The organism is Mucilaginibacter straminoryzae, from assembly GCF_022953055.1.
In the GTDB taxonomy this organism is placed as follows: Bacteria; Bacteroidota; Bacteroidia; order Sphingobacteriales; family Sphingobacteriaceae; genus Mucilaginibacter; species Mucilaginibacter straminoryzae.
The window spans coordinates 173014-223714 of the sequence record NZ_JALJEJ010000008.1; the positions used below are offsets into that span (position 1 = coordinate 173014).

The 50701-nt window shown below is 43.8% G+C and carries 35 protein-coding genes (1 of these 35 cut by a window edge); 17 read left to right on the top strand and 18 right to left on the bottom strand.

The features are described 5' to 3' along the window. Positions 1–567 carry the end of a DNA helicase RecQ gene (gene recQ, locus MUY27_RS16090; RefSeq protein ID WP_245131745.1) on the top strand. 1626 nt of this gene lie to the left of the window's left edge, so the window shows 567 of its 2193 coding nt (coding positions 1627–2193); its start codon lies beyond the left edge, outside the window; its stop codon occupies positions 565–567. 70 nt (positions 568–637) lie between these two features. On the opposite strand, the gene chrA is transcribed toward recQ, so the two are convergent. Both chrA and MUY27_RS16100 read right to left on the bottom strand, forming a co-directional pair. Next, positions 638–1840 (bottom strand): chromate efflux transporter, encoded by a 1203-nt coding sequence (chrA, locus tag MUY27_RS16095; protein WP_245131675.1) that lies wholly within the window; start codon positions 1838–1840, stop codon positions 638–640. A 10-nt stretch (positions 1841–1850) separates the two neighbouring features. Further along, positions 1851–2195: a tetratricopeptide repeat protein gene (locus MUY27_RS16100; protein ID WP_245131678.1), complete on the bottom strand. Its 345-nt coding sequence runs from the start codon at positions 2193–2195 to the stop codon at positions 1851–1853. Positions 2196–2306: 111 nt separating this feature from the next. Between MUY27_RS16100 and MUY27_RS16105 the strand changes: the two genes are divergently transcribed. The 5 genes from MUY27_RS16105 (at position 2307) to MUY27_RS16125 (ending at position 7358) form a co-directional block, all read left to right on the top strand. Beyond that, on the top strand, positions 2307–3044 hold the full coding sequence (locus MUY27_RS16105) for an electron transfer flavoprotein subunit beta/FixA family protein (protein WP_245131679.1): 738 nt from the start codon (positions 2307–2309) through the stop codon (positions 3042–3044). 30 nt (positions 3045–3074) lie between these two features. Continuing rightward, positions 3075–4052 (top strand): electron transfer flavoprotein subunit alpha/FixB family protein, encoded by a 978-nt coding sequence (locus tag MUY27_RS16110; RefSeq protein WP_245131682.1) that lies wholly within the window; start codon positions 3075–3077, stop codon positions 4050–4052. 36 nt (positions 4053–4088) lie between these two features. Further along, positions 4089–4691 carry a bifunctional nuclease family protein gene (locus tag MUY27_RS16115; protein ID WP_245131684.1) on the top strand — a complete coding sequence of 201 codons (603 nt, stop codon included), beginning with the start codon at positions 4089–4091 and terminating at the stop codon, positions 4689–4691. Positions 4692–4914: 223 nt separating this feature from the next. Continuing rightward, positions 4915–6174 (top strand): nucleoside permease, encoded by a 1260-nt coding sequence (locus tag MUY27_RS16120; RefSeq protein WP_245131686.1) that lies wholly within the window; start codon positions 4915–4917, stop codon positions 6172–6174. 98 nt (positions 6175–6272) lie between these two features. Continuing rightward, on the top strand, positions 6273–7358 hold the full coding sequence (locus MUY27_RS16125; RefSeq protein ID WP_245131688.1) for a DUF3667 domain-containing protein: 1086 nt from the start codon (positions 6273–6275) through the stop codon (positions 7356–7358). Between the two features lie 52 nt (positions 7359–7410). Here MUY27_RS16125 and MUY27_RS16130 read toward each other — a convergent pair whose 3' ends face one another. The 15 genes from MUY27_RS16130 to MUY27_RS16200 all read right to left on the bottom strand — a co-directional run bounded on the left by MUY27_RS16130 (position 7411) and on the right by MUY27_RS16200 (position 33113). Further along, a complete protein-coding gene (locus MUY27_RS16130) occupies positions 7411–8568 on the bottom strand; it encodes a zinc-dependent alcohol dehydrogenase (RefSeq protein WP_245131690.1) in 1158 nt (385 codons plus the stop codon). Positions 8569–8651: 83 nt separating this feature from the next. Further along, positions 8652–9266, bottom strand: a complete 615-nt coding sequence (locus tag MUY27_RS16135) for a porin family protein (protein WP_245131692.1) — start codon at positions 9264–9266, stop codon at positions 8652–8654. 105 nt (positions 9267–9371) lie between these two features. After that, on the bottom strand, positions 9372–10691 hold the full coding sequence (locus tag MUY27_RS16140) for a TolC family protein (protein ID WP_245131694.1): 1320 nt from the start codon (positions 10689–10691) through the stop codon (positions 9372–9374). A gap of 8 nt (positions 10692–10699) precedes the next feature. Then, entirely contained in the window at positions 10700–11377 is a 678-nt protein-coding gene (locus tag MUY27_RS16145; protein WP_245131696.1) for an ABC transporter ATP-binding protein, read from the bottom strand. 239 nt (positions 11378–11616) lie between these two features. Continuing rightward, positions 11617–12651, bottom strand: a complete 1035-nt coding sequence (locus MUY27_RS16150) for a DUF4097 family beta strand repeat-containing protein (RefSeq protein ID WP_245131698.1) — start codon at positions 12649–12651, stop codon at positions 11617–11619. Between the two features lie 70 nt (positions 12652–12721). After that, positions 12722–15088 carry an ABC transporter permease gene (locus MUY27_RS16155; RefSeq protein ID WP_245131700.1) on the bottom strand — a complete coding sequence of 789 codons (2367 nt, stop codon included), beginning with the start codon at positions 15086–15088 and terminating at the stop codon, positions 12722–12724. Between the two features lie 19 nt (positions 15089–15107). Next, positions 15108–17540: an ABC transporter permease gene (locus MUY27_RS16160; protein ID WP_245131702.1), complete on the bottom strand. Its 2433-nt coding sequence runs from the start codon at positions 17538–17540 to the stop codon at positions 15108–15110. Between the two features lie 63 nt (positions 17541–17603). Further along, a complete protein-coding gene (locus MUY27_RS16165) occupies positions 17604–20021 on the bottom strand; it encodes an ABC transporter permease (protein ID WP_245131703.1) in 2418 nt (805 codons plus the stop codon). A gap of 200 nt (positions 20022–20221) precedes the next feature. Next, the gene (locus MUY27_RS16170; RefSeq protein ID WP_245131705.1) at positions 20222–21259 is read right to left on the bottom strand and encodes a DUF4097 family beta strand repeat-containing protein; all 1038 of its coding nucleotides are present in this window, start codon (positions 21257–21259) and stop codon (positions 20222–20224) included. Positions 21260–21345: 86 nt separating this feature from the next. Next, entirely contained in the window at positions 21346–23775 is a 2430-nt protein-coding gene (locus MUY27_RS16175; protein ID WP_245131707.1) for an ABC transporter permease, read from the bottom strand. A gap of 13 nt (positions 23776–23788) precedes the next feature. Further along, the gene (locus MUY27_RS16180) at positions 23789–26212 is read right to left on the bottom strand and encodes an ABC transporter permease (RefSeq protein WP_245131708.1); all 2424 of its coding nucleotides are present in this window, start codon (positions 26210–26212) and stop codon (positions 23789–23791) included. A 23-nt stretch (positions 26213–26235) separates the two neighbouring features. After that, complete coding sequence (locus MUY27_RS16185; protein ID WP_245131711.1) at positions 26236–28662, bottom strand: ABC transporter permease; 2427 nt, start codon at positions 28660–28662, stop codon at positions 26236–26238. A 41-nt stretch (positions 28663–28703) separates the two neighbouring features. Beyond that, on the bottom strand, positions 28704–31061 hold the full coding sequence (locus tag MUY27_RS16190; protein ID WP_245131713.1) for an ABC transporter permease: 2358 nt from the start codon (positions 31059–31061) through the stop codon (positions 28704–28706). 37 nt (positions 31062–31098) lie between these two features. Beyond that, entirely contained in the window at positions 31099–31776 is a 678-nt protein-coding gene (locus MUY27_RS16195) for an ABC transporter ATP-binding protein (RefSeq protein WP_245131715.1), read from the bottom strand. A gap of 83 nt (positions 31777–31859) precedes the next feature. Then, positions 31860–33113 carry an efflux RND transporter periplasmic adaptor subunit gene (locus MUY27_RS16200; protein ID WP_245131718.1) on the bottom strand — a complete coding sequence of 418 codons (1254 nt, stop codon included), beginning with the start codon at positions 33111–33113 and terminating at the stop codon, positions 31860–31862. Positions 33114–33612: 499 nt separating this feature from the next. Between MUY27_RS16200 and MUY27_RS16205 the strand changes: the two genes are divergently transcribed. The 7 genes from MUY27_RS16205 to MUY27_RS16235 all read left to right on the top strand — a co-directional run bounded on the left by MUY27_RS16205 (position 33613) and on the right by MUY27_RS16235 (position 44451). Continuing rightward, complete coding sequence (locus MUY27_RS16205) at positions 33613–36807, top strand: SusC/RagA family TonB-linked outer membrane protein (RefSeq protein ID WP_245131720.1); 3195 nt, start codon at positions 33613–33615, stop codon at positions 36805–36807. A 19-nt stretch (positions 36808–36826) separates the two neighbouring features. Further along, positions 36827–38467: a RagB/SusD family nutrient uptake outer membrane protein gene (locus MUY27_RS16210; RefSeq protein WP_245131722.1), complete on the top strand. Its 1641-nt coding sequence runs from the start codon at positions 36827–36829 to the stop codon at positions 38465–38467. A gap of 144 nt (positions 38468–38611) precedes the next feature. Next, complete coding sequence (locus MUY27_RS16215; RefSeq protein ID WP_245131723.1) at positions 38612–39967, top strand: sigma-54-dependent transcriptional regulator; 1356 nt, start codon at positions 38612–38614, stop codon at positions 39965–39967. Continuing rightward, the gene (locus MUY27_RS16220; protein WP_245131726.1) at positions 39957–41300 is read left to right on the top strand and encodes a sensor histidine kinase; all 1344 of its coding nucleotides are present in this window, start codon (positions 39957–39959) and stop codon (positions 41298–41300) included. The genes MUY27_RS16215 and MUY27_RS16220 overlap by 11 nt, the downstream gene beginning before the upstream one ends. 18 nt (positions 41301–41318) lie before the next feature. Beyond that, positions 41319–41852, top strand: a complete 534-nt coding sequence (locus MUY27_RS16225; protein WP_245131728.1) for an NADPH-dependent FMN reductase — start codon at positions 41319–41321, stop codon at positions 41850–41852. A gap of 85 nt (positions 41853–41937) precedes the next feature. Continuing rightward, entirely contained in the window at positions 41938–43821 is a 1884-nt protein-coding gene (gene htpG, locus MUY27_RS16230; protein WP_245131730.1) for a molecular chaperone HtpG, read from the top strand. Between the two features lie 129 nt (positions 43822–43950). Then, complete coding sequence (locus MUY27_RS16235) at positions 43951–44451, top strand: DUF4251 domain-containing protein (RefSeq protein WP_245131731.1); 501 nt, start codon at positions 43951–43953, stop codon at positions 44449–44451. 64 nt (positions 44452–44515) lie between these two features. On the opposite strand, the gene MUY27_RS16240 is transcribed toward MUY27_RS16235, so the two are convergent. Next, the gene (locus tag MUY27_RS16240) at positions 44516–47128 is read right to left on the bottom strand and encodes an MGH1-like glycoside hydrolase domain-containing protein (RefSeq protein WP_245131733.1); all 2613 of its coding nucleotides are present in this window, start codon (positions 47126–47128) and stop codon (positions 44516–44518) included. Positions 47129–47222: 94 nt separating this feature from the next. Between MUY27_RS16240 and MUY27_RS16245 the strand changes: the two genes are divergently transcribed. The 4 genes from MUY27_RS16245 to MUY27_RS16260 all read left to right on the top strand — a co-directional run bounded on the left by MUY27_RS16245 (position 47223) and on the right by MUY27_RS16260 (position 50543). Beyond that, positions 47223–48020, top strand: coding sequence for a glycosyltransferase family 2 protein (locus MUY27_RS16245; RefSeq protein ID WP_245131735.1), 798 nt, complete (start codon positions 47223–47225; stop codon positions 48018–48020). Positions 48021–48130: 110 nt separating this feature from the next. Beyond that, a complete protein-coding gene (locus MUY27_RS16250; RefSeq protein ID WP_245131737.1) occupies positions 48131–48535 on the top strand; it encodes a response regulator transcription factor in 405 nt (134 codons plus the stop codon). A gap of 6 nt (positions 48536–48541) precedes the next feature. Next, positions 48542–49744, top strand: a complete 1203-nt coding sequence (locus MUY27_RS16255; RefSeq protein ID WP_245131739.1) for a sugar transferase — start codon at positions 48542–48544, stop codon at positions 49742–49744. A 538-nt stretch (positions 49745–50282) separates the two neighbouring features. Continuing rightward, a complete protein-coding gene (locus MUY27_RS16260; protein WP_245131741.1) occupies positions 50283–50543 on the top strand; it encodes a hypothetical protein in 261 nt (86 codons plus the stop codon). Positions 50544–50701 lie beyond the last annotated feature (158 nt).

The window sequence follows — 50701 nt, forward strand, 5'->3', positions numbered from 1 at the left end:
AAAGATCTTCGGAAAAAGATTGCCAAGCAGAAGAGTTTGCCGCCATTTGTAGTGTTCCAGGATCCTTCGCTTGAAGAAATGTGTACGCACTACCCTATCACTATAGACGAGCTGAAACAAATCTCTGGTGTAGGTGCTGGTAAGGCCATGAAGTTTGGTGCACCGTTCATCGAACTAATTAAAAAGTATGTAGAGGACAACGATATTGACCGTCCGGTTGATATGGTGATCAAAAGCGCGGCAAACAAGTCTGCGCTGAAGGTTTATATCATTCAGAATATAGACCGTCACCTGGATCTGGAAGATATTGCCAGCTCTAAGGGATTAACCTACGAGGAAATACTTCGCGAGGTAGAATCTATTGTTAACTCTGGTACAAAATTAAATCTGAACTACTACATCAACGAAGTAATTGATGAAGACCGCCAGGAAGAAGTATTTGATTACTTCCGTTCTGCCGAGGTAGATTCTATTGATAACGCCATGGCAGAATTAGGCTCCGACGATTATACCCGCGAAGAAGTTCAGTTAATGCGTATTAAATTCATGAGCGAGTTAGGAAACTAAAACTTGCTTCTCCCCTTATACTGAAGGCCCTTTATGGGCCTTTTTCGTTTACTTCACTATGGTATTTCGATTAAAAATACCAGCCCACCAATACGCCGATAATGATAATAATGGGTGTTTTTATTTTGGTGAACTTCAATAACAGGAACGTGGCCAGCATTATGCCATAGAACAACCAATTAAAGCCGAATGGCTTTACAAGCAGGATAAAAGCAGTGATCATGAAGCCAACCGAAACGGCGTTGATTCCACTGAGCGAATTTTTAATTCGGGTGATCTTCTTCAGATCTTCCCAAAAAGGAACAATAAACAAAATAAGGATCAGCCCGGGCAAATTAATACCAATAAGCGCCACTAACGCGCCCAACACCTGCCCCCCAATCCCATAACCGTTATTCGCAAACGTCATGCTGCCTAGGAAAGAAGTAAAAGCAAAAGTTGGTCCTGGCAACGCTTGCTGAATGGCGTAACCCGTAAGAAACTCCGTTGGGGTTAAATAGTGTTTTAGTTCTACAAACTCTGTATACATCAGCGGAACCAACACTTGTCCGCCACCGAAAATCAGGATACCGTTACGGTAAAAGTTCTCGAACATACGAATGGGCAAACTAAAAGGCGATGTACGGTTGATGATCGCACCCAGTGCGGCAAACATCAGCAGGATACCAATGAAATAAGCAATCTTATTGGGGTTTACATTTGAATAAAGTTTTACCCGCAGTTCATTTTCCTGCGGCTGGGTTTCCAGTGCAGAAGAAATAATGCCGCCCAATAAAACCAGTAAAGGGAAGGCATAAGGCGTTTGCAGGATCAGCGTGGCGATAACGGAACCAACGGCCAGCATCACGCTGACGCGGCTTTTTAAGAACCGTTGTGCGAATGTAAAAGCAGCGTAAGCCACTATACCTACCGCGATAGGCTGTATAAAACGTATCACCTCTTTAAAGTGTGCTCCTTTTGCAAACAATGAAAAGAAGATCCCAGCAAGGCACATTACCGCGGCTGAGGGCAATATCCAGATCAGGAATGTTGCAATAGCAAGCGGTAGGCCCCCTACCTTCCAGGCGACGCCTACCAGCGTCTGCGTAGAGGATGGCCCCGGCAACACCTGGGTAAGTGCATTTAATTCCAACAACTCATTTTCGGTAATGTAGTTGCGCTTTTCTACAAACTCGCGCAGTAGCACGGCAATGTGTGCCTGCGGACCGCCGAAAGCTGTAAAAGTGTAAAGCGCAGCTTCACGAAGAAAAATAAGATGTCGTTTCCTGAACAAGGTAAATCAATTAATAATCGTCGTCGTCATCCTCGTCGAAGCCTGTAGCCTGACGGTATGCGCCCTGTAATTCGTTAAACGCGTGATTATCCCTTGCAGTACGTGCAACCTGCATTCCTTTTTCATAAGTGGTAACAGCATCAGGTTGCCTGCCTAATTGCTCGTATAATTTACCCAGGTGGTAGTAGGTTCCAACATAGTTTGGATGCTTATCTACCAGGCCCTCGTAGTAGCTCAGCGCCTTGTCCGTGTCCCCCAACCGAAGGAATTCTGTAGCCAGTGCGTACTGCAAAAATTCGTCGTTCGGTTCATTCTTTATAAACTCCAGAAGCTTCTCTAATCGGCCTGACTGCATATTAAACTCTTCCTTTTTTAATTACCTTTGCTAAAACCTATTTATGAATAAACCGTCATGATTATAATTACTCATGACAGCTTCATCACCATTTAAAACCAAATTATACTGATGAAAATCTTAGTATGTATTAGTAACGTACCAGATACCACGACAAAAATAACTTTTACCGCTAATAACACGCAATTTAATCCCGCAGGTGTGCAGTTTATCATTAATCCTTACGATGAAATTGCACTGGCCCGCGCCATTGAACTTACCGACGGTGGAAACGGTAGCGTGACCGTGATTCACGTTGGTGAAGCCGCCAACGAACCTACTATCCGTAAAGCTTTAGCTATCGGCGCTACAGACGCTGTGCGCGTGAATGCACCCGCCCATGATGCTTATTTTGTTGCTGTTCAAATTGCGGCATACGCTCGCGAAAATCAGTTCGACCTGATCCTGACCGGCCGGGAATCCATCGATTATAACGGCAGTAAAGTGGCGGCTATGGTAGGCGAATTGCTGGACATACCTTCGGTTTCTATTATAAAAAAGCTGGATGTTGACGGCAATAGTGCTACCGTTGAACGTGAAATAGAAGGCGGAAAAGAGCTGCTAACCATTCCTTTTCCTTTTGTAGCGGGTACCACAGAGGGCGTTGCCGAACCAAAGATCCCCAACATGCGTGGGATTATGTCTGCCAGAACCAAACCGTTGACAGTGGTAGAACCGGTAACTGTACAAAACAACAGCGAAGTGCTGAGCTATGAAACGCCTGCCCCGCGCGGCCAGGTTAAAATGGTTGCTGCCGATGACGCCGCAAAACTTATCTACCTGCTGCATACCGAAGCAAAAGTTATCTAACTAATTTCATCACCATTATCAGAACCAATTATGCCTGTTTTAGTATATGCAGAAAACACGGAGGGTAAATTCAAAAAGTCTGTTTTTGAAGCTGTTTCCTATGCCCGTGCCATTGCAGATCAAAATAACACTTCCCTTACCGCAATATCAATCGGCAACGTAGATGCCGGTATTTTAAATGAACTGGCCAAATACGGCGCTGACAAGATACTGAACGTTGCTAACGACCAATTGAAGAATTTCGTTAACCAGGCTTATGCATCTGTTATTGCATCTGCTGCAAAAAGCGAAGGCTCGGACGTAGTCGTTATTTCCAACTCGTTTTCGGGGCGGGGCCTTGCTCCTCGCGTTGCAGTAAAGCTGGAAGCCGGACTGGCAGATGGCACTGTTGCTTTGCCGGAGCAGAACAACGGAAAATTTACCGTTAAAAAGACTGCCTTCTCAGGTAAAGCGTTTGCCACGATCGAACTAACTTCGGCTAATAAAATAATCACCCTTACGCCTAACTCGTATCAGGTTACAGAAAAGCCTACCGGTGCAACTGCACAAGATTTTTCTGTTGAACCAAAAGAATCTGATTTCAGAGCAGTTTTAAAGGAAATTGCAAAAGCAGCAGGAAAAATCTCACTACCGGATGCAGAGATCGTTGTATCGGGCGGACGCGGTTTAAAGGGGCCTGAAAACTGGCATCTGGTAGAAGACCTTGCTACAGAATTAGGCGCAGCTACAGCCTGTTCAAAGCCGGTATCAGATGCGGGGTGGCGCCCTCATGAAGAGCACGTTGGACAAACCGGCATCGCTGTCAGTCCAAATTTGTATATTGCGATTGGAATTTCAGGGGCAATACAGCACCTGGCAGGTATCAGTTCTTCAAAAGTTATTGTTGTGATCAACAAAGATGCAGAAGCGCCGTTTTTTAAGGTAGCAGACTACGGAATTGTAGGCGATGCGTTTGATGTGGTACCAAAATTGATTGAAGCTGTGAAAGCCTTTAAGGCATCGGTATAAAAAGGAAAATGGATATTCTTTGTGATGGGGAATAATATGAAAAAAATAAAGCTGGACATAGTTGGCCTTTCTTACAGCCAAACACAGTCTGGCGCATATGCCCTTGTTTTGGGCGAAGTAAGCGGACGCAGAAGATTGCCGATCATCATCGGTAGCTTTGAGGCACAGGCCATAGCCATAGAAATTGAAAAGATGACACCGAGCCGCCCGCTTACACACGATCTTTTTAAAAGCTTTGCCCAGGCATTCAATATCGGCATACAGGAGATTATCATTTATAACTTGGTTGATGGCATTTTCTATTCTAAGCTGATCTGCTCAGATGGTAAAAAGACATTAGAAATAGATGCCCGTACTTCAGACGCAATTGCAATGGCTGTACGTTTTGATTGTCCGATTTTTACTTATGAATTCATCCTTTCTACAGCGGGTATTGTAATAGAGGGCAATGATTTTGTATACCTGGAAAACCTGAACGAACCTGCCGAAGAAAAAGCTACGCCGACATCCACAGCGGCTGGCTATACTGCTTTAAGTGACGATGAACTTAAGACCAAATTGCAGGAAGCCCTTAATGAAGAAGCTTACGAAAAGGCAGCAAAGATCCGTGACGAACTGAATAAAAGAAAAGCATCATAGCTTGGATTTGCAGAGGCGCAATATTTTGCGTCTCATTTTATTCTCCTTTTTTAATCTGTTATCTCCGGCATTTAATATCATACTGCGATTTTTTCGGAGACGCAAAGTGTTGCGTCTCTACAATATCACGTTTTTCCTGAACAGCCTCTTTACCATTTCATAATATTTGGCTACTTTTCATCCTTAATTAACTAATAACTATAATAAGATAAAACCTGTACATATGAATATTAAGTTTCGCTTAATACTGATGAACTTTATGCAGTTTTTTATTTGGGGGTCGTGGCTGCTAACCATCGGTGCGTACTGGTTCCAGAACAAACATTGGTCTGGTGCGCAGTTCGGGGCGATATTTTCTACCATGGGCATTTCTGCGATTTTTATGCCCGCTTTAACTGGTATAATTGCAGACCGCTTTGTTAATGCAGAAAAACTGTATGGCGTGATGCATATCCTGAATGCTATCGCATTGTTTACGCTACCAATGGTAAATAACCCGGTTACCTTCTTTTGGGTAATTCTGATTAACATGTTTTTCTACATGCCGACGCTTTCCCTTTCTATCACTGTTGCCTATTCGGCACTTAAGGGACAAGGCATTGATGTCGTAAAAGCTTATCCGCCTATCCGTACTTGGGGCACAGTTGGTTTTATAGTCGCCCTGTGGACCGTCAGCCTTACGCATAACGAAACTTCTTCAAACCAGTTCTATATCGCCTCTGCTGTTGCGCTGGCGCTTGGTCTTTACGCATTTACTTTACCTAAATGTCCGCCGATGCTGCACGTTCGCGAGGGTAAATCTTTTGTTGACCTGTTGGGGTTGAATGCCTTCCGTCTGTTTAAATCACAGCGCTTCGCTATATTTTTTATCTTTTCTATGCTGCTCGGTGCAGCCTTACAGCTTACAAATGCTTACGGCGATACTTTCATCCATGATTTTGACAAGATACCGGCTTACCAAAATACCATCGCGGTAAAATACCCGGCTATCATCATGTCCATTTCGCAGATATCTGAAACCTTGTTCATCCTGGCCATTCCGTTCTTCCTGCGCAAATTTGGTATCAAATATGTAATGCTTTTCAGCATGCTGGCCTGGGTGTTGCGTTTCGGTTTATTTGCTTTTGGTAACCCGGCAGATGGTTTATGGATGATTGTGCTTTCCTGCATTGTGTACGGCATGGCTTTCGACTTCTTCAACATTTCCGGATCGTTATTCGTGGAAACTCAGGCTACGCCAGAGATCAGGGCCAGCGCGCAGGGTTTGTTCATGATGATGGTAAACGGCTTTGGCGCTTTGTTCGGCAGTACCGTAAGCGGACTGATCATTGATAAGTTTTTCACGAATACCAACCAGGCAAAAGACTGGCACGGCATCTGGCTTACCTTTGCTGCTTATGCTTTGGTGATTGCCGTGATCTTCCCGTTTGTATTCAGGTACAAGCACAACGCAGCCTTAAAACACGCTATTGAACATATATAATTATTGAAGCAAAATCGCGCAGTTTTGTTATTTTTAAGGGCAGCTTTGGCTGCCCTTACTACTGTTTATATAATCACTAACAGCACCTTTACCATCTGATGAAAAAGCACTACCGCCACGAAAATGACTGTTTGAATTGCGGTACGATACTCGAAGGCAAGTTTTGCCACCACTGCGGGCAGGAAAACCTGCAGATTAAAGAAAACTTTGGTCACCTGATGAACCACGCCATCAGCGATTATTTCCATTTCGACCACCAGTTTTTCCACACACTAAAACCGCTTTTATTTAAACCTGGCAAGCTTACCAACGAGTATATGGCCGGCAGGCGGGTACAATATCTGCATCCTATCAAGATGTACATCTTCATCAGCCTGGTGTTCTTTGTCTTGTTTTTCAAAAAGAACGCTCATGAGGGCGAAAAAACAGAGGTGAAACACAAAAAAGTAACCAAAGAACAGATTGATAGTGCGAAACGTGTAATTGAGAACGCCCCCATATTAGGCAGCGCCACCAAGGAAATTATTACCAAAAGGCTTGATGAAGGTGAACGCCGGGATAGTATAAAAAAAGCGAAACATAAAAACAACATAGAAGATGAAGACGTTGACGATGGGTTTGTAAAAGCAGATTTTTCAGACGTCGTCGAAACAGATAAGTATCCGAACTATGAAGCCTACCTTGCTGCCCAAAAGAAACTGCCGGAAAACAAGCAGGACGGTTTTATTAAGAACCTGATAGTTAGGAAGAAATTTGATTACAAGAAAAAGGGAGGCGACCCGAAAGAGGCTATCGAGGAAGAGGTAAAGCACAATGTGCCCAAAATGATGTTTCTTTTGCTGCCTATTTTCGCACTGATTTTAAGTATCGCTTTTAGAAAGAACCGGAAGTATTATGTAGAGCACCTGATCTTTTCCTTCCATCTGCATTGCTTCGTGTTTTTGTTCCTATCGGTATCTATGTTGCTACAATGGATAATTCCAGGCAAAGCTTTCCATGACCTGTTAGATCTGGCGGTGATGATCTGCCTGGTAATCTATGTTTATAAAGCGCTAAGGGCGGTATACCATCGCGGACGCGGAAGAACGATCAGCAAAATGTTCGGTATGTCATTTATGTACCTGATGGTTTTTGGTATTTGCTACAGCTTTGTCTATTTTATTTCTGCGCTTACTGCAGCATAAGAAAAGAAGGCGGGGCATTGACTAATTTTCGATGCCCAGCCTGCTATAAAAATTAAGGTTTCAGTACCACCTTCACGCAATCGTCTTCTTTATTCTTGAAAATATTATAAGCATGGGCTGCTTCGCTTAACGGCAGCGAATGTGATATAATATCATTCAGCACCACCTTCTCCTGTTTAACCAGGTCTATCAGGTGGTCTATGTAATTTAATACCGGTGCCTGCCCCTGCTTAATGGTAATGCCTTTATCAAACATCCGGTGTACCGGGAAGTTATCATAAGGTGTGCCATAAACTCCAACCACACTCACTGTTCCACCCCTGCGAACGGCCTTAAAGCACATTTCCATTACTTTTATACTGCCCTTTTCGAAATTAAGGGTAGCCTTAACCTTATCCAGGATATTACGCTCGGCTTCGAACCCTACTGCATCTACGCAGACATCTGCGCCGCGGCCGCCCGTCATGGACCGTATGGCTTCCACTACATCCACATCGTGCGGGTTCAATGTTTCCACTTTATTTGCCTCGCGTGCCTTATTTAATCGGTAGTTGAGCGGATCTATCGCAATTACACGGCTTGCACCATTTATCCAGGCAGCTTTTTGCGCCATTAACCCTACCGGCCCCGAACCAAAAATAGCTACCACTTCACCGCCTTTAAGCTGCGCCCAGTCGATGGCAGACCACCCAGTAGGAAAAATATCCGTAAGGAACAGCACCTGCTCGTCAGTCATGTTATCGGGTACAATACGCGGACTGATATCCGCATAAGGTACACGGACATACTCTGCCTGGCCGCCGCTATAACCGCCATACAGATCTGTGTATCCGTATAATGCGCCACCCTTTTGGTCTAACAAATCGCCATTAGGGCCGTAATGTTCATGATTAGAATTTTCGCAATGCGGCGAAGCGCCATGCGTACAGAAAAAGCAATGGCCACAAGAGATAGGAAAAGGCACCACTACCCTGTCGCCGCGTTTCAGACGTTTAACGGAAGGACCAACCTCTTCAACAATCCCCATAAACTCGTGGCCCATGATCAAGTCTTTAGCCTGCGGAATGCCCCCGTCAAGAATATGTAAATCGGATCCGCATATCGCGGTAGAAGTTACTTTTAAAATCACGTCGCCCGCTTCCTCTATCCGCGGATCATCGACGGTATCGACACTGATATCGCCGGGTTTGTGAAATACTGCTGCTTTCATAATTTAAGTTTAAAAATTTAACTTATAAGAAACAGTATTTATAATAGATAGTTTCAATGCGTTGATCACATTATAGCTTCAAGCTATAAGCCGAACAAACGGTAAGCTACCGTGAAATTGAAAAGGTTGATCTTGGTTTTGGCATCGCCATCACCGGTAGGGATTTTGTTTAGGCCGAGTTCATACCTCAAATCGAACGAAATTTGTTTGATATCCAGGCCTGCGCCAAACTGCCAGGCGTAATTTTGATCTTTATACCGAAGATTAACGGCATTGCCAAAGGCAGAAGAATAGTTCTGATCTTTATTAATAGCAAAGGAAACCAAGGGGCCGGTATTAAACCTGGCACCAACCCCTAATGCGCCAACACGGGTACCTATAAGCAACGGGAGATCCAGACTGCTGAAACTCGCTTTATTTTCGGCACTGGTATTATCGGCACGTACCGTAACGTTCTTGGTGGTATAGTATAATTCGGGCTGAAAATGCAGACCTGCGCCACCTACCCTTGCCCACAAACCGCCTATAAAACCGGCGCGGTTATCGCCGCTTAAATTTCCAAAAGTTGAACTGGTGTTGATGCTGGTTAAATTAACCCCGCCTTTTACACCAAACTGAAAAGTTGGTAATAGCTGGGCATTAACCTGTCCACAGATGATAGTCAGCAATATTGTTGCGAAAAGATAGATTTTTCTCATAGGTTTCAATCTTAAAACTTAACGTTTTAAAATACGATAAGTTTTTAAACCAGAAAACCCTAAAAAAGAGCTTTCTGGTTTTACAATATTACAACTTAGGGCTAGTTATAACGTCAATTTCCCCTGGTAATAATCCAGGATCTTAGCACGAATAAAATAATCGTAGCGCGCACTGATGAGATTTAATTTCGCACGGTCCATGTTACCCTTTATCACAATAAATTCTACAGAATTCAAAACGCCCGAATTAAATTTCACCTCGGCTACACGGAAAGATTCGCTGAAGGCATCTACCTGCTCTGTTAAAGTCTGGTAACGCTCATAGGCGCTGGTCATGTTCACGTAAGCTTGCTCTACGTTCTTTCTCAGCAGTACCTTCGTATTCTCGTTGGTCGCCTGCGCTTCCAGCATATTGATCTTTGCCAGCGAAACGTTGTTTCGGTTTCTCCAATAGTTTAAAATTGGGATACTTAGGCCGAGCGTAAAATTCGTATTGTAGTTATTACGCAATTGCGAACCATAGTTGGTGTTGCCCGTGCTGGAATAGTTGGTACCCCATCCGCCACCTAATGCGAGTGTTGGATATAGCGCGCCGCGGGCAGCGGATACCGCTTTGGCGCTGCTACGATAGCGTAATTCTGCGGCTTTCACTAATGGCAATCCGTTTAATGCCGTCTGATAAACTTGGTCTGCATTCTGCGTATACTGCCCGGGCAATTGGTCAGCCGGTATCGGTTGAATTTTTGCTTCCCGGTTAAACGGCACGTTCATCAACTGCATCAGGTTTAATTTAGCTGCATACATGGCATTGCGGGCATCTATCAAATTCAGCTGATCGCTTGCCAGTTGCCCGCGAAGATCAGAAAGCTGGGAAGGAGAAATATTCCCGCTCTTATCCAGAATCTTCAATCTGTCTACTTGTTGTTTCGAAACCTCTACCTGGGTAGCGGTTTGGTTTAACAATTCCTGGTTATCCAATACCTGTAAATAGGTAGAAATCACGTTCAGTGTGATATCGTCCTTCGCTTGTTGGTAGGAAAGCTTTCCGGCCTGATAGGATAATGAATACTGCTTAATGGTATTCATCAGATTCATCCCGTTGAATAAAATTAAATTACTATTCAGGTTATACTGAGCGAATTTGATCTGCTGGTTTACATAGTTATAAGTGGTAGGGTCCTGGCTGCGGCCGTTACTAATGGTATGCTGCACGTTACCGTTTACCGTAGGCAGCAGATTTTCGCGAGCCTGGTTCCAGTAAACGCGATCGCGCTCCATGTCAAGCTCGCTTTTACGAACGTCCAGATTGTTTTTTATCGCGATATCAATACATTGCTGCAAGGTGTAAACCGTATCTGTCTGGCTAAAGGCAGGCAGCGTTGTGATAGCTAAAAATAGAACGAAGATATATTTTAAGTAGTTCATCTCTGCGATCAGATATTTTTGATAGACTCTATTTTGCCGTCTAACAGGTTGATGATACGCGACCCATATTCGGCATTCTTTTCATTGTGTGTTACCTGAATGATGGTGACGTTATCCTCCTGGTTCAGTTTGCGGAAAAGCTCCATAATTTCCTCGCCCTGCTTAGAATTCAGGTTACCAGTGGGTTCGTCTGCAAGGATCAGGCGTGGCTTGCTGATCAACGCACGGGCAATACCCACCAATTGCTGCTGACCGCCTGACAATTGAGATGGGAACAGATCTTTCTTCCCGACAATATTAAAACGGTCCAGGATATCGGCTACCAACGCTTTACGTTCCCCTCCCTTAATATTCTGGTAAATCAAAGGAGTTTCGATGTTCTCATAAACCGTAAGCTCGTCTATCAGGTGGTATGCCTGAAATACAAAGCCGATATATTGTTTATACAGCGCGGTGCGTTGCTTCTCTTTCAACAAGTGTACACCTTCGCCCATAAAGTAATGGTAACCTTCTGACGGCTGATCAAGCATACCAATGATATTCAGTAAAGTTGATTTGCCGGAGCCGGACGGCCCCATGATAGAAACGAACTCGCCCTCTTCTACATCAAGATCGATATTATTCAGTACAAAATTCTTACTGCCGCCAACCTGGTAGTATTTAGAAATATTTTTTAGCGTTAACATATGCTTTTTATGAATTATGATTTTGTTTCGGCTATGAACCTGCCACTAAAGTATCAATAACATACCAAATAAATAAAATACTTATAATCAATTAGTTATATAAAATTAGCAAAACTTAACTGTTCGCTTGTGCAACAAAACCGTTCGCTAATGATACACCGCCGATGCCAGTAACCGGATAATAAAAAAGGGCAGTACGGAAACCCGTTACTGCCCTGAAAGAATATGGTATTTTGCTCTTAATTGAAGGATAAGCTTACGCGCCCACTACCGGCGTCAGCCCTAACCAGCGGACCACCGCCATTAACTTTGCCACGCACGGCATCGCGGCTGTGCTCGCCGCTAAAGTTGTTCAATGTTAAATCAGACATCCGGTTACCGCGCAGGTCAAGGTCAAGCCCTTGCTTTGCAGGCAGGGATAAATCGATATGCCCGGCACTTACATCCAGCTTTACATACTTACCTACCTCTTTAAATGCTGCGTGCAGGCTGCCTGCGCTTGTAGACGCATCGAGTGCGCATGACAGGTTAGAAAGATTGATGCTGCCGCCACTGGTACCGGTAATCAGCTCACCGGCAATATTATCCCCATGCACACTACCGCCACTGGTATGCGCGCTAACGGCCCCCTTGAGGTTATTCATGGTAAGCGAACCTCCGGAAGTCTCCAGCCTGATGGTACCTGAGCAATTCTCGGCGGTTACGCTGCCACCGCTGGTTTCCATATCAATATTATTTCGTGAGTCCGCGATCTGGATGCTGCCGCCAGAAGTACGGCCTTTGATATCTCCGGTCAGGTGGTCTGCATGTAAGCTGCCGCCACTGGTAGTAAAGCGCTCAGTACCGGTTAGGTGGTCCAGGTGAATACTGCCGCCGCTGGTGTTTAGGTTGGTGGCTACTTTTTCGGGAACATAAACTTTAAAAGATATACTTAAACCGTTATTTCCCCAGTTGATCATACGCTTATTTTTAGCGGTTGCGTGCAGTTCACCATCATGTGCTTCTACTTCAAGGAAATAACTTTCTTCCAGGCGCTTCTTCACCTCTTCTTTGCTTAACGGCTGGCCGTTATTTCCGTTTACATACACTTCTACCCTGGCTTGTCCGTCTGTTCCACCGCTTACGGTAATGCTTCCGCCGGATGTATTTACAAATACTTCGCGGATGCCTAAACCGCTTAACGTTTTAGTTAAAAAGGGTTCTTGTTTTAATGATTGTGCAGAAACCAGGCAGCTCTGCCCGATCAACGCCGCAACAATAAGGTTTAATTTCATGGTTGTGTATTTTAAAGTGTTATCACATCAGACGCAACTTTTATCCAATAAGTTGCATCCATCGGTTTATTTATTCGTTCCTTAAACTTTTAACCGGGTTAGCGCTTGCCGCCCTGAAAGCTTTTAAGCCAATAGTAAGACCGCCTGCCAAAAGCAGAAATAACAACGTGATGAGTACCGTCCAGGGCCCGATATTAACGTGGTAAGCGTAGTTTCTTAAGAAAATATTACCCGCAACCATCCCGATGGGTACCGCAATTACCGAAGCTATAATTAGCAGCTTGGCGAAATCAGAAGATAACAGGTAAACAATTTGCCCCACGCCTGCCCCCATTACCTTTCTAATGCCTATTTCTTTGATCCTGACTTCTGCCGTATATGTCACCATACCCAACAGGCCGAGGCAGGCAATAGAAAGCGCCAGGCCAATAAACATAGCAAGGAATAACTGATCCTCTGCATGCAAGTGATGTTCGTACAAAATTTTGTCAAACCACTCCGCAGATAGCGCGGCCTTTGAGTTTACTTTTCGCCAACGTTGGGACAGTTGTTCTATCAGCTTCGCCGCATCTGTGCCTTCATTTATTTTTAATTGAAGTGTAGTGAATTGCGACGGACTGTTTCTTATCACCAGTGGCATCATTTCAAAATGCATGCTCATAAAATGAAAATCTTTAAGTACACCGGCAATACGTACCTGCGTACTATCATTTATCCACACCAGTTCGTTTATTGCTTCCACGGGATTTTTAAAATGGAATGATTTTGACGCTGTTTCATTGATCAGCACTTCCCTATCCGTTGCAAGTAAGTTTTTACCAGCTGTCAAATGTAAGCCCATCGTGGTAATAAAATGTTGATCGGCGGCAATAACTTCTGTTGGAAATGAGGTCGCTTTTTCTGTTCTATACCCCCTGCTTATATCGCCCCCGTTAAATCCTAATACAGTTGAAGTTCCCGAAATTTCTTCAACCCCTGGTTGCTTGGATAATTCGCTAACTGCCAGGCGATAGTCAGCACCCTGCAATTCAACATTCAGTATATTTTTACGATTGAACCCATAATCTGCCCTTGCCATATAGGCAGACTGCCTGTACATGACAATAATGAATACCACGCCAACAATAGAAACTACGAATTGCAACACCATTAATATTTTACGCATGGTAAGCCGCTGCACAACCGGCTGGCCGGTATGACTTTTAAGCACCAACGCGGGGCTAAATGAAGAAAGAATCCGTGCAGGCAAATATCCGGCTACAATACCCGTAAATAATGCAAGCAGAGCGATCAACAGAAACATGGTACCATCCCAGTGGGCGCCTTCGAGTATTTTAGGAATCCAGTTAAAATTTGAGATAGAGCGAATAAACACCGCCGAAAAAACCAATGCACAGAAGGATAACAACACCGACTCTGATACAAACTGCAATATTAACTGCCAGCGCCTGGCTCCAATAACCTTACGGATACCCACTTCGCGGGAACGCGTGATGGCGCGTGCCAATGTTAAGTTAACGTAATTGAATACCGCAAGAAATAAAGTTACCAGGCCAACGCTTCCCTCTGCAGCCAACTGGGCCATGGTAGGGCCATAAGCAGAATTATAATAATCATGGCGCGCAGGAGTAATTGATGCAAAAGGTTGTGCTAAAAACGCAATGCTTTTCAAACCCGAATTAGCAGGGATCATCCGGGTTGCAATTACAGAATTACTTTGTAATACCCTGTTAAGTTGTTGTACTGATGCACCTGATTTAAGTGTGATATAAGTATAACAACTTCCGGGATTGGTCCAGTCTGCTGTGTCGAAAGACGGGCTGTTGGCTGTCGATTTTGTTGTTAACGTTTCCATCGCAGCGATACCATCAAACTGCAAGTGCGACTTTTCCTTCACATCCTGCAAAATACCGGTGACAATAAGATCGCCGTAGGTTTTATGGTGCATGATCATCCCGATAACGTCATCCTTACCAAAAAATCTCTCCGCAGTTTTTTGCGTGATCAGGATGGCGTGGGGCTGGTTGGAATAGGTTCCTCTTAATATTTTGAATCCGAATGTTTTAAAAAATGAAGGTTCTGTAAAATTCAATGTAACCGGTAAATCATCCCCAGACTTCACAAATGAAGTGCGGCGGAGTATCACGCGCACACTGTTTTCAATAAAAGGGTATTTATTTAAAATATCCGTCGCGACGGGATACGAAGTACTCGCGAAGTAATCCTTTGCACCATTACGACCTGTAAGTTCGGTGATAACCCGGTACGTACGTTCTGTATGCTTATGAAACTTATCATACTCATAGCCGGTTTTTATATCAATTAAAGCTAATATACAAACAGCCATGCCTGTAGCCAGGCCAAAGATGTTGATGAACGAAAAAAGCTTATGCCTTAATAACGTCCGCCAGGCTATTTTTAAATAGTTTTTAATCATGACACAGGTTTATAGCGTGTTATTCGTTCCTTAAACTTTTAACCGGGTTAGCGCTTGCTGCCCTTAAAGATTGTACCATAACCGTAAGTGTTGCTATAGTCACAGCCAGAGAGCCTCCTGCAACGAATATCCACCAGGACATACCGGTTCTGTAGGCAAACTGCTGAAGCCACTTATTCATGGCAAACCAGGCGATTGGCGACGCTATAACTATTGACACCAGAACCAGCTTAATAAAATCTGCCGAGATCAGCTGAACAATATGAAGCACGTTAGCGCCAAGTACCTTCCGTATCCCTATTTCCTTTACTTTTTGTTTAGCTGTAAACGCTGCCAAGCCAAATAAACCCATTGCGGCAATAAATACCGCTATGCCTGCAGCAGACATAAATATCGAGCCCATTTTTTGCTCTGTGCGGTACTGCTTATCAAAAACCTCGTCTAAAAATGAAAACGTAAATGGCTCGCCCGGGAAAAGCTCTTCATAGATCTTCTTGATCTGATTGATGTGCTGTTGCATATCCGCGGCGCTCATTTTTATGGTGAAGTAGCCATCTGCAACAGCAGGTAAGAAAATCATGGGCTGGATAAACTGGTGCAGCGATAAATGGTGGTAATCCTTAATAACGCCCACTACCTCAAACTCTTTCCCCCAATTGATCTTCTGCCCTAAAGCTTGTTCCGCGTTGGCAAAGCCCAACTGCTTAGCCGCGCTTTCGTTCAAAATCACCTTACGCGTTTTGGGCCATCCGTGTATCAGCATGGCGGGTGTAAAGGCCCGCCCTTCCTTAAATTTAATATCATAGGTATCAAAGTACTGGTTATCTACTATCAGCATCGAGTATGATTTCTTTTCGTCTCCTGCTGCCGGTGCAAGTTTGGTAATACCCTGCGCACTAAAATTATAACCCTGACCGGGTACGTTATTGGATGCCGCAATTTTTCCTACAAAAGGCAGCTGTTTTACCCTGTTTTCAAATGCAACGGATTGGTCGATACCAGAACTGTTAATTACAGACGGACCGGTGATCACCACCTTCTGCTTCAGGCTAAGACCTAAGTCCTGCGTTTGCATATATCTTAACTGGCGGTACAGGGTTATGGTGGTAATGATTAGTATAACAGAAGCTGTAAACTGAAACACCACCAGCACTTTACGTATGGAAACACCACCAAGCTTAAGGTTTGCTACACCGCGGATAGTTTTTAACGGCGAAAAAGCGCTCAGAATCGTGGCTACATAAATTCCTGAAAACAAACAACCGGCGATAACTACTAAACAAACACCGGCGCAGATCCAGTTATCGAACAATAATTTTAAGGATAGCGGCTTTTCAAGAAAAGTATTAAAGTACGGCTGAACAAGCGTAACAAAAGCCACCGAGATCAGCAGGCTAATCACCGTGAGGACAACAGTTTCTGTAAGGAACTGTATGATGATCTGACTACGGGTTGCGCCCAGCACTTTCCTTACGCCAGATTCTTTCGCCCTGCTTAAAGCCTGTACTGTAGACAGGTTAATGTAATTAAGCCAAGCAATTACAGTAATCAATATGGCAATTGCCAGAAAAGAAACTACATAAATAAGGCTGCCGTAGGTTTGAAAATGATAGTTAAAAGAAGGCGCCAGGTGTATATCTTTCAAGGGCTGTAATTCTACCTTCAAGCCCTTTGCATCCGGTAAAATCTGTCTGGTAACTTGTGTCGCAAGTTTTGCAAAAGCGGCTTGATCTGTACCGGGTCTGATTTGAAAGAAATTATAAGTATAACCAGATTCGAGTTTAACCGGATCTGCCCAGTCATTACCATTTCTAAAAGCAGGGTTCTCTAATGTCTTGAACGATAGCAGCACGTCGGCTTTAATATCAGACTGTGCCGGAACATCCTCGTAAACACCGGTTATAGTATAAAGCGTACTTCCAAACTGGTTCTTGATTTCAATGATCTTTCCAACGGCTGGGTTCAATCCAAAGTATTTTTTTGCGGTTGATGCAGAGATGGCCGCAGTTTGCGCAGCATTTAAAACACCGTTGCCTTCCTTTAATTTCCATCCAAAAAACTGCAGGAAGTTACCATCCACAAAAGAGACATTACCCTCGCGGTAGGCTTGCCCTGCGTCTGCTTTTTGCTGATGCACAACTGCTACGCCGCCACCAAGATTTTCGCCGATACGGGTATAAGCTTCAATTGCAGGCAGTTTTTCTTTTAATGCTGCCGCATAGCCGGGCGGCAGATAATAATCACCTTTTTCTTCTTTCCCGTTAAAGAAAGAGGCCCGGTAAATGTTCTTATAATTGGAAGCGAACCGGTTGAAGCCCCATTCAAAAGAAACGTATTCGGCTATTAATAAAAAGATACCGATACCCAGCGCAAGACCGGCAATATTAATCACACTGAATGTAAAATTACGGCGCAGGTTGCGCGTGGCTATTTTGAGATGAGTACTTAGCATAGATCTATTTTTTACTGATGATGTAGCTATGCATTAGTACAAATGCCATCGCCTTTTTAAAAATTATTCGCTTTTAATGCTTTTAACCGGGTTGGCAATAGCAGCGCGGATGGCTTGCACACTAATGGTTAAAGCCGCAATAATTACTGCCAGCAATGTTGCCAGTGCAAACACCCACCATTGAATGGAAACACGGTAGGCAAAGTTTTGCAACCACTGGTCCATCAGCCACCAGGCTATTGGCATTGCAATTATAGCAGCAACAATAACCAGGGTAATAAACTCTGATGACACCAGCAAAACAATGCGTGAAACACTTGCCCCCAAAACTTTGCGGATACCTATTTCTTTGGTCCGTTGTAGAATTACCATGACAGACATGGCCAGTAAGCCAATACAGGAAATAAAGATGGCAATTATAGATGCGCTGTTAAAGATATTGGCCAGCCGTTGCTCGTTACGATATTGCTTTTCGGTGTTTTGTTCTAACCAGGAAGCATTGAAATCCGCATTAGGGAAAGTTTGATGCCATTTCTCCTTGATAAAATCATAAGAGGCAGATAAGCTGTTTGGACGAACGCGAACAAAAACATAGTTGATCGGGAATTCTTTGTCCATCACCAGCGTAAGCGGTTCTATCTTATCGTGAAGGGAGCGGAAGTTATAATCTGCAAATACCCCGATTACTTTCTTTGGATGTTTATCATCGTAGGGAACCATTGTGCCGACTGGCTTATTTACCTGCAGCAGCGATGCCATTTTTTGGTTTACCAGTACCGCATTTGAATCTGAAGCAAAATCCTTTGAAAACTCGCGGCCGTCCAGCAGCTTAATATCCAGTGTCTTCAGGTAATCATAGCTAACGCTGTAGATATGCGACCTAATCTCGTGACCTTTATAATTGAACCCGGTGATGGAGGTAAACGTAGATCCATCGTTGCCTAAACCTAAATTGCGGTAGGCACCGGTAACTCCTACAATTTGTTTTTCGCCGGCCACCTGGTTGCGGAAAAGTTGCAGCGCCTGGGCCCCGTTCAGGCCATGGTCTATCGGTATGCTCAGTACTTCGCTTTTGTTAAAGCCAAGCGGTTTATTACGTACATAGTTAATCTGCTGTCTGGTGATCAACGTGCAGATAGTTAGCAGCGTAGCGATGGAAAACTGAACAACCAATAGGATATTACGAACTTTACCCGGTTTGGCCGTGCTTACAGAACCCTTTAACACCTGGACAGTTTTGTACCGCATCATTAACAAGGCCGGGTAAAAACCTGCGATCACGGTGATCAGTAAAAATAGCCCGATCAGGGTAAGCAGTTGCGCCGGATGAAACAGCATGCCTAATTTAATCGTGCTTTTAAAATTAGCGTTGAAATAAGGCAGAATAACAGAGGCCAGCGCAATACCAATAGCTAATGCAATCAGGCATACCATAATGGTTTCTGTCCAGAACTGGCTGAGCAGATCCCACTTACCGGCGCCTAAAGTTTTACGCACGCCTACTTCGCGTGCCCGGGTGAAGGAACGCGCAACCGCCAGGTTAATGAAGTTGATACAGGCGATGATCAGGATAAATATCGCGATTACCAATAAGCCGATGATCGAAGTTTTGTTGACGGCGTAACCTTCTACTCCACCCACTTCTGTATTGAAATGGTTATCCTTAAACGAAGCTAAATTCAACGACATTAAGTCGCCGTTTGCAACCGGCTTCGCACCATCGCGTTTCAGGTTATTTAGATCTTCTTTGAAATGCGCTTTTACAAATTTGCCGAGTTTAGATTCAAAAACAGCCGGATCGGCGTTATCGGTAAGTGAAAGAAATACGGAATGATTACGGTTATCCCAAACTTTTAGATTTTGCTGATAGCCGGGGGTATTTTCGAAGCGGATAAAGCCATCGGCATTAATACTCGAATTTTCGGGAAAGTCTTCAATTACAGAGCTGACGATAAAGCTTTTATAACCTTCGCCAAACTTCATTCTAACCATTTTACCAACCGGATCGGCGTTATTAAAAAGCGCTTTTGCCACGTATTTGGTAATCACCAATTCGTTCTGTGAAACTAAAGGTGTCTTGCTTCCTGCTGCTACCGGGATAGTGAATATCTTAAAGAAATCCTGATCGACGAAGTTGATGCTTTCTTCCAGTTCCTTATCACCATAAGCTACCGTTGTAACTCCACCTTCCAGCCTGCTGATGTTTTTTATCTCGGGGTATTCGGCTTTAATTGCCGGTGTAACAGGCACGGGCATAGAACCTGTTTTTTCTACTACGCCTTCCCTGTTGGTACTAAAATAAAGCTGGTAAATATTATCTATGTTTTTATGAAACTTATCGTAGGAGAACTGGAAGTGGACGGTTAACAGCAGCAATGCAGAACTTGCAATAGCCACGGCCAGGCCCAGGATATTCAACCCGTTGAATACCTTGCCCTTTAGTAAGTTACGCCACGCGGTCTTAATGTAATTTTTAAACATAGTAGTTAAAGCTTAGCTTCCGGTGCTGAATTACCGGACAGTGTTGTACCCTTACTAATTCATTTCCATACCAAATACACAAAGCACTGTAATACAATAACTTAAACAAAGTGAAAGATTTTCCACTGTTCGTTAACATAACAAAAACCGTTCGGTTTCGATACAAAAAACAAGGCAACAAAAGGTAAGTAGAGGAACGCTTAAATGAATTTAAGATTAACCTTACCCGTAGCAGTATGCACGTCAACAGGTATGCCGCCACCATAAATGGCGCCATTGATACGCTGGCTATCATTATTACCGTTAAACTTTTTTGAAGGCATGTCGCTGGCGGTTACACTCTTCCCCTCGAGGTTTAGGTTAAAACCCTGTTTAGATGCCAGAGAAATATTGGCATCGCCGGCGTTGATATTAATTTTTACTGATTTACAGGCCTTGTCGAGTTCGGCGTTCACATTACCTCCGCCTACTGTTGCAACCAAGTGGCCCGACATTCGTTTTAAGGTGACGTTGCCAGAATTTGTCTGAATTTTCAAATCACCGTCCACTTCATCCCCTTCGATGCGACCGGCGGCAGTACTCGCTTCGATAGTCCCCTTTAACCGGCTCAGGTTAATGTCGCCACCTCCTGTACGGATGTTTAACTTGCCTTTACAGTCCACGGCAATAATATCACCAGCCTTGGTATTAATGTCTATATCCGAACCCGAATTAGCGATATTAACCGTGCCGCCCTCGCTTTGACCCTTGACATTCCCGTTTACAGCATCAAGCTTAATGGCGCCGTTGGTAGCAAAAGTTTGGTTACCATCAAGCTTAACCAGGGTGATCATCCCGATTTTCGACTTCAGATCGCAGGTAACACTTTTAGGGACAAATATTTTAAACGAAATACTTAAAGCTTTTTTCCAGTTGGCTTCGCCCAGTTTACAACTTGCCGTCACCATCAGCTGATGGTTCTTAACCACCATATCAATCGTATAATCCTGCTTAACCAGTTGCTTTAACTCTTCTTTTGAAGCAGTAGATTCATTAATCGCGTCTACATACACCTCTATGCTTGGCCGTGCAGATGTGCCAATAACGGTGATATTGCCATAAAGCGTTTTAACCGACACACTTTTGATAGCTTCACCCTTAATTTCTTTGAGTATAACGGGCTCATTGGCCCAGTTTACCTGGGCGAGCACAAATAGCGGGAATAGCAGAAAAAAAAGAAAGCCGAAGCAGCTTTTCATGTAATAATGGTTGATATACCAAAATACACATTTTTTTCTTGATGCTTCAGCTCTATTTTAAAAATATATCCTAAAAATACTTAGTACTATTCACTGCGTAAACTTTTTACCGGATTAGTTAAAGCAGCCTTAACCGCGTTAAATGAAATAGTTACAAAGGCCACACCAATAGCTAACACACCCGACAGCACAAAAAGCCACCAGGGCACGGTTGCCCTGTACGCAAAACCCTGTAGCCACTGCGATGTAGCAAGCCAGGCCAAAGGCGAAGCCAGTACAATAGCAATTAGTATCAGTTTAAGAAAATCTACAGATAGTAACGCGACAATGCCAGCAACAGAAGCACCTAAAACCTTGCGGATACCAATCTCTTTTGTCCGCTGTAAAGTTGAATGCATAACCAGCCCCAGCAAGCCCATGCAACTAATAAATATAGATAAGCCTGTAGCCCAATTTAACAACTGTGATATATTTTGCTCCGCTTTATAAAAACCGGCAATGCTTTCATCCACAAACTGGTAATCAAAGTCCTTGTCGCCATAGATATTGTGCCATCTACTTTCAATACTACTTAACGCAGTATGCCAACTATCCCCAGAATTGGGTTTTAACTTCACATGTAGCGTAAAATATTCACCTTTTGTGGAAGCGCTGTAAGCTAAAGGTTTAATCGCATTGTGCAGAGACGAAAAATAAAAGTCGCGCAGTACACCTACCACCGGTACCGTCCGGTTTTGTATTTTCAACCTGGCCCCCAAAGCTTCATCGGGCTGTTTGAACCCTAATAAATGTAAATAGCTTTCGTTGATCATAATTCCCCGGATGCTATCGCTTGGCGACAGGTATTTTCCGGCTACCAATTTCAGCCCATACATTTTGAAATAATTCTCATCAGCATATTTAATTTCCGTTGAATTATTTACTAGTTTTTTACCCGAGCGGTATTGGATAACCGTTGTAGCGAACCCGTTGCGCGCCGGAGGCTGCCCACCTAACACGGCCTGTTCTACCTGCGGTAAACTTTTTACTGCCTGCAGCAAAACCTGTTGCTTTTCTACGGGCTGGTCGCCTGGCAGATCAATAGCTACAATACCGTCTTTTTTGAAGCCGAGGTCTTTATTCAGCACAAAATGGATCTGTTTGCTTACAATCAGCGTAGCAACGATAAATACCTGCGCTACCGTAAATTGAAAAATAGTGAGCGTTTGCCGCAGTGCAGATTTGCCGTTGCCTTTACCATTGGTTGAAACCTGCTTTTTTAATGACGTAACTGCATTGAAACGCGCTAGCACAAACGCAGGGTAAAGCCCGGCAAACAGACCTACCACCACTATCAGTATGATGGTAAACGCAATGAGGTTCGGTTGCTGCAGCGGACTAAAATGTACATCCGGAGGTATAAAATCTGCAAAGATCTTTAAGAGAATTGGCACAAACAGATACGATAGCAAAGCCGCTGTGGCAGTAATCACCAAGGTTTCGCTTAAAAATTGCACAATCAGTTGACGGTAAGAGCTGCCTAATGTTTTACGTATACCAATTTCACGCGCACGGTTAACCGCATGCGCGGTGGTAAGGTTAACAAAATTAATGCAGGCAAGTAAAAGCAATATCCCGGCCACTACCAGCAGGCCGTAAAGTGTCCTCTTGTTTGCAATACGATGATCGAATACCTGATAATCTGCGTTAAAGTGTATATCAGACAAAGGTTGAAGGAGATATTGCGATTTTAAAAAATCGTTTTTCAGATTCTTATCGTGCAATTCCTTCAGCTGTTTTTCCAGTGAAGCCGTTGTAGTGGCGGGGCTTGCTTTAAAAAATAATTGATTTTGGGAATCGATGTTATTCCATACATTCCAGTTCTTGAACTGCGTATCTGCGTTATCCCCAGTGGATAAGGAAATAAAATCTTTAAAATTAAAATCGGTATTAACCGGCGGGTCTGCAACAATGCCCGAAACCGTAGTTTTGATCGAATCGTTATAAACCACTACCCGGCCTATCGCTTCCTGCGGGGCTTTGATATCAAAATAAGCCTTAGCCCGGCTTTCTGTTAGTACAACATTAAAAGGCTGGGTTAATGAGGAAAGGGAACCGGCGAGCCATTTTGTTTCAAATAACCGAAAAAAGCTATCATCTGTGTAAACTACATCGGGCTGCTTTTTGAATTTCTTAAAATTATTTCCCGCCAGCGGGATGCTCACCTTCATTGGATACATCACTGTGACAGGTGCCACCTGTTCTGCTCCGGAAAGCTCTGTCCGCGCTGCTTTTTGTAAAGGAAATGGCACGCCAGAGTTTTTAAAATCCTGGTTAGGGAAATGCATTATCGATACGATCCGGTAAATGCGGTCCTTATCCTTCCTGAAATTTTCGTAGCTAAAATCGTGATGCACGATCAGGTAAATTACCAGCGCTGCGCTAATGCCAATGGCCAGCCCGGTTACGTTAATTACAGAAACAACTAAATTTCTCCTGAAACTTCTAATGGCTATTTTAAGATAATTAATCAGCATAAAGACAGTTGATTTATTCGCTTTTTAAACTTTCCACGGGATTAGTTAGAGCCGCTTTTACCGATTGAAAACTGATGGTCATGAAGGCGATCACCAAAGCGCCACCACCGGCAACTGCTACTACCCACCAAGGTATCGCCTGTCGATAGGCAAATCCCTGTAACCATTTTTGCATCGCAAACCACGCGAGCGGGCCTGCAATAACAATGGCTATAAACACCAGTTTAATAAAATCCTTAGACAACATGGCCACAATGGTTGATACATCCGCGCCTAATACCTTGCGTATACCTATCTCTTTGGTGCGTTGCTCTGCAGCATAAGCTGCCAGCCCGAACAAGCCAAGGCATGCAATAATTATTGCCAGGGAAGTAAAGATCAGGAAGATGGTGCCGGTCTGTTGCTCTTTATGATAGCTTGCGGCAAACTCTTCATCCATAAACGTATAATCAAAATCGGCAGGCGTAAGCGAGTGCCACATCGTCTTGATCTGACTGATCAGGGCAGGGATATCTTTGGTTTTAACACGTACACTTAAAAGACCCGCATCTTGCCTTAACTGGAAAATAACAGGGCTGATATTCTGGCGGAGGGAACTGAAGTTGAAGTCTTTAATAACACCAACGATTTGATAAGTAACTACCTTTTTAAACTTCGGGTCGTCAAACTGGTAAAGGTTTTTTCCTATCGGATCTTTAAATCCTAAAAATTTGGCGGCGGTTTCGTTGATAATCAAGCCTGTAGAATCAGTACCCATTTGCAGGCTAAAGTTTCTGCCGGCCTTCAATTTCATTCCCATTGTAGGGATATAATCCTCATCTACATACCAGCTCTGTGGAAAGATAGATTTGCTTTGGTCTGTCAGGGAGGCTTCTTTATTGAAGATGGAAGTGCGCCTGCCGCTGGATGTTGGTGTAAAGCCAGACAAGGTAGCATCTATTACTCCCGGCAGCTGTTTAATTTGCTGTTTAAACGTTGCTGCCTGTTTATTCAACTCATAAGTGTTCTTAATCACCAAAACCTGATTCCTGTCGTACCCCAAATCCCTGTTTTGAATATAACGTAGCTGATTATACACCACGAGCGTACCGATTATTAAAAAAACGGATATACAAAACTGTAACACCACTAAGAAACTGCGCAGACCTCCGCCTTTTAGTCCGGTTCTAAGCTTTCCTTTAAGTACATGCACGGGTTCAAACGCAGACAGGAAAAATGCCGGATAGGTACCTGCAAGCAACCCAACAACAGCAATAATAAATAAGGATACCGGGGCAAGCCAAATTAGCGTGTGACTGTTGAACCCTATCTGCTTGCCCGAAAGCTGGTTAAACTGCGGCAAAAGAAATAAGGCGGCTGTTAAAGCGATTACAACGGCTGCAAAGGTGATTAATATTGATTCTGAAAGGAATTGCAGGATCAGGCGTCCGCGTGACGAGCCTAACACCTTACGAACGCCAACTTCTTTAGCGCGGTTGGCAGACCTGGCAGTTGACAGGTTCATGAAATTGACACAAGCGATGATAAGTATGAACAGCCCGATAGCAGAAAAGATATAAATATACTCTGTTGTAGAATTCGCCCCTAACTCGCCGATCATGCTTGATTTAAGATGGATATCAGTCAAAGGGATCAGGTTAAGCTTGAAAAAACTTCCACCCTTTTCAAACTGATCTAAACTGATATGCAATTCGTTTTGCATCTGCGACGAAGAATACTTTCTTAATAAGCCCGGAAATTTTGCCTCGAAACGTTTCGGATCGGCGCCTGGCTTTAACAATACATACGTGTTATAATCGCTGCGCAACCACCTGTCTGACCGGCTATCGGGAAAAGAAGACATGGAGATAAAGAAGTCGAAATTAAAGTGTGATGTCTGCGGGATATCTTTTATTACACCGGTGACTTTGTATCCGCCTTTATCATCTATAATGATCGGTTTCCCTACTACATTAGTGCTGTTAAAGTATTTTATAGCGGCAGATTCCGTCATGACGATGCTATTAGGTTCTGCAAGCGCATTCGAGGCATTACCATTAATCATTGGCAGTGTAAAAACATTAAACAAAGAAGGATCTGCAAACGCCACGCTCTTTTCCATAATGTTTTCGGTGCCCTTCTTCACGTGCATGCTCCCGGCATTTTTTATACGTACCGCGTCTTCAACTTCTGGAAAATCCGTTGTAAGTGCTTTCGCCAACGGCGGCATGCAAACCGCATACTGCATGCGGTTACCCCCTAACTTTAGGTCTTCGTTTACCCGATAGATACGACTCGCTTTATCATTATACCGATCGTAGCTTAATTCGTCTATCACATATAAAACAATAAGCAAGCAAGCCGTAAGGCCAAGGGCCAGGCCAAGCACATTAATGAGCGTAAAGCTTTTATTTTTTGCCAGGCTCCTGATAGCCGTCTTGAGATAATTTCTGAACATCGCTTACGTTTTTAAGTTCGCCTTTACTCGCTGCGTAAACTCTTCACCGGGTTGATCAGCGCCGCCTTAATAGATTGAAAACTAATGGTAACAAAGGCAATAAGCACCGCACCCGAGGCGGCCACCACTACTACCCACCACTGGATGTTTTGTCGGTAAGCATAACTCTCCAGGAAGAACCGCTGCATAAACCACCAGGCCAGCGGGGCAGCCAGTAAAATGGCAATGAATACCAACTTGATGAAATCTTTGGAAAGCATGGTAACAATAGAAGTTACGCCTGCACCCAACACCTTGCGGATACCGATTTCCTTGTTACGTTGTTCTGCCGCATAGGCAGCCAGGCCAAACAAACCCAAGCAGGCAATAATGATTGCGAAAGTGGTGAACGCTACGCAGATACTGCCTACACGCTGCTCGCTACGATAAATCGCATCAAAATCCTGATCCATAAAAGAGAAAGAGAAAGACTGGTTGGGCGAAAGCTCTTTCCATTTACGCTCTATCTGGGCTAATACTCCTTTTACATCTTTGGTACTTACCCGCACGTTAAGCGCACCCTGGTCTTTACCATAGGTAAGAATGAGCGGCGTTACGTTCTCCCTAAGACTGTTGAAATTGAAATCTTTAACAATACCGATGATCTTATACTTTCCAATCTTTTTCATTTGGTCATCGAGCGGCTTGTAAAGAAATTGGTTCAGGTTACTTTTTCCGTTCAGTAATTTAATGGCCGACTCATTTAAAATAAGCGATGTGGAATCTGTCGCCATCTCTTTAGAAAAGTTCCGACCGGCCGCAAGGTGCATCCCCATTGTAGGCAGGTAGTCCGCATCAACAGTCCAAACCTGACCGTTTAAAGCATTTTTCAAATCAAAAACAGGCGAGGTATAAATAGTACTGCTGTTTCTGTTTCCCCCAGTAGGCGTATAACCTGTTAAGGAAGCATTGGTAACTCCCGGAAGTTGCTTTATTTCCTGCTTAAATGTTTCTGTCTGATTACCGAGAATCCATGCATGCTTGATCACTAAAACCTGTTCGCGGTTAAAGCCTAAATCTTTGTTCTGGATATATTTCAGCTGGTTGTAAATGGCAAGGGTACCGATAATCAGGAAAATGGAGATGAAGAACTGGAAGATCACCAAAGCGCTTCTCAAATTCCCGTTCTTAAATCCACCGGAAAGTTTACCCTTTAATACCGCTATCGGTTGAAAACCGGAAAGGAAAAAAGCCGGGTACGAACCCGCCAGGCATCCCACAAAAACAACAATAAAAATAAGTGTAGGTAATAACCAGGTTAAGGCTTTCAGCGTGATGCTCATTTCCTTGCCAGCCATTTGATTAAACAAGGGCAGGGATAGCCATGCAGCTACGGCAGCAATCAAAGTCGCTACCAGGGTGATGAGTATAGACTCTGTCAGGAACTGAAATACAAGGTCTTTTCTTGCCGAGCCCAACACTTTGCGTACCCCTACTTCACGCGCACGGTTTGCCGAGCGGGCAGTAGACAGGTTCATAAAATTAACACAAGCAATAAACAGGATGAATATGGCTATTGCAGAAAAGATGTATACATATTGGATGTTGCCGTTCTCGCCCATCTCTGCCACACGGTTAGATTTAAGGTGGATATCTGTTAACGGCGTCACGCTGAAACGAAAATAGTTCCCCTGCTTTTCCAGGTCGCTCATACTCATATGCAGAAACTGCTGTAACTCCGCACTCGAATGTCTGTTAATCAGATCGGAGAACTTACTCTCAACCGTTTTGATATTTGCACCCGGCTTCAGCAGCATGTAGGTTTGAAAGTTGTTGCTTAACCAGGTAGTTTGTTTACTTTCGGCCAGGGTTTCCATCGAAAGGAACAGATCAAACCTAAAGTGCGACTGCCTTGGAATATCTTTGATTACCCCGGTAATTTTATAATTCTCTGTATCGTTAAGCACCAGCGTTTTGCCTACCACATCAGTACGGCCGAAATACTTTTTGGCCAGCGTTTCATTAATTACCGCGGTATGTGGCGCCTTCAGTGCATCAGTGGCAGAACCATCGACAAAAGGCAGGGTGAAGATGTTAAAGATGGCCGGGTCGGCAAAAGTAACTTTGTCTTCCTGTATATTCTGGCTGCCTTTTTTTACCCGGAAACTTCCAGTTTGCCGAAAACGGGCCGCATTTTCCACTTCCGGAAATTCGCTTACCAACGCAGCGGCAGTAGGCGCCGGTATTACAGCATAGGAGTCTTCGTGACCGCCAAACTTAATATCATTGTTCAGACGATAGATCCGGTCTGCTTTGGTGTTGTACCGATCGTAACCCAGTTCGTCTACTACGTAAAATACGATAAGCAAACAAACAGCCAGCCCCAGCGCCAACCCGAACACATTTATGAAGGTAAAGCCTTTATTCTTCTTCAGGCTCCTGAAAGCTGTTTTAATGTAGTTTCTAAACATAACCTTAGATGTTTAATTAAATAATGAACTGATATATCGCATTATTCGCTGCGCAGGCTTTTAACCGGATTTGATACAGCCGCTTTTATGGCCTGGAAGCTGATGGTTAAGAGTGCAATCACCGATGTAAAAACCGCTGCCAGTAAAAACACCCAAATCTGCAGGTGTACACGGTATTGATAGCCCTCCAGCCATTCAGACATACTATACCACGCAATAGGTGTCGCAATCAGAAATGAAACGATAACCAGTTTCAGGAAATCTGTTGATAAAAGCGTGGCGATACTGGTTACCGAGGCGCCAAGCACTTTACGTATACCAATCTCTTTGATACGGTTCTGCGCCATATAAGTAGCCAGGCCAAACAAACCGAGGCAGGATATAAAGATGGTAAGGCCGGCGAACAGCGAGGCCAATTTACCGATCAATTGTTCCGACTTGAACTTTTTGCCGTAATCCTCATCTGCAAATTTGATATCTACAGGATAATCCGGATTGTATTTTTTGAAAATTTCTTCTGCTTTTTTAAGGTTTTCTGCTGTAGAATTAGCAGGATTCAATTTGAAGTGAATGAAGTTAAACCATCCTTTAGGTCCATGTACCATCATCGGAGCAACGGACTGATAAGGCGACTCCATGATAAAATCATTTACAACCCCTACAATATGCCAGTTCATGTTATTATACTTGACCGTTTGGCCAATAGGGTCTTTAAAGCCTAATACCTTCGCAGCAGACTGGTTAACAATCAATGCAAGCGAATCAGTCGGGTAGGTTTTTACATCTATATCCCGCCCTTCTACCATTTTTAAACCCAAGGTTCGGGTAAAGCCATCGTCTACCGTAAAACTGTTAAAATCCAGCTTTTTGTCAGGGTCTTTACCCTTCCAGCTATAACCCCAGCTATCGCTCCAGCTCTGTGTTATCGGCGAACTGGTTTTAGTAACCGATATTGCCGCACCGCTACTGAGCAACTCATTTTTTATGGCATCTGCATGCTTCTGCACCTCACCTTCCATCAGGGTGAAAACCAGGTTATCGCGCTTATAACCGATATCACGGTTTTGTGCATAATTGATCTGGTGCTTTACTACAATAGTGCAGATGATTAGCACAATAGCAAAGGTAAATTGCGTTACTACCAACACTTTGCGTGGCGTAACCAGGGCATTAGATGCCTTGAACGTCCCCTTTAAAACTTTGATTGGCTTAAATGACGATAAATAAAAAGCCGGGTAGCTGCCTGCAATAACTCCGGTAAGCACAATGAAAAACATAGTTATTAACCAGAAGCCTCCACTGGCATAAGGAATAGCCAATTCCTTGCTGGTTAACTGATTGAAGGCAGGCAGGCTAAGTAGCACTAAAATAAAAGCAAACACACCGGCGATCAATGCAATCAGGACAGATTCGCCTAAAAACTGGCCAACCAACAATTGTTTACCTGCACCGGCCACCTTGCGGATGCCGACTTCTTTCGCGCGCTTTTCGCTGCGGGCAGTGCTGAGGTTCATGAAATTAATACACGCGATAAGTAAGATAAATGCCGCGATAATACTGAACATACGCACGTAGGTGATCATGCCGCCTACGGGTTTACCGTTTTCAAACTTGTTGTACAAGCGCCATTTATCTAAAGGATAAAGAAAAACATCAACATCTTCGTGGCCGTTTGAATGCTTCCTGGTGAAGTTCTTTAACTGTGCGTTCATAGAAGCGAGTGATACGCCAGGTTTTAACAGCACAAACGACGTAACAGAGTTATCTCCCCAATATGGATCTTCCCAGCCCAGTTTGTGCATATAAGCTCTGGGTACCAGGTAGTCAAACTTAAACGCTGTATTGTTAGGCAGATCTTTTAAAACGCCGGTAACCGTAAAATTAGCAGTACTGTCTACCCGTACCGTTTTACCCATCGCATCTGCATTGCCAAAAAGCCGTTTAGCCATCTTTTGGGTCAGCACGATATTGTATATGCCGCTTAATGCCTGTTTGGCGTTTCCTTCTGCTAAAGGAAAATCGAACATGGTTAAAAACTGCGAATCGGTAAAATAACCGTCTGCCTTTAGTTTGTTATCGCCAGCGGTAAAAAGAAAGTTATTATCACTGATGAATACAGCATCTTCCACTTGCGGATATTCGGTACGCATGGTGCTGGCCAATGGTTTCGGGGTGCTGGCCCAGCAATGTAATTTACCATCAAAAACCGATCTGTTGTATACCTTATATAAACGGTCTTTCTTTGAGTGAAACTGATCGTAGCTTACCTCATTCTGCACCCATAAAAGGATGAGCGCCGCACTGGCCATACCGATTGCCAAACCGGCAATGTTGATAAATGAGAATGCCTTATTTTTCACAAGGTTTCTCCAGGCTATTTTAAGGTAGTTTTTGAACATGGCAAAGGCTGTATTTAAGTTGGCGACTATCTGTTAACTATATCATGATGTTTTCCATCACGGTTTGCCCGTCCAGCAGGCGGATGATCCGGTGACTGTAACGGGCATCATGCTCCGAGTGGGTAACCATAATGATTGTTGTGCCTTGCTCGTTCAGATCAGTAAGCAGTTCCATTACTTCGTTACCGTTGCTGCTGTCCAGGTTACCGGTAGGCTCATCCGCAAGGATCAATTTGGGTTTATTCACCACCGCGCGTGCAATGGCAACGCGTTGCTGCTGACCGCCCGATAACTGCTGCGGGTAATGGTTGCGGCGGTGCATTATCTGCATCTTCTCCAATACCTCTTCTACACGTTTCACTCGATCTGAAGAAGCTACACCTGTATATATTAATGGAAGTTCAACGTTTTCATAAACGGTTAGTTCGTCAATCAGGTTGAAGCTCTGGAACACAAAACCGATATTATGCTTCCGCAGATCGGCCCGTTTACGTTCGCCAACGTTGGCTACTTCTGTTCCATTGAACAGATAACTACCGGCGTCAGGGTCGTCAAGCATACCGAGTATGTTCAGCAAGGTAGATTTACCGCAACCAGAAGGGCCCATAATGGCTACAAATTCCCCTTCTTTTACTTCCATGCTTAATTTATTCAGTGCAATTGTTTCTACCTCTTCAGTGCGGTAGTATTTTTCCATATCGGTGATCTTTATCATTGTGCCTCCTTGCCCTGCGGGCTTATCTTGTTAATGGTGAGTGTTTCTATTAATATCTGTTTATTACCTTGTACTGCTACCTGTTACTTTTTAAGCACCAGTTCCTGCATATCGCCATAATTATCGTAGCTGGATGTTACTACTTTATCGCCCGGCTTCAGGCCTTGTAACACTTCGTAATAATCCGGATTCTGACGACCGAGCTGTATGTCTGCACGGAAGGCCGTTTTGCCGTCATCACTTAGCTTAAATATCCAGTTACCACCGGTTTGCTGATAAAATCCGCCTTTAGGGATCAGCAACGCCTGCGTTTCATCACTTAGTGCCAGTCTGATCTGCAATGTCTGCCCGCGACGTATGGTATTGGGCACCGTGCCTACAAACTGCATATCCACCTGAAAACGGCCATTACTTACCTGGGTGAATATTTTGGTAATCTTTAATTTATAGGTTTTATCGCCCAAAATGAAATCCCCCATCAGGCCGTTAAAAATGCGGGTAATGTAATGTTCGTCGATATCTACACGCACTTTGTAGCCAGACAAGACGTCGATCTGCCCTAAACGTTCGCCCTTATTTTTGTTCTGACCAATTTCTGCATCCATAGAAGTAAGCTGCCCGTCTATCGGTGCGCGGACGATCAGGTCGCCCACTTTTTTACGCATGAGTTCTAAGGTAGCCTTCATATGATCGTAAGATTCTTTCATCTGAGAGGCTTGCTGCTGGGTAGAGGTTGTATCTTGTGATAAGATTTGGGTTGTTAATTTCTTCCGATGCACCTGGTATTGGTAATCGTTCTGCGCTTTTTGATATTCCTGTAAACCGATGGCTTTTTCCTCGTACAGGTGTTTGTCTAACTTATAAATACGCTCAGCTTCTTTCAGGGCATTATCTACATCGGCCATCTGGTTCAGCTTGCCGATCGTGTTCTGACGCGCATTATCCCTGGATATCTGCATTTGGGTTAACACATTAAATACTTGTGTTTCCTGGTTGGCCAGATTCAGCTCCAGGTCTGTATTAGAGAGCTTCAGAATGGGCTGCCCCTTTTTCATCTGCGTGCCGTCCTCCACAAACTTTTGCTCTACCCTACCGCCTTCACTGGCATCAAGGTAAATGGTAGTAATAGGCATTACAATGCCGTTTACAGGTATAAACTCCTGGAAAGAGCCTTTCTTTATTTCACTGATGGTAATACGTTCGGTATCAACGTTCAATTTGCTTTTACCCGATGTAAACAGTATGCTTCCGCCTACCAGAAGCACCACAGCGCTTATACCGGCGATCATCATGATACGCTTAGTATTCCATTTCTTTTTTTCAATTTTTCTGTCCACTGTAGTAACAATATTTTACAATCTATAGCAAAAACATGTGCCATAGGTTAAAACACTGATTATCAATACATTTTATCAATTAATACTAATTGTTCCGTACGCTTATGTTACACGGACTGTTCGGAATTGATACAATCTGTTTGAAACAGGGAAAGTGACGGGAGAACTAGATACGTCTAAATATTAACATATTTGTTTTTATGCCTTATAGGTATGCGTATTAATTTAAAAAAATCAAAAAATTAACGCTTTTATTGACTTTTGGGACGATATACCAACATTTTATTAAAGTAATTATAAATATACTCAGGTTAGAAAAACTTATATTTATTGATATTTATTAATAATATTATATTTTTAATACTATTTTTTAATAAATATTAAAATTTTATAACATAAAATCATTCTTTTCTTAACACTTTCTTAAAAATCCACCATCTCATTGTAATTTACTTGTTACATCATATATTGGGGTAATAACTAACTGACTTATTAACGTATGAAAAAACACTTACGCAAGCATTTGCTATGGGTTTTGATGTTACTGGTAGGCCAACTCGCCTATTCACAAACCCGTACCGTGACCGGTACTGTAACAGCACAAGATGACGGGCTACCAATTCCCGGAGTTTCAGTAAGCGCCAAAGGCACCAGGGTAGGTACCCAGACCGGAGGTGATGGCCGCTTCTCTCTTAAAGTCCCCTCGGGGGTCAACAGCCTTGTCTTCAGCTTTATTGGTTACACTACCGTTGAAGTACCCATCAATGGCAGCATTGTTAACGCAAAACTGGTAACCAACAACAAACAACTGAACGAGGTGGTGGTAACTGGTGCTGGTGTGGCCACCAGTAAAGCAAGATTGGGTATCTCGGTAGAATCTGTTTCTGCGAAGGACCTGCCTGCAGCGCCAACAGCTTCTATCGACCAGGCATTAGTAGGTAAAATCCCCGGAGCGCAGATTTCCAGCGTAAACGGTAACCCTGGCCAGCCTGTAAACATCGTATTAAGAGGTATTAATACCATCCAGGGTGGTACTTCGCCTATGATCTTGATAGACGGCGTGCAACTAGCCGCGACGGACCTAAACTCTATCGACCTGAACAACATTGAACGCGTCGAAGTAGTTCAAGGTGCGGCGTCTGCAACTATTTACGGTGCGCAGGGTGCAAACGGTGTTATCCAGTTGTTTACAAAGAAAGGTAAAGTGGGCGAAACACGCATAGATCTTTCTACTTCGCAATCGGTTAACGAACTGATCAATCACGGCGATGTCCATAAAGCGCAATATCATAGCTTGGTTACAGATGCAAGCGGTAATATTTTAAGTGCTTCTACCGGCAAACCGCTCACCTTCGACCCTACCACCGGGTCATTCCTCGATAACGTAACCTGGAACAGTTTAGACCCAACTAACCAAAACAATAAACCATATAACAGTTTATTGCCCTACCAGGATCATTACAAGCAATTTTTTGGTAAATCGCACACCAATAACTCGGCTTTGAGTATCTATGGTGGTTCTGAAAAGGTTGAATACAATTTTTCAGCCGCTAACAACTATTCTAATACAGTATTTAAGAACAACGGTGATTTTAACAGATCAAACGTTTCTTCAAATATTACTTTTAACCTTTTTAAAGGTTTAAAATTCAGAACCAACACACAATTAGTATATACACGTAATTTCCTGTTAGATCAAACCGGCCGCGGCATTTTATATTCTTTGAACAATACCAGGCCTTTTGCTAACTATGGTTACCGCGATGCGTTAGGTAATTACGGTTCTTACTTCGGCGATGCAACCGGCGTTAACGGTTACAATCCTAACTATCAGTTCCAATACGAGCATCAGAAAAATTATAAGACGGACATCATCCAAAACTTCCAATTGAATTATACATTCCCGAAATTTTTGGAACTTGATGCTAAGTATGGCATAAACTATCGGAGAGAGAATAATAATTATGTTATCAATCCGCAGGATGATAATGCTAACTCTGATTACTGGCAAACCTGGGCTACTAACCAATACGGAGCAGCGCAGATTGATCAAACAGGTGAGAACGATCACGACGAATTTACTCACCTCTTTCAAAACTTTATTGCTACTGCAACATTACGTACAGATTTTCAAAATGATTTCCATTTAAAAATCCCAATACGTACTACCACGCAATTTTCGTATGATTATCGTAACGATTATCAGCACGATTTTTACACCTATGGTGCTGATGCTCCCTCTTACACACCGTTCAACTTCACTAACTACCTTGTATTCAAGACAATTAACGACTACACTACTAAATTCATCACCTTTGGTTACCTGTTAAACCAAAAGATCGAATACGGTGAATACGGTGGTGTGGAAGGCGGTTTCAGAAGCGACTATTCTTCTGCCTTCGGACAAGGTTCGAAACCTTTCCGCTTCCCAAGATTGAACGCCTATCTAAGACCATCATCTTTTGAATTCTGGAAAGACGGCGGCTTGGGTAAAATTTTCCCAGAAGTGAAATTAAGAGGTGCATACGGTGAAGCAGGTATACAGCCATTTGCTTATGACCGTTACGTTGTGCTTGGAACCAAAAACATAGGCAGTACAAGTGCGTTTTATTTCCCTAACAATCCCGGAAATCCACTACTTAACGTAGAAGTTTCTAAAGAAACAGAGTTTGGTACCGATATCGCTATTGCCGGTTTAAAGAACACGAACTGGTTTAACAACTTCCAGGTATCATTTACTTACTGGAAAAGACAGACCGACAATACAATTTATAACGTCGACCTGGCTCCTTCTACAGGTTTAGGTTCTACGAAACAAAACGCATTCGGACTAAAATCTAATGGTGTTCAGGCATCTTTGAATTTCTCTGGCTACAAAAGCAAAAAATTCACATGGGATTTTACGGCTAACTTCGGCAGAAGCAACTCCATCATCTCTAAAATCATAGGCGCACCGGTAGTAGTTACCTCTAACGCCGGAAGTACAAATTACGTATTACAGGCCGGTGACAAAATCGGGCAGCTTTACGGTTATTTAATGCTGCATGCTGTAGATGAAAAAGCGCCAAATGGTAGTTATTATATTCCTCAGGCACAACAGGCAAACTACACCGTGGCAAGCAATGGCTGGGTAGTGAGCAAAACTACTAAGCAGCCTTATGTAACACCGACCCAATACGCATTCGGCGATCCTAATCCGAAATTCAACATGTCCTTCATCAACAATTTTGGATTTAATAACCTGATCAACGTTTCTTTCCAGGTGGATTGGGTTTACGGAAGCCACATTTACAACCAAACTAAAGAATGGATGTATCGTGATGGTATCAGCGGTGACTATGATAAACCAATTACCATTGATGGGCAAACAGGTGCATGGACTGCTTTCTACAGAGGTGTTTATGCGCAGGTATCACGCAACGGTACAAAAAACTACTTCTATGAAGATGCTTCATTTGCACGTTTGCGCAACCTTTCATTTGCCGTTAATCTTAACAAACTACTTAACAGGCCATCTGTCAAGAAACTACAACTGGTATTTACCGGCCGTAACCTGGTTACCATATCCAAATACTCTGGCTATGATCCCGAAGTTAGTTCCGGTTCGAGCAACTCTACCTTCGACCGCGGCGTAGATCACAACACCATACCAAACCTTAAAACTTATCAATTAGGCTTAAATGTGGGTTTGTAATACGAAAAAAATGATGAACATGAAAAAGACGATATTAACGATATTAATTCTTGCGGCGGTTGTAACTTCCTGCAAGAAAGAACTCAATGTAGAAAACCCGAATAGTCCCACCGTTCAGAGCGCCAGTACTGAATCTGGCGTAATCTCCCTTGCACAAGGCGGTGTTTATCAGGACGGCTTCAGAGAACTGAAATATGGTGACGGTGTTTTCGGCTTGTTTTGGTCAGGTGCAATGGGCTTTCATTCAATGATGGGTGACGAGGTTGGTGCAGAAGCGGCTAATGCTTATATTAACCAGATTGGCTGTCCAGACTATGTAATCCTTGATAACGGAAACAAAGTAGTAAACCCAAATGCGCCGGCCAAACAGCACGATTTTTTAAGGGCTGTCAATCTAAACGGGAACCAGGGGCAAAACCCAACCTATTACGAATGGGCTTACATGTATAATTTAATCAATGCATGTAATAACATTCTGGACATTGCCAACAAAACTACGTTTACAGGTAATGCGGGCGCAAAAAAAGCTACTTTACAAGCTTGGGCTTACTGGTGGAAAGGTTTTGCTTACGCCCATATCGGGTCAATTTATTATGCCGGCCTGATTGTTAATACACCTGGTGCAACTAATGGTAATTACGTTACCAAAGAGGCAATAATCACGGAATCTAACGCCAACCTTGACAAAGCAGCAACAACCCTGTCTGGTATTACAGATGCAGCAACCTACAGCGCTGTTTTAGGTAAATTAATTCCTGACTTTTGCCAGGTTGGGCACGGTGGCGTATTAAGTACCAGCCAGTGGGTAAAAAACATCAACACCCTGAAAGCAAGAAACATCCTGGTTAATACGCCGGTAGCTAAAATGACCACCGCTCAATGGACCTCTATACTTTCGTTGACAAACGCGGGTATTGGCCAGAGCGACCTGGTATTTACCGGGCGTTCTAACGCAACAAGTGATTTCCTGGATCCTACAAGTGGTACCGTTTCTGCAAAAACTACAGCGCCAAGCGCAGGAGCAAACACCTATAAGTTAAGCGAACGCTGGGTGCAGGACTTTAAAGCGGGTGATAAAAGGCTAGCAAACGTTGCACTTACCAAAACCTGGATAGGCAACTCAGACCGCGGCAATATTTTCAATACCCGTTATACCCTGGTTGACGCAGGTACGGCTGCCAATTTCCCAAGCGGTGTTATTCAATTTTCTAACCGTAACGTTGGCGGGTACGAATTATTCTTAGCCGGCAGTTACGAAGAGAATGAATTAATGAAAGCAGAAGCGAAATTGTATCTGGGCGATATACCTGGCGCTTTAACCAGCATTGACAACGTTCGTGACTATGAAGGTTCAGGACTGGCACACGTTTCAGGCACAACAAACGATATAACGGTAGCGAAAGAAGAATTAAGGAGAGAGCGCCGTATCGGACTGGCCTTCCGTGGCTTATCATTCTACGACGCTCGCAGATGGGGCGTAATCAATGATGTAAGCGCCGGAGGCGGACGCACTAATGCAGTTGTGATAGATAACAGTGCGACATTAAACACAAAAGCTACCATCAATTATAACTTCTTGGATTACTGGGATGTTCCAGATAACGAGTTAGCTTATAACCCACCGGCGTCGGGCAGTGCGCCAACCAAAAATCCGAACTGATTGTAATTTCAGTTAATAGTTAAGTAAAAAACTGCCGGGCGAGCCGGCAGTTTTTTTTTGCAACGTTTTTGCTTTCGGCGCGTCTTGTTAACTGTGAAATCTTTTTTGTTAACTTTAAGCTCTTAAACCTAAATATTAAGCTAAATGATATTAAAAAAAGCAACAGTTCTGGTAGTAGATGATGATCCGGATGTACTAACCGCCGTAAAACTATTGCTGAAAACCGAAGCCAAAGAGGTTATAACAGATAAAAACCCCGAAAATTTAAATTGGCTGCTGCAGAAAAACGAAGTAGATCTGCTGCTGCTGGACATGAATTTCAACAGTGCCATTAATACCGGCAACGAGGGAATTTACTGGCTGCGCAAAGTGAAAGAATGGAAGCCGAACCTATGCGTGATCATGATCACGGCCTATGGCGATATCGATCTGGCAGTCCGCTCGTTGAAAGAAGGCGCTAATGATTTTGTGGTAAAGCCATGGCATAACGAAAAACTACTGGAAACCATTGGCGATCTGCTGGATAAAAAAGAAGGAGATAAATCTGCCAAACTTTCTAAAAACAAGGGTACCTCTACCCTTATCCTCGGTGAGTCTGAAGCCATGAGCGACATTTTTCACAAAGTGAACAAGATTGCGCCTACCGATGCCAACATCCTTATCCTGGGTGAAAACGGCACCGGTAAAGATTTGATGGCCAAAGCCATACATGAACGTTCTTTACGTGCCGGTAAACCTTTTGTTAAAGTAGATGTCGGCGCGCTTACAGATTCCCTGTTCGAAAGCGAACTATTCGGCCACAAGAAAGGAGCTTTCACAGATGCCCGGGAAGACCGCGCCGGACGCTTTGAAGAAGCACAGGGTGGCACCCTATTCCTCGATGAGATTGGAAACATCAGCCTACAGCAACAGGCCAAATTATTAACCGTTTTGCAAAACCGACAGGTTACCCGGTTGGGCACCAACAAACCTGTAGATATAGATATCCGGTTAATCTGCGCTACAAACGTGCCACTGCAGGAACTGGCTAACGAAAACCGCTTTCGTAAGGATTTGATCTACCGCATCAACACGGTCGAAATAACCATGCCCGCATTGCGCCGCAGAAGCAACGATATTATTCTATTAGCCCGGCATTTTGCTGCTTTGTACGCTAACAAGTATTTAAAACCAGCGATAGATTTTGACAATAGCGCTGTTCAAAAATTAAAAAGTTATCACTACCCCGGCAACGTACGCGAGTTACAATACACCATTGAACGTGCCGTTATTATGGCCGACGATGCTGTTTTAAAAGCAGATGACCTGCTTTTTTCTGCTTTGGAGAACAATATCAGCAGCGCAGAGGACGAAAATGACAACCTGCAACTAAGCGCGCTGGAGAAAAACGCCATCTTGAAGGTAATTGAAAAACATAACGGCAACATCACCCGTGCCGCAAAAGAACTGGGCTTAACGCGCACTGCGCTTTATCGTAGATTAAATAAATATGATATTTAACCGGTACGAGTGGCGGCTCATCCTGCGGGTAGCTATCCTGTTTGTCAGCCTTGGCTTGTCTTCTTTTTTCATCGTTCAGCATAATTACATTTATGCGGTGGCCTTATCGCCCATAATCATTTACGAGGTAATAGAGCTGATCCGCTTTCAGAAAAAGCAACAGGAAGAGGTAGAGCAATTTGTGCGTTCTATACAATACCGCGATTTTTCGAGGCATTTTGATGAACACAAAGCCCCGGACGAGTTAAAGCCACTTAGAAAGGGGTTTAACGAAATTTATTCTGCGTTTAAGCTAATCAGCCGCGAACGCGAAACCCAGTATCATTATCTTCAGAAGATTCTGGAGCTGGTAGATACCGGTATCCTTTCTTACGAGATCGAAACCGGCGATGTAGCCTGGATCAACGAATCATTCAAAAAACTATTAGGTATCCCCTATCTGAAAACTTTTCAATCGCTTGAAAAACGCGACGAAAAGCTTTACGAAGAAGTGGTAAGTTTAAAAACCGGCGAAAGCAAGGTAATTTCATTTACCCGTGAACGGCAGATTTATAAAATGCTGATCACATCCAGCGTAATCCGTAGCGAGAACGTAGTTTACCGGCTGTTAGCTTTCCAGAACGTAAGCGAAGCGCTTGACGAAAACGAATCAAAGGCGTGGTCCAAATTGTTAAACGTATTGACGCACGAGATCATGAACTCGGTGGCGCCAATCTCGTCCCTCGCCGATACGCTAAAAAACAGGCTTCAATCCCTGGATAAGGAACAGGCCATCGCTCCGGATGATTTGGAAGATATCGAACTTGGTGTAGATACCATTAAACGCCGCAGCGAGGGTTTGTTGAAATTTACCGAGAGTTACCGTAACCTGAATAAGATCACCAAATTGGATCTGCAACGCGTGCTGGTGTGCGACTTGTTCGAGAACCTGAATACCCTGATGCAACCCACGCTCGAGAAGAAATACATCGAGCTGGATATCATCATCAGGGATTTGTCACTGGCTATCGAAGTAGACCTTAACCTGATTGAACAGGTGCTGATCAACATCCTGATCAATGCCATCGAGGCGGTGAAAGAACGTGAAGAACCGCAGATCACCCTTTCTGCAGAAGTGGGAGCCAACAATAAAACCATTATTAAAATAACAGACAATGGCGTAGGTATGCCACCAGAATTGCTGGACAAGATTTTCATTCCTTTCTTTAGCACACGCAAAACCGGAAGCGGTATCGGCTTAAGCCTTTGTAAACAGATCATGCTATTGCATAAAGGCAATATCCAGGTACAATCTGTGGAAGGCAAGGGCTCTGCTTTTATCCTTACGTTTTAAAGTATAGCTTTACACCCGATGGAAAGGTATACTATTCTCGGCATTTCGGGCAGTCTTAGGCAAGGCGCTGCGCACACCGCCATTTTAGAACAGCTATCAGCACTGCTTGAAGAGCCATTTAAACTGTTGCTATGTGAAGGATTGGAAGAAATACCGGCGTTTAATCCTGAAAAAGATATCGACCCGGCCCCTGCTTCTGTGGCCCATTTTCGCGATCAGCTAAAATCTGCCGATGCCTTATTGATCTGTACCCCGGAGTACGCTTACGGGATACCGGGTGCATTAAAAAATGCCATGGATTGGGTGGTATCATCCGGCGAACTGGTAAATAAACCTGTAGCGGTAATTACCGCTTCGGGATTGGGCGAACACGCGCATCAGTCTATTCAACTGGTATTAACGGCAATGAACGCAAAAATTACAGAAGATACTACGCTGTTAATCTCGTGGATAAAAGGAAAGCTGAATGAACAGAACCAGATAAGTGATCCGGCTACTTTAGCCGACGCGCAAAAAGCACTGCAATCATTAATCAATACCAACCTACAATAACATTACGCTGACAAATTGTCAACCCACTGACGTTTGGAATGCGGATTGATAACCTACAATCAAATCACCATTACATTTTACTGTTATGCAAGAAAAAGGAACAATTTCCATCCACACCGAGAACATTTTCCCGATAATTAAAAAGTTCTTATACTCTGACCACGAGATATTCTTACGCGAATTAGTGTCAAATGCGGTAGATGCTACGCAAAAAATCAAACGTCTCGCGTCATTAGGTCAGTATAGCGGCGAACTGGGAAACCTGCAGGTAGAAGTTGCTTTCGATACTGATAAAAAAACAATCACCATTTCAGACGCGGGTATCGGTATGACTGCCGAAGAGATCAAGAAGTATATCAACCAGATTGCTTTCTCTGGCGCTACCGAGTTTATGGAGAAATTTAAGGAAGCTAAAGATGCCAATGAAATCATCGGTCGCTTTGGTTTAGGTTTCTATTCTGCCTTCATGGTGGCAGATAAAGTAGAGATCAACACCCTCTCTTACCAGGACGGTGCCGAATCTGCACGCTGGATTTGCGATGGCAGTACAGAATTTGAAATTACCGAAGGCACCCGCACTACCCGTGGTACAGATATTATCTTACATGTAAATGCCGAAAACGAAGAGTTTTTGGATCAATACAAACTTCAGCAGATATTGGATAAATACGCCAAGTTTTTACCGGTGCCGATTAAATTTGGAACCAAAACTGAATCTGAAGAAGATGGCCAGGATGAGGAAGGCAAAACCAAATACAAATCTGTCGAGGTTGATAATATCATTAACGACACCAACCCGATCTGGACAAAAGCGCCTTCTGAATTAAAAGACGAAGATTACCTGAATTTCTATAAAGAGCTGTATCCTTTTTCAGAAGATCCTTTATTCTGGATTCACCTGAATGTAGATTATCCGTTCAACCTTACCGGTGTTCTGTACTTCCCTAAGCTGAAGAACGATTATGAATTTCAGCGCAACAAAATCAAATTATTTTCGCGCCAGGTATTCATCACCGATGAGGTAAAAGATATTGTGCCAGAATTTTTGATGCTGTTGCATGGTGTGATCGATTCGCCGGATATTCCGCTGAACGTATCACGCAGCTTCCTGCAGGCCGACGGCAACGTTAAAAAGATCAATACTTACATTACCAAAAAGGTGGCCGACAAACTTGCAGAGTTGTTTAAAAACGACCGCAAAGGCTATGAAGAAAAATGGAGCGATATTGGTCTTTTCGTAAAATACGGCTTTATCAGCGATGAGAAGTTTTACGAGAAAGCAAAAGACTTTGTGTTGTTAACCAATACAGAGAAACAAAACTTCACGCTGAACGAATACAAGGAAAAGGTTTCTGCCCTGCAAACCGATAAGGACGGCCAGCTGGTTTACCTGTACACCAACAATGCAGACCAGCAGCACGCGTTCATTCAGTCTGCCAACAAAAAGGGTTATGATGTATTGGTATTAGATACCCCGATCGACAACCACTTTGTAAGCCAGTTAGAGCAAAAGTTAGAAAAAACTTCGTTAAAACGTGTTGATGCCGATGTTGCTGACAAACTGATTAAAAAAGATGAAGCGCCGGAATCTGTACTAACAGAAGAACAGACCACCAAAGTAAAAACCATCTTTGATCAGGCGATTAACAAGCCTGCGTTTAAAGTAGAGCTGGAAAGCCTAAGCCCTGATGAATTACCGGTAACTGTTACCCGCGATGAGTTTATGCGCCGTATGAAAGATATGGCGGCGATGGGTGGCGGCATGAGCTTCTACGGACAGATGCCGGATAACTACAAAGTTGTTGTAAATGGCAATCACAAATTAATCAACCGCATTTTGAACGAAGAGAACGCCGATGCGCAGGCACAATTGGCTAAACAAGCCTTCGACCTGGCCCTGCTTTCACAAGGTTTACTGACAGGTGCAGACCTTACCGAGTTTGTGAACCGCAGCGTTAACCTGATCTAACGATCAGCTATTCAATATTTTTAAACAGAGCCACCTCGGGGTGGCTTTGTTGCTTCTAACAGTCTTAATAACTGAAACTGAACCGCAACATAAGCCACTGCAAAACGTTATAATTGAAACTCCGGACAAATGAGAAGAATCAAATATATCTCACTGCTTTTCAGCATAATGATGAGCGGTAGCCTACTATTTGCACAAAGTAAAAAAGAGAAAGATGCAGCGAAACGCGCAGAGGTAAAGCAAATGATAGACGATCATAACTTTAAGTTTGATGCCCAATATGCCAACCCGCAGGGCGGCGGCCAGCGCTACCTTACCAGTACTTATGATGTAAAGGTGACCAAAGACTCGCTGATTGCTTTTCTGCCCTATTTTGGCCGGGCCTATTTTGACGTGCCCTATAACCCCAGCGACGGCGGGTTGAAATTTACCTCGACGAATTTTAGTTACGAGGTGACCGACCGTAAAAAAAACGGCTGGACTGTAACCATCCACCCTCATGATGTAAAATACATGCAGACACTTACCTTTTACATTTCCGCAGCGGCATACGCAAATTTGAGCATGATTATTACTAACCGATCACCGATCACATTCGACGGCATGGTGTCGGCCAATAAATCCAAATAAAAAAAACTGAAAAAGCTACCGTTAAATTGGTAGCTTTTGTTCTTTAAATACCGTTAGGTTAGCTTTAATTCTGGTGCAGGTTAACCCCCAAACCGTTAACAATTAAGCCGGTCCAGCCGGTTTGGTGCGAAGCGCCCAAGCCCCTGCCGGTGTCGCCATCAAAGTATTCGTGAAATAAGATATAATCTTTAAACTCGGGATTGTCTTGTAACCGCAGATCATTCCCGAATACCGCTCTTTTACCGCTTTCGTTTTTAAGGAAAATATTTGTCAGGCGCCGGCTTAGCTCGTGTGCAACCTCTTTCAGGTTCAAAAACACACCGGATCCTGTCGGGCATTCCACTTTAAAATCGTCGCCAAGGAAAGCATAAAAGCGCTCCATACTTTCAATCAACAGGTAGTTAATGGGTAACCATATCGGCCCGCGCCAATTGCTGTTCCCTCCAAAAAGCCCGCTATCACTTTCGGCAGGTAAGTACTTTACACTGAATTGCTGCCCGGCGGCTTCGATGGTATAGGGGTGATCCAGGTGATACCTGGAAACAGACCGAACGCCGTAATCACTCAGAAATTCGCTTTCGTCCAGCATACGTTTCAGCAGCATTTTTAAGCGGTATCCTCTCAACAGGCTTACCAACCGCAAGCCGGTGCTATTGGTCTCATACCATCGCGATACCAGGTCGGCAAGGTCAGGGCGATTCTCGTAAAACCACTTCATACGGTCGCTAAAGGCCGGCATGGTCATGATATCTTCTTCACTTAACACTTCCACGGCAAACAAAGGTATTAAGCCAACGATACTGCGTACCTTCAGCCTTTTGCTGCTACCATCTGGTAACTGCAGCTGATCGTAAAAAAAGCCATCCTCCTGGTCCCAAAGGTTAATATTTTCATCGCCAATGTTCGCCATCGCCCCGGCGATATACATAAAGTGGTCAAAGTATTTACCGGCGATGTTCAGGTAAGTTTTATTGGTTTTAGAAAGCTCTATGGCAATACGCATCAGGTTAAGCGCATACATGGCCATCCACGAAGTGCCGTCGGCCTGTTCTATATAACCACCTGTCGGCAGCGGCGCACTGCGGTCAAAAACGCCGATATTATCAAGCCCCAGGAAGCCGCCTTCAAAAATATTATTACCGGCCGAGTCCTTTCGGTTAACCCACCAGGTGAAATTCAGCATCAGCTTATGAAAGGCAGACTCGAGAAAAAACAGGTCGCCGTTTCCGTCATTAGCTGCTTTATCAATCTTGTAAACCTTCCATACGGCCATGGCGTGTACGGGTGGATTGGTATCATTAAATTCCCATTCATAAGCGGGCAGCAACCCGTTAGGGTGCATGTACCATTCGCGGGTAAGCAGCAGCAATTGCTGCTTGGCAAACTTCGGGTCTACAACAGCAAGCGGAAGGCAGTGAAACGCCAGATCCCAGGCAGCAAACCATGGATACTCCCACTTATCCGGCATAGAAATAATTTCCCTTGCAGCCAGGTGTTTCCAATCCTTGTTCCGCGCTTTTAAACGTTGCGGCGAAGGCGTGGGCTGAGCCGGATCGCCGGTAAACCATTGGTATAAGTTATAGTTATAGAACTGCTTGCTCCAGAGCATTCCGGCAAAAGCCTGGCGTTGTATCAGTGCAGAATCCGCACTTGCATCTTTAGTAATGATGCCACTATAAAATTCATCGGCCTCGGCGATGCGCGAAGCAAAAACAGCGTCGAAATCATCAAAACTCTTGGGGCCATCTTTACTAAGCCGCAGCTTAATAGTTGCACTTTTACCACCAGCGATGGTAAGCAGGTAATTCGCGGCAGCTTTGGTTCCTTTTTTTTCCGGGTTAACCGTCGCTTCGCCCCTGGTCACGTAATTATTAATGCCGTCTTTAAAGTAGCTGTTACTGTTTGGCTGGTTATATAACCTTTGGGTATTGGTATGGTTATCGCAGAAAAGCCATTCGGGCTGCCCATTAGCAGTTAACCAATAGTGCCCCAGTTGCTTGTGATAAAGCTCAATGGTACCGTGCGAACCACCGGTAATGGTTGGCACGGACTGGTGCCTGCCCCAGCTCCAGCTATTCCTGAACCATACCGTGGGTAACACGTTCAGGCTGCTTTCATTATCGGCACGGTTAAATACGGTTATCTTCACCAAGATATCCTCTTCGCTGTCTTTGGCGTATTCTACAAACACATCAAAGTATTCGTTGCTGTCGAAAATACCGGTATCAATTAATTCAAATTCCGGTTGGTTACGCCCGCGGCTCCGGTTAACTTCTACCAATTGCTCGTACGGAAAAGCCTGCTGTGGATATTTGTACAGCATTTTCATGTAAGAGTGGGTAGGCGCGCTATCCAGGTAGTAATACAGTTCTTTCACATCTTCGCCGTGGTTACCTTCCGGATTGCTCAGACCGAAATACCGCTCTTTTATGATCGGGTCTTTCTGGTTCCAAAAGGCAACAGCAAAACACAAATATTGCTGATCATCGCTGATACCCGCAATACCGTCTTCGCCCCAACGGTAGGCCTTGCTGCGAGCCATATCATGCGTAATATAATTCCAGGCATCGCCGTTGGCGCTATAGTCTTCCCGTACGGTACCCCATTGCCGGTCGCTTACGTACGGCCCCCATTTTTTCCAATCAGGCTTTAAAAGTCGCTGTTGCTCTGCATTCATGATGCTAAAAGTATTCGGGTGAATAATTATTGCAACATTAATATATATTTTATAGTAAAAGGTATTATTTTGCACATAATTCCCCTTGATAGAAATGAGGCCGCTCCGGATACCTGCACACATCAGCCATTATATTAATGATGCCATTAGCCCTGAAGAAGTTAAGCAGGCCTACCAAAAGCTCAGGAAATCCGGCCCGGCCGAGGTAACCGTATCCATCCCGGCATATAACGAAGAAACAACCATCGTCCAGACACTGGCCTCGCTCTGCAATAATGAGACATCGCGCGCCGTAGAAATTCTGGTGGTGAATAACAATTCGAAGGATAAAACCGAAGAACTGGTGCTGGCATGCGGCGTAAATTGCGTTAGGGAAACCACACAGGGCATCACCGTTTCGCGCAATACAGGTTTGGCGAACGCCACGGGGAAATACATCCTGAATGCCGACGCTGATACCATCTACCCGAAAGACTGGATAGAAGAAATGGTGAAGCCGCTGGCAAACTCAGATACGGTTGCTATTACTTATGGCCGTTTCTCGTTCATCCCGGTAGGCAGCACAGGCCGTTTTACTTACTTTTTTTACGAGTACTTTGCCGATTTTACCCGGCTTTACAACAAGTATTTTAAGAACGAAGCAGTGAACGTTTACGGGTTCAACTCTGGCTTCAGGCGCGAACAAGGCCTGCAAGTGGATAGCTTCAATCACCCGCCCGGCACTAATGAAGATGGCTATCTGGCGTTAAAACTACGCGACAAAGGTTTTGGCAAATTGTACCGGGTAACCAGCCCCAAAGCAATTGTGTGGACTACGGACAGACGCATCCAGATAGATGGCGGCCTTTGGAAAGCCACTGCCAAGCGCTTTAAACGCGTATTTGGTAAGTAAGACCTGTTTATTTGCCCCGTAACGAAACTTTACAATATTTTATTACGTAAGCAGGTAATAAAAAAATTAACTTTAGGTATATTAGCTACTGATTTACAAACTACTTTCTAATGGGTATAACTGATACCGAACGCACCAAGATACTCGCTGTAGAGGACGACGCTTACATGCAGTTGATTATCAAAAAATTTCTGAGCAAGTCTTACGATGTAGAAATTTGCCCGACCGCAATGGACGCACTTTCTTACATTCAAAACGGAAATATTCCGGACCTGATCATTTCTGACCTGAATACACCTAACTTAAGCGGCTTGGAACTGGTGGCGCAATTGAATGCCAGCGATTTCTTTAAATCTATACCCATCATTATTCTTTCGGGCGAGGATAGTTCTGACACCCGTATCAAATGCCTGGACAGCGGCGCGGATGACTTTATTGTAAAACCGTTTAACCCCGCTGAACTCGAAGCACGTGTACGTGCCATTTTAAGACGCGTTGGTAGATTTGTGTATTGATTTTTTATGAGCGATTTTATTACTGCGGATAAAGGTGTTGAGTACATTGCCGTAATTCACGCGGCGGAAGATACAGCGCAAAAACTGGAGCTTTGCGACTTCGAAGGGAAAAAACTGCTTTTTTTCAATAACGGCGTTGAACTTGCCGCCGAATGGGAAAACAAAAAGCTGGCTATCGCCTGTATTATTTCCCAAAGCGAGATACTGGGCCCCTCAGGCATTAGTTTGTTAGAAGGGCTAAAGAATAAAGGCCTGCCTAAAGTACCTTTCTTCCTGATCTCGAATCAATTGAACAGCAACCTGCGCAAACTGGCTTTAAGTGCCGGTGTGGTTGATACCTTTAAGGTGCCGGTTAAATATCATAACGTTGCTACGCGTGTTAACTTCATCATCAGGCATTGGTCTGAAATTAAGAGTAAGGTACACGAGAAGGTTACCGATACTTATACCGTGCCGATAGGCAAACGCATATTCGATATCGTGTTTTCGGGCATGGCATTGCTTTTCCTCTCCCCTGTTTTCCTGCTGATCTATTTATTAGTCAGGCTGGAATCTAAGGGGCCGGCTTTCTATTATTCGCTGCGCGTGGGTACCGGTTACCGGGTGTTTAAGTTTTACAAGTTCCGCTCGATGTACGTAAATGCCGATAAGCGTTTGAAAGACCTTAGCCACCTGAACCAATACAACATTGATGCAGGAACGGCTGATGTGTCTGCAGACCCTGCGACACCAACCCTTTGTAACGATTGTTTAAAATCCGGCAAGTGCCAGTTCCCGATCTATGCCGACAAAAACAGCTGGTGCGAAAAAGATTACTCCAGCAATAAGAAATTTGCAAAAGGTTCGGCTTTCTTCAAAATCAAGAACGACCCCCGGATCACCAAGGTGGGTAACTTTATCCGTAACACCAGTTTGGATGAACTACCGCAGCTCTGGAACGTTTTCATTGGCGACATGAGCCTGGTAGGCAACCGCCCGTTGCCTTTATACGAAGCCGAAAAATTAACGACAGATAAGTATGCCCTGCGCTTCCATGCCCCTGCGGGTATTACCGGCCTATGGCAGGTAGAAAAACGCGGTAAAGGCGAAATGAGCGAAGAAGAACGCCTGATGCTGGATAACATGTACGCCAAAAATCACAGTTTAAGAAACGACCTGCGACTGATCTTTAAAACCATCCCTGCGTTACTGCAAAAGGAAAGCGTTTGACCCCATTCAAATTATATAAACAAGGAAAGAGGCGACAGCCTCTTTTTTTTTGCTTTAATCTCTCCGGCCGGCTGGCTGGTAAAAACCAGTTCGCCAGGGCTGCCACGTCTGCCGTATTCGCCAGAGCTGCCACATTCGCCACATTTACCGGCCTGCCATAGGTTTTATAACTTTTAAGTCAGGATTGCTGCCGGTATGGTGTCACCATATCATGAGCCCTACCTTTACAATGAGCGACTGTTTATTGAAAATAGATCTGTTGATTGAAAATTTGAATATCGTCGTTTATTACAAGTTAAATTGCTTTTAACTTTTTTACGCAATCCTAAAGTCGTGCCGAACTTGTTTCGGTATCTCTTATGACAGGTAAACGCATTGTTAAGGCCGATATGAAGATCACATCATAAGTGGAATGCTGAAACAAGTTCAGCACGACTCCTTTGTTATTTTTAAAAGCGATTTCCCTGCGTTTTGCTATTTCCGGCTACCGAAGTGGCGGAATAATATTTACCTTACCGCCAACATTTACTTAAACAACATGGCAGAGAAAAACATACTGGGATTTTCATACAAAGTAGAAGGCATTACCCTTGCATCAATAGACGACAACCTGCGCATAACCAAAAGCTTTGAAACACGCGCCATAACCGACCGGATTAACGAGCAGCTAAAAGCGCAGAACTTTAAAGTAGACGAAACCACCCTGCGGGTAAAATACATAGACGACCAGCTTTTTTTAGAAGGCTTCGCTGTAGAAATTAAAGAACCTAAAACAGTTGGCTTTCTATCGGGACGATAAGGTTTAGTCTTTAACGGCGCGGGGGGCACGAGCTACAAGTGGCTGTTGCACAACTAAGGTACAATTAGTATCTTAAAGCATGCAAGGGAAGAAACATTATCAGGAGAAACTGTTTACCAACTTTCAATTGTCAGAGCGTATTCCTTTAGATAATCTTT

Coding starts and splice junctions, on each gene's coding strand:
- MUY27_RS16160 (WP_245131702.1), bottom strand. CDS start 17,540: ATGCTAAGTACTCATCTCAAAATAGCCACGCGCAACCTGCGCCGTAAT.
- MUY27_RS16205 (WP_245131720.1), top strand. CDS start 33,613: ATGAAAAAACACTTACGCAAGCATTTGCTATGGGTTTTGATGTTACTG.
- MUY27_RS16140 (WP_245131694.1), bottom strand. CDS start 10,691: ATGAACTACTTAAAATATATCTTCGTTCTATTTTTAGCTATCACAACG.
- MUY27_RS16185 (WP_245131711.1), bottom strand. CDS start 28,662: ATGTTTAGAAACTACATTAAAACAGCTTTCAGGAGCCTGAAGAAGAAT.
- MUY27_RS16135 (WP_245131692.1), bottom strand. CDS start 9,266: ATGAGAAAAATCTATCTTTTCGCAACAATATTGCTGACTATCATCTGT.
- MUY27_RS16145 (WP_245131696.1), bottom strand. CDS start 11,377: ATGTTAACGCTAAAAAATATTTCTAAATACTACCAGGTTGGCGGCAGT.
- MUY27_RS16180 (WP_245131708.1), bottom strand. CDS start 26,212: ATGTTCAGAAATTATCTCAAGACGGCTATCAGGAGCCTGGCAAAAAAT.
- MUY27_RS16175 (WP_245131707.1), bottom strand. CDS start 23,775: ATGCTGATTAATTATCTTAAAATAGCCATTAGAAGTTTCAGGAGAAAT.
- MUY27_RS16225 (WP_245131728.1), top strand. CDS start 41,319: ATGGAAAGGTATACTATTCTCGGCATTTCGGGCAGTCTTAGGCAAGGC.
- MUY27_RS16110 (WP_245131682.1), top strand. CDS start 3,075: ATGCCTGTTTTAGTATATGCAGAAAACACGGAGGGTAAATTCAAAAAG.
- MUY27_RS16105 (WP_245131679.1), top strand. CDS start 2,307: ATGAAAATCTTAGTATGTATTAGTAACGTACCAGATACCACGACAAAA.
- MUY27_RS16195 (WP_245131715.1), bottom strand. CDS start 31,776: ATGATAAAGATCACCGATATGGAAAAATACTACCGCACTGAAGAGGTA.
- MUY27_RS16240 (WP_245131733.1), bottom strand. CDS start 47,128: ATGAATGCAGAGCAACAGCGACTTTTAAAGCCTGATTGGAAAAAATGG.
- MUY27_RS16190 (WP_245131713.1), bottom strand. CDS start 31,061: ATGTTCAAAAACTACCTTAAAATAGCCTGGAGAAACCTTGTGAAAAAT.
- MUY27_RS16155 (WP_245131700.1), bottom strand. CDS start 15,088: ATGATTAAAAACTATTTAAAAATAGCCTGGCGGACGTTATTAAGGCAT.
- MUY27_RS16170 (WP_245131705.1), bottom strand. CDS start 21,259: ATGAAAAGCTGCTTCGGCTTTCTTTTTTTTCTGCTATTCCCGCTATTT.
- MUY27_RS16130 (WP_245131690.1), bottom strand. CDS start 8,568: ATGAAAGCAGCAGTATTTCACAAACCCGGCGATATCAGTGTCGATACC.
- MUY27_RS16255 (WP_245131739.1), top strand. CDS start 48,542: ATGAGCGATTTTATTACTGCGGATAAAGGTGTTGAGTACATTGCCGTA.
- MUY27_RS16150 (WP_245131698.1), bottom strand. CDS start 12,651: ATGAAATTAAACCTTATTGTTGCGGCGTTGATCGGGCAGAGCTGCCTG.
- MUY27_RS16115 (WP_245131684.1), top strand. CDS start 4,089: ATGAAAAAAATAAAGCTGGACATAGTTGGCCTTTCTTACAGCCAAACA.
- MUY27_RS16235 (WP_245131731.1), top strand. CDS start 43,951: ATGAGAAGAATCAAATATATCTCACTGCTTTTCAGCATAATGATGAGC.
- MUY27_RS16215 (WP_245131723.1), top strand. CDS start 38,612: ATGATATTAAAAAAAGCAACAGTTCTGGTAGTAGATGATGATCCGGAT.
- MUY27_RS16100 (WP_245131678.1), bottom strand. CDS start 2,195: ATGCAGTCAGGCCGATTAGAGAAGCTTCTGGAGTTTATAAAGAATGAA.
- MUY27_RS16250 (WP_245131737.1), top strand. CDS start 48,131: ATGGGTATAACTGATACCGAACGCACCAAGATACTCGCTGTAGAGGAC.
- MUY27_RS16220 (WP_245131726.1), top strand. CDS start 39,957: ATGATATTTAACCGGTACGAGTGGCGGCTCATCCTGCGGGTAGCTATC.
- htpG (WP_245131730.1), top strand. CDS start 41,938: ATGCAAGAAAAAGGAACAATTTCCATCCACACCGAGAACATTTTCCCG.
- MUY27_RS16260 (WP_245131741.1), top strand. CDS start 50,283: ATGGCAGAGAAAAACATACTGGGATTTTCATACAAAGTAGAAGGCATT.
- MUY27_RS16210 (WP_245131722.1), top strand. CDS start 36,827: ATGAAAAAGACGATATTAACGATATTAATTCTTGCGGCGGTTGTAACT.
- MUY27_RS16245 (WP_245131735.1), top strand. CDS start 47,223: ATGAGGCCGCTCCGGATACCTGCACACATCAGCCATTATATTAATGAT.
- MUY27_RS16125 (WP_245131688.1), top strand. CDS start 6,273: ATGAAAAAGCACTACCGCCACGAAAATGACTGTTTGAATTGCGGTACG.
- MUY27_RS16165 (WP_245131703.1), bottom strand. CDS start 20,021: ATGTTTAAAAATTACATTAAGACCGCGTGGCGTAACTTACTAAAGGGC.
- MUY27_RS16120 (WP_245131686.1), top strand. CDS start 4,915: ATGAATATTAAGTTTCGCTTAATACTGATGAACTTTATGCAGTTTTTT.